Genomic DNA, 55,823 nt, shown 5'->3' on the forward strand with positions numbered 1-55,823 from the left:
AGGCTGGGCGTGTCTTGGATGGGGAGTATGGGCTTGGCTTGGATAAAGCACACCACATGACCGTTTGAGCGCCATCCCACGGTCCGGCGCTGGCCCGGGTGATCTCAAACGGCGGCTCCGTCCGCGAAGCTGACCTTCCTATTCTCTATGCGAGTGCCGGTTCCACGATACGTGGCAAGACGAATTGGCTTTGTAAATCCAATTCTTGCAATGATTTAACGCGTTTCGGCTTTTGGAGGCCGCGATGTCATCAGGCAGCATCTCGCCCTTGGAACAGGGCGGTTTCACTTAATACCGTGTCAACTTGTGGACGTACCGGTTGCTGTGACATAGAGCGCAGATCGTCCAATCGATATTTTATAAGAGAGTCTCTTTGTCTTACTTCCTTCTTGCCATCGCGGTTTTGTCCTGGGGAGTGTCGTGGTTCGCGATCACCCTGCAGGTGGCACATGCGCCTGCGATGGTGTCGATTGCCTATCGCTTTGCCTTGGCCAGCCTTGTGTTGGTGGCGTATTTGGCCCTCACCGGACGGCTCAAACCGATCCCGCTGCGCGATCATGGGGCGCTGGCGGGGCTAGGGGCCTGTCTCTTCAGTCTGAATTTCTATTGCTACTATCTGGCCGCGGACTCCCTGACCTCTGGCCTCATGTCTGTGATCTTTGCCACGGCGGCGATCATCGGCGCGCTGAACCAGAAGCTGTTCTGGGGCGTTCCGCTGGATCGGCGGGTGATGGCGGCGGCGGCGATCGGGGTCGTCGGGCTGATGCTGCTGATCGGGCCTGAGGTGCGGATGGACGTGACCGCACTGGGTGCCGTGGGCCTGTGCGTTCTGGGCACCTATTTCTTCTCGCTGGGCAACCTGATCTCGTCCCGTCTGGGTCAGCGCCATGCGCTTCCCAACATGGCGGGACAGGGGATGGTTTACGGCGCGCTGATTGCCATCGTGGTCAGCTGGCTCACCGGCGAAGCCTTTGTTCTGCCCAAAGCCCCGGAGTTCTGGGGATCGCTGCTGTTTCTGGCGCTGATCTCGACCGTGGTGGCGTTCCTGGCTTATCTCAACCTGATCCGCCGCGAAGGGCCGGTGCGGGCCTCTTACGCGACGGTGCTGTTTCCGATCATCGCGATGGCTGTTTCCAGCCTCTGGGAGGGCTATGTCTGGAGCGTGTCGTCCGGGATCGGGCTGGCCCTGACACTGGTGGGCACCGTCATTGTGTTTTCACGCCGTGCGGGGTGAGGAATACGGTTGACTTGGCTGCGCGCGACGTTAAAAGGCGGGCTTCATGAGAGATTCACGAGGGGCTTCGGGCCGCTCGACGCAGGAGAGCCCCAATGGCGAAGCCGACCACAATCAAAATCCGCCTGAACTCGACCGCAGGCACGGGTCATTTCTACGTGACCAAGAAAAACGCCCGCACCATGACCGAAAAAATGGTGATCCGGAAATATGACCCGGTTGCGCGCAAGCATGTCGAGTACAAGGAAGGCAAGATCAAGTAAGATCGCCTGACTTTGAAGTTGGGAAAGGCCGTGCCACTTGGCGCGGCTTTTTCTGTTTGGGCATGGTTGATATGCGGGACTTTGCCACCGAGCGGCCTCTCGCGGCCCGCCGCGCGCATTACGTCACTGCCCGCTCGGCCCCTTGCTCAATCGCGTCGCGTAGCTTTTTTTCCAGTGCTTTCTGCTTGGATTCGGAGTGGAATTTCAGCCCGAACATGTCTTTGACATAGAACGTGTCCACCACCTGTTCGCCATAGGTCGCGATCACGGCCGAGTTGATATAGACATTGTTGGCGGCCAGCGTGCGTGTGAGATCGTAAAGCAGGCCAGGGCGGTCACGGGTGTCGACCTCGATGATGGTGTAAATCTCGGATCCTTCGTTATCAAAGGTGATATGCGTGGGCACACGGAAGGCGCGCTCGCGTTTCTTGATCTTGTCGCGGCTTTTGATCGCTTCCTTGGCCACCACTTCGCCCTTTAGCGTCTTGCGGATCATCTGGGTCAGGCGATTGAGGCGGCTTTGCTCGAACGGGCGTCCCTCGGCGTCCTGAATCCAGAAAGCAGCAGTGGCAAACCCGTCCTGGCTTGTATAGGTGCGCGCGTCCACCACGTTGGCTCCAACCAGTGCAAGTGCCCCGGCAAGACGCGAGAAAATACCGGGGTGATCGGCCAGTGCAAAACAGGCACGGGTAGCATCGCGATCCTCGTCAATGGACAGGTCTATGGCGATCTCGTCATCCGTCAAATCCCGAAGCAACCGGGCAAACACGACGTGGGCGGTGACGTGCAGGCCTTGCCAATAGGGGGGGTAATGCCGGGCAATCTCGGTCTTGAGGTCCTTGGCATCCCAATCGGCCAGCTCTTCGCGCAGATTGCGCTTGGCATCCGAGCCGCGTTGCTCACGATTAAGCGCCTCAAGCCCGCCTTCCATCGCCCGCCGCGTCTGACGATACAGCGCCCGGATCAGCGAGGCTTTCCAGTTGTTCCAGGTGTCAGGACCCACGCCACGAATGTCACAGACGGTCAGCACACACAGCAGGTCCAGCCGTTCCTTGGTCTGCACCAGCTTGGCAAAATCGCGCACTGTGCGCGGATCGGCGATATCGCGTTTCTGCGCCATATCCGACATCAACAGATGATAGCGCACCAGCCACTCGACCGTGTCCACCTCTTTGGGTTTCAGACCCAGCCGGGCGGCGATTTTGCGGGCCATCCGGGCCCCCAGGATCGAATGGTCTTCATCCCGCCCTTTGCCGATATCATGCACCAGAAGGGCGACATAGATCACCTTGCGGTTCACCCCTTCCTCAAGGATCGACGACACAACCGGCAGCTCTTCGACCAGTTCCTTGCGTTCGATCAGGGCCAGTTGCGAGACGCATTGAATGATATGCTCGTCCACCGTGTAGTGGTGATACATATTGAACTGCATCATCGCCACGATGTGCTCGAATTCAGGGATAAAGGCCGACAAGACGCCCAGTTCGTTCATCCGCCTCAGCGCGCGTTCAGGGTTGCCATGTTTCAACAGCAGGCCCAGGAACAGTTTCTGGGCTTCCGGGTCGGCGCGGTACTCATCATCGATCAGGTGCAGGTTGGCAGTGACCAATCGCATGGCATCCGGATGGATCAGCATGGCGGTGCGCAAGCCCTCTTCAAACAGGCGCAGCAGGTTCAGGCGGTCCGACAGGAATGTCTTCTCATTGGTAATCGCCAGACGGCCATGCACCTCGGTATAGCCTTCTTTCAGCTTTTTGCGCCGCCGGAACAGCCGTTGCAGCAAGGCTTCGGATTTGACATGCATCGCCTCCAGCTTGGTCAGGAAGATGCGGGTCAGATCGCCTACGGCGGTGGCGTGGCGGAAATAGTCCTGCATGAAGTGTTCCACGGCGCGCCGCCCGGCAACATCCTGATATCCCATGCGGGAGGCCACTTCGACCTGCATGTCGAAAGACAGCTGATCATTTGGCCGTTTCGTGACGAGGTGAAGATGACAGCGCACCGCCCACAGGAAGTTATGGGCCTGCGCAAAGGTGTCATATTCCTCCTCGCTGAACAGGCCGGTGCGCACCAACTCGGCCACGTCTTCAACCCGGTAGATGTATTTGGCGATCCAGAACAGGGATTGCAGATCGCGCAGCCCCCCCTTGGCTTCTTTCACGTTCGGCTCAACCATGTAGCGTTGATTGCCTTGCTTGCGGTGGCGCTCTTCGCGCTCGGCCAGTTTGGCCTCGATGAACTCTTTTTCGCTGCCTTTGAACAGGTCGTCCCACAGCGCCGTGTTCAACTTGTCCGACAGCGCCCGATCCCCAGCCAGATAGCGGTTTTCCAACAGCGCGGTGCGGATGGTGAAATCCTCGCTGCCCAGACGCAGGCAATCGGCGATGGTGCGGCTGGCATGGCCCACTTTCAGGCGCAGATCCCACAGCACATACAGCATGCTTTCAATTACGCTCTCGGCCCAGGCGGTGATCTTGTAGGGCGTCAGGAACAGCAGGTCGACATCGGATTCCGGGGCCATTTCGCCACGCCCATAGCCGCCGACCGCCAGGATCGCAATACGTTCGCCCTCGGTTGGGTTGGGGTTGGGGTGCAGGATGCGGATCGCGACATCCAGCACCGTCAGGATCACGCAATCGGTTTGCCAGCTGATCGAGCGGGTCGCGGCCTCGGCCGCCAAAGGATGCTCGGACAAGGCCTCGGCAATGGCCACGCGACCGGATTTTCGTGCATCACGCAACAGCGGTATCACCGCCTTGCGCAACGCCGCGTGATCGCCATGGTGGGTTTCCTCCAGCGTGGCCAGCGCTGATGCGATGCCGGCCTGATCAAAGATATCCTCCGCCGGGCAGATCAGGTCGTGCGGCTGAGGAGGGATATCTTTCATTTTGCTGGCCTCAGATGGCAGGCCGGGTCAGAACCCAGCACCGCCAAAGCTTTGCGGTGCGTTTTCGATCACGACCACCTTCTGATTGCGTACCGTTGCGATGGCCAGCCCGCGTTCATTGCTGCCATCGGGGCGAAAACGGAACACGCCGTTCACGCCCTGAAAGCCCGCAGACTGGGTCAGGGAATTGCGCCCCAATGCGCCACGGCGCCCGCTTTTGGCCAATGCGCCGACGGCCGCAATCCCGTCATAGGCCAGCCCGGCGATGGCATGGGGCTGGCCGCCATTCGCAGCGGCAAACCGACTGCGGAATTGCGCGGTACGGGATGGGTCGGGCAGGGCAAACCAGCCGCCCTGAACCCCGGGCAGCTCCAGCGTTTGCGGCGGCACGTCCCAGCGCGCCAGCCCGATATATTGCGTCGCATCCGGGCCCAGGCCTTGTTCAGGCAGCATCTGGGTGAACAACGGAAGCGCCCCTGCCGCATTCGAGGTCATGAAGATCGCATCGGCCGCACCGTTGGCCGCCGCTGCTTTGATCTTTGGCACCGCGGCCACAACACCATTCTGAGAGAACTCATAACCGACACTCCCGGCCATGGTGCCGCCATTGGCGCTGACCGCGCGTTCAATCGCCTGACGGCCAAGCTGACCCGAAAGATTGTTGGAATAAACCGCAAGGATGCGGTTTTTGCCCTGCCGCGAGGCATAGCGCATCAGCCGGTTGGCGGTGTTGTCAAATGTTTGACCGAGGATGAAAAGATTGCCCCCGGCAATGGTGGGGTTGTTGGAAAAGGCCAGCACGTTGATGTTCTTGCTGGCCACCGCGACGGCAGCAGCATTGGCCGCTTCGGCGCGCAATGGGCCAATGATGATCTGGGCACCATCGGCGACCGCGTTCAGCGCGGCCTCCTGAGCGCGGGCCGCACTGCCACTCGTCCCATAGACCCGCAGGTCAATCTGCACCCCTTGAAGATCGGCAACAGCCAGCCGCGCGGCCGCCTCCAGATCACGGGCCAGTTTCTGCTCCTGCGGGCTGGCCGCGCCATGGGGCACCAGCAATGCCACAGCCACCTTGCCGCCCGACCCGCCCGACGGGCTGCCGCCCCCAAGGCTGACGGGTTGGCAGGCGGCCAGCCAGATCACGGCAAAAAGGGCGATGATGCGCGCGGCAGTCTTGCGGGCGGATGATAAAACGGCAAACATGGTTACTTCTCACTCCCTGATAGCGGGGCGATTTGGTGCCCGCATTTAGAGGGCGATAATAAACGTCATACAGGGCGGGTCCAGAGGGGATTCCATCAATGCCAAAGCTAAGCCCGGGTTTGTACCTGATCGCGACGCCCATCGGAACGGCGCGCGATATCACCCTGCGCGCGCTCGATCTTCTGCGCGACGCCGATATGCTGCTGGCCGAGGACACGCGCAGCCTGCGCAAGCTGATGGATATCCATGGCGTTGCTTTGCAGGACCGCTCGATCGTGGCCTATCACGATCATAATGGTGCGCGGGTGCGCCCACGTATTCTTGCGGCTTTGGCGGCTGGACAGTCGGTGGTCTATGCCTCCGAGGCGGGCACTCCGATGGTGGCCGACCCGGGCTTTGATCTGGCCCGCGCAGCGGTGGCCGAGGGGCACAAACTGATCTCGGCACCGGGGCCCTCGGCGGTGATCACGGCGCTGACTCTATCGGGTCTGCCCACGGATCAATTCCATTTCTCGGGCTTTTTGCCGAACGCCTCTTCCCGGCGGAAATCCGCGCTTGGAACCCTGGCCCAGGTCCCCGGAACGCTGGTCTTTTACGAATCGCCCAAACGATTGGCGGCGATGTTGCGGGATGCGGCCACCACGCTTGGCGTGGATCGGGAGGCGGTGATCTGTCGCGAGTTGACCAAGAAGTTTGAAGAGGTTCTGCGCGGCTCATTGAGCGATCTGGCCGAGAGGATTGCCGAAAAGCCCCCGAAAGGCGAAATCGTCGTGCTGATTGGCAGCGCCCCTGAACGGATCGTTAACGCTGAGACTCTAGAATCATCCCTGCGCAAAGCTCTTTCGACGCATTCTGTGCGTGATGCTGCTGATCTTGTGTCGGCTGATCTGGGGGTGGCACGGCGCAAGGTCTATCAACTGGCCTTGAAACTGGAGAACGAGACGTGACGCAGCTTTCACTTCCATTGCCAGCCACGCGTGAAGAACGCGGTTTGCGCGCCTATCTCTCCGGCGCCTCTGCCGAGGCGGCCGTCGCGCGATATCTTGGGCGTCGGGGGTGCGATCTGGTGGCCGAGCGCTGGCGCGGTAAAGGTGGAGAAATTGACCTTATTCTGCGAGAGGGCGAGACCTACGTCTTTTGCGAGGTAAAGAAGGCCCGCAGCTTTGACGCAGCCCAGAACAGCCTGCGCGAAACGCAGATGTACCGCATTCACGCTGCGGCCTCGGAATACCTCGAACATACGCCGAAAGGACAGTTGAGCGATGTTCGGTTTGACCTTGCTCTGGTAAACGAGACCGGCGAAATCCGCATCGTGAAAAACGCGTTTGGCCATTTCTGAATTGCAAGCCTTGTTCCCATGCCCCATGTAGGTCCGGCATTGCAGGACAAGGGGCAGAGCCATGAAGATTGCCTTTCAGATGGACCCGATCGGGCCCATAGACATCACCGCCGACAGCACGTTTCGTTTGGCTGAAGAGGCACAGGCCCGCGGGCACGAGCTGTTTTACTACACGCCCGACAATCTGGCCTATGACGAAGGACGCGTGACAGCACGGGGCTGGCCGCTGAGTGTTCAACGGGTTGAGGGCGATCACTTTGCGCTGGGCGATGAGGCGACGGTTGACCTGTCCGAGTTCGACGTGGTCTGGCTGCGTCAGGACCCGCCGTTTGACATGTTCTACATCACCACCACACATATTCTGGACCGGCTTGCCCCCGGCACTTTGGTGGTCAACGATCCGTTCTGGGTGCGCAATTACCCTGAAAAACTGCTGATCCTCGATTTCCCTGACCTGATGCCGCCCACCGCCATCGCCCGGGATATCGAAACCATCAAGGCGTTCCGCGCGCGCCATGGCGACATCATCCTCAAGCCGCTTTACGGCAATGGCGGGGCCGGGGTTTTCCATATGCCCGAGTCGGATCGCAACCTGAACTCTTTGCATGAAATGTTCACTGGATTTTCTCGCGAGCCACTGATCGTGCAGAAGTTCCTGCCCGATATCGCGAAGGGCGACAAACGTGTCATTCTGGTCGATGGCGAGCCGGTGGGCGCGATCAACCGCGTTCCGGCCAAGGGCGAAACCCGCTCGAACATGCATGTGGGCGGGCGGCCCGAAAAGATCGACCTCAGCGACCGGGATCTCGAAATCTGTGCCCACATAGGCCCGCTTCTGCGTGAAAAAGGGCAGGTGTTTGTCGGGATCGACGTGATCGGCCAATACCTGACCGAAATCAACGTCACCTCGCCCACGGGCATTCAGGAGCTTGAACGGTTCGATGGCACGAATGTCGCTGCGCTCATCTGGGATGCGATCGAGGCCCGTCGCGCATGAGCGTGATGAAACCCATTCTCAACGCCTGGCTGCGCTACACGGAAAAACCGCATCTGGCGCGCGCGAAAGACCCCGACAAGCTGCGCCGCTCGTTCGAGGCCAAGGCCCGGTTCTATTTTCGCGGCCCGCGTGGCACCGTTTATGAACCAGGCACGGTTGCGGGTGTCCCGGTGGTCAACGTTGCCGCTCCGAGTGCACGGGACAGCGATGGTCCGCTGATCCTGTATCTGCATGGTGGAGCGTATGTTTTCGGCTCACCGAAGACGCATCAGGCGATGTTGGCACAGCTTTCGGCCCGCACCGGGTTGCACGCCTGCCTGCCGGATTACCGCAAGGCACCTGAACATCCCTTCCCGGCCGCGATCGAGGATGCGGTGGCTGTCTACTCGGATCTCGCTCAACATCCCGGTGGCATCATCCTTGGCGGGGACAGCGCAGGGGGCGGGCTGGTATTGGCCCTTTTGCAGGAAGTTGCCCGGCTTGACCTGCCATCTCCTTTGGGCTGCCTCTGCCTGTCGCCCCTGACCGATTTCAGCTTCACCACCCCAAGCGTGGCGGCAAATGCCAAGTCCGACGTCGTATTGCCGGTCAGCATGGTGCCGCTGATGACTGAAATGGTGATGCAGGACCGCCCGCTTGATGATCCGCTGATTTCTCCGCTGCTTGGGGATTTCACCGGTGCCCCGCCGATCTGGGTTTGCGTGGGTGATACTGAAATTCTCGAAGACAATGCCCGGCTGATGGCCAAGCGATTGCAGGAGCAGGCTGTCGAAACGACGCTGGTGATCGAAAACGATTTGCCGCATGTCTGGCCGCTCTTTCACAACCTGCTGCCCGAGGCCCGCGCAACGCTGGATCAGATGGCTGGCTGGATCAGCTCTCTGCCGCGCCGTTCAGCCGATAGCTGACTGCCTCGGCGACATGATCGCGCCCAACAGCATCTGATCCACCCAGATCGGCGATCGTGCGCGCCACGCGTAAAACCCTGTGATAGCCGCGTGCCGACAGGCCAAACCGTTCGGCCACTTTTGACAGCAATGCCCGTCCGGCCTCATCCGGGGTGGCGACCTTGGTTAAGACCTCGCCTTCGGCATCCGCGTTCAGGCGCATGTCCGGGGTGTCGCGGAACCGTTCCTGCTGGATGGCACGCGCCTCGGCCACGCGCGCGGCGACCGTGGCGGAACTATCGCCCGAGGCTGGCAAATCGAGATCGGTAAAGGCAACCGGCGGCACATCCACCCGCAGATCGAACCGATCCATCAAAGGCCCGGATATGCGCCCCATGTAGTCTTCGCCACAGATCGGGGCGCGCGAACAGGCCCGGGCTGGATCGCTGAGATAGCCGCATTTGCAGGGGTTTGCCGCGGCCACCAGCATGAACCGGCAGGGGTAGTTCACATGCGCATTGGCGCGGGCTACCATCACCTCACCGCTTTCAATCGGCTGGCGCAGGGTTTCCAGCACGGCACGTGGAAATTCGGGGAACTCATCCATGAACAACACGCCATTATGGGCCAGGCTGATCTCACCGGGGCCAGCGCGTCGCCCCCCGCCGACAATCGCGGCCATCGACGCCGTGTGATGGGGTTCGCGAAAGGGCCGGTCGCGGCTGATGCCGCCCTCATCCAGGATCCCGGCAAGTGAATGGACCATGGACGTTTCCAACGCCTCAATCGCGCTGAGGGGCGGTAAAAGCCCGGGCAGACGTGCGGCCAGCATGGATTTGCCCGATCCCGGCGTGCCCACCAGCATCAAGTGATGCCGCCCGGCGGCGGCGATTTCCAAGGCCCGCTTGGCCCGTTCCTGCCCTTTCACGTCGCGCAGATCGCGATTGGCCGGTGCGCCGACCACCTCGCCCGGCTCGGACGGAGGAAGGGGGGATTGGCCGGTATAGTGGCGCACCACGTCGGCCAATGTCGCGGCGCCAATCACATTCGCAGCGCCCACCCACGCGGCCTCAGCCCCCGAGGCTTTCGGGCAGAGCAACGTGCGGTCCTCTTCCGCGGCGGCCATCGCCGCGGGCAAAGCGCCCACCACGGGCACCAGCGAGCCATCAAGGGACAGCTCACCCAGGGCGCAGGCCCCTTCGACGGCATCCTTGGGAATCACTTCCAGCGCGGCCAGCAGGGATAGGGCAATCGGCAGATCGAAATGGCTGCCTTCCTTGGGCATGTCAGCGGGCGAGAGGTTGATGGTGATCCGTTTGGAGGGCAGGGCGATCGCCATAGAACTCAGCGCCGTGCGGACCCGGTCGCGCGCTTCGCTTACCGCCTTGTCAGGCAAGCCAACGACTGAAAAGGCGGGCATACCGGGGGTCACGGCGCATTGCACCTCGACCGAGCGTGCCTCAACCCCCTCGAACGCCACCGTGTAGGCGCGTGCCACCATTACCTTCGCTCCTCGTTCATCATGGTTAACGATAGGAGATCAGGGATTTAAGAATGGTTAACGCGACCAGGGTGAGCGCGGTTTATCCCAGCAACGCCATGAATTTGGGCCATGCGGCAGGGTCGGCCACGGTCTTGTCGCGGCAAAACGCGTTGCAGAACCCGAACACGCGCCCCTCCACCTCCATCAAATGCGAGACAGCCCCCCCGGAATAGGGGCAGGCGGCGTTCTCGGGTGTGCCGGTTTCGATGGCGCGGGCCGGTATGGCACGAGGTCCCGGCCAGTCGGTCAGATCATATGGCATGGCATAGCGGTTCAGCGTCTCGCCATGCACCAGCCCCATCGCACGCCAGCGCCGAAAGCCCGGATCGGCCAGATGTGCCTCCACGTAAGCCTGCGCGGCAGGTGAAACCGTTAAGCCGTAACCAGCAATCCGCGCCGCGACGGGGGCGTAGAACGCATCGACAATCCCGTATTCACCACACAGCCAAGGGCCATCTGGCGCACAGGCTTCACGGGCATAATCCCAGATCAGCTCCAACCGCCGCAGATCGGCCTCAACCTCGGCCCGGGGCACGACACCCTGATAGGCAAGGCGTACATTCATCGGGCAATCGGTGCGCAACGCGCCAAACCCGGCATGCATTTCGGCGGTCAATGTCCGGGCAATGGCGCGCGCCTTGGGGTCGGACGGCCAGAGACCAAGATCAGGATGGCGGCTGGCCAGTTCTTCGGCGATCGCAACGGATTCACCAACCGCCGCGCCTTCGGGCGTGCGCATGGCTGGAACGGTCTTGGCCGGCGCCCAGCCGGGCATCTGTTCGGGCACACCCCCGGCCTTGAAACTGACCATCTGCAGGTTGCGGTCGATGTCAAAGCGGTCAAACAGCAGCCAGGCGCGCAGCGACCAGCTGGAATAGGCGTAATCGCCAAGGATAAGATCATAAGTCATGGGCCTGAGTGTAGGCGGGGGCGCCGCCGCGTGCCAAATGCCGATTGGTGCGCAGGGTCATCACGGGAGATGATTGATCGCCTGCGCCTTCCAATCCCCTGAAATATAATGCAGTTCAGTGACCGATAGGTTGTCGATCTTATGCGAAAACGCCTCATATGCGTCGATTTTCAGGGCCTGCTGCACTTGCGTCAGGATCACACCGAAATGCGCCACCGCGATGACATCCCGCCCCGGATGGGCGGTGATCACGCGGGTGATCGCGCGGTTCACCCGGGCGCTGACTTCGTGCCAGCTTTCGCCGCCGGGCGGGCGCACATCGCCCGGTTCATCCCAAAAGCGCCGCAGATGCGCCTGGTCCTCTATGGTATCCCAGTTTTGCATCTCCCACTCGCCAAAATGGATTTCACGCAGATCGGCATCATGGGGCAGACGGTCCTGTCGGGCCATCACGGCATCCGCGGTGCTCACTGCACGGCTCAGATCCGAGGAAATCACAACGGCGTCTCGCGGCAGATGCGCCGATAGCCGCGCAACCTGTGCCGTATCGCTAAGGTCGGCGGGAATGTCGCTCCACCCCACCAGCGCCTTTGCATGGGTGGGGCCGTGCCGCACCCAGAACACCCGGCTCACGGCATGTCGCCTTTCAGCACCTGTGGCAGCCCGGCAATCACATTGACGACCAGCCCGGCCTTGGCAGCCAGTTTCTGGTTCAAGCGGCCCTGTTCTTCGCGGAACCGCCGGGCCAATGCGTTTTCGGGTACCACGCTGGCCCCGACCTCGTTGCTGACAATCACCACCGGGGCCGAACACAGGGCAAGCCCGGCCATCAACCCGGCCTCGGCTTCGGCTATGTCCGCCTCGGCCAGCAGATGATTGCTGAGCCACATGGTCGCACAATCCAGCAGGACAGCATGATCACCGCTGATCCCGGCCAGTGCGCGGCCCACATCCAATGGTTCTTCTATCGTGTGCCAGCCCGCGCCGCGTGCTTCCCGGTGACGGGCCAGTTTGGCGCGCATCTCATCATCATGGGCCTGCGCCGTCGCCAGATAGACGCGGTTGCGCCCCGTGCCTGTGACCAATCCCTCGGCCACCGTCGATTTGCCCGACGCCGCCCCTCCCAAAACCAAGCTTAATCCCGGCAACATCGCGCCTATTGCACCTCTTTTTGATCCGGTTTGATTGGACCTGCGTATCATCCTCAAACACACTGAGAAAGAGCCCGATTTCACAGCGCAGATCAGTGAGCGACAAGGGGGAAAGACATGCCACTCGATGGACCACAGTCAAGTTCAATGTCTCGCAAGGCGATGAAGGCGGAATTGCTGGATGCCGAAACCGAGTTGAAACTGGCCTATGCTTGGCGCGACGAGCGCGATGAAGAGGCCCTGCATCGTCTGATCACCGCTTACATGCGGCTGGCGATTTCGATGGCATCAAAGTTCAAACGCTACGGCGCGCCGATGAATGACCTGATCCAGGAAGCGGGCTTGGGGCTGATGAAAGCCGCGGACAAGTTCGACCCCGACCGCGGCGTGCGGTTTTCGACCTATGCGGTCTGGTGGATCAAGGCCTCGATCCAGGATTACGTGATGCGGAACTGGTCGATGGTACGCACCGGCTCCACCTCGTCTCAGAAATCTCTGTTTTTCAATATGCGACGCGTTCAGGCTCAGATCGAGCGTGAAGCAATGGCCCAAGGCACCGAATTGGATGGATACCAACTGCGCGAGATGATCGCGCAGGAAGTTGGTGTTCCTTTGCGCGATGTCGAAATGATGGCGGGGCGCCTGTCTGGGTCAGATTTTTCCCTGAACGCCACCCAATCCTCCGAGGATGAAGGGCGCGAATGGATCGACACTCTGGAAGATGACGGCCCGCGGGGTGATCAACTGGTTGAGGAAAACCATGATCTGTCGGCCCTGCGCGGATGGCTGGGCGATGCGATGGGCAAGCTGAACGAGCGTGAGCGTTTCATCGTGCGCGAACGCAAGTTACGCGATGAGCCCCGCACGCTGGAAAGCCTTGGCAACGAACTGAAGTTGAGCAAGGAACGCGTGCGCCAGCTTGAAGCGGCGGCCTTCCAGAAAATGCGCAAAGACCTTGAACGTCACGGCGCCGAGGTGCACAACCTGTTGGCATGAAACAACACCTGATTGCCGTTTTATTGACCCTGTCCTGCGCTGCGAATGCGCAGGACATTCTGATTCTGGGCGAGGTGCATGATAACCCCGCCCATCACGTTGTGCAGGCCGAGAAGGTCGCCGCCCTGACCCCCACCGCCCTGGTGTTCGAGATGCTCACCCCCGATCAGGCCGATGGCGTGATCTTTGCCGAGGCGTCCGATCAGGAGGCGCTGGAGGCGGCGCTGGGCTGGGACGAGAGTGGCTGGCCTGATTTCGCGATGTACTACCCGATTTTCGCTGCCGCCGCCGAGGCGCGGATTTATGGCGCAGGCCTGCCCCGTGGCGAGGCGATGGAGGCGTTGAATGGCGGCATCGCTGCCTTGTTCGGGGACGAGGCGGCGGCCTATGGTCTTGATCAACCCTTGCCCGAAGATCAGCAGCAGGCGCGCGAAGCCCTGCAATTCAACGCCCATTGCGATGCGCTTCCCAAGGACATGCTGCCCGGGATGGTCGATATCCAGCGCCTGCGCGATGCCAAACTTGCCCGTGCTGCCCTGCGCGCTTACGCCGAAACCGGTGGCCCAGTGGCGGTGATCACCGGCAATGGCCATGCCCGCCGTGATTGGGGGATGCCTGTGTATATCGCGCAGGTGGCCCCGGATATCGAAGTGCAGGTGATTGGTCAGACCGAAGATAACGGCCCTATCGAGGGCGGTTTCGACACGGTGTTGTCCTCACCCACCGTGGATCGTCCGGACCCGTGTCTGGCTTTTCAATAGGTCCGGGCGCCTCTTGCCACCCATTCCGCCACGTCCTATCGTCGCCTCGGTTCAACAAAGGCGGCGCAAATGCTTGGCGATAAACGCATCCTTCTGATCATTGGCGGTGGTATCGCGGCGTTCAAATCGCTCGATCTGATCCGCCGTCTGCGCGAACGCGGCGCCTCGGTCACGCCGGTGCTGACCCGAACGGGCGAGGAATTCGTGACACCTTTGTCCGTTTCCGCGCTGGCCGGACAGAAAGCGTTTCGTGACCTGTTCGATCTGACGGATGAGGCCGAAATGGGCCATATCGAGCTGTCCCGCTCGGCCGACCTTATCGTGGTGGCCCCGGCCACCGCCGATCTGATGGCCAAGATGGCGCAAGGCTTGGCCAATGATCTGGCCTCCACCCTGCTGCTGGCTACCGATACCCCGGTTCTGATTGCGCCTGCGATGAATGTGCGGATGTGGGAGCATGCGGCCACGCAGCGGAATATCGAAACGCTGAAAGGAGATGGCATCGGCTTTGTCGGCCCGAATGAGGGCGATATGGCCTGTGGCGAACACGGGCCGGGCCGGATGTCGGAACCGATGGAGATTGTCGCCGCGATAGAGGCGACGCTGGCCAATGGCCCGCTCAAGGGCAAACGCATTCTGGTCACCTCGGGGCCGACGCACGAGCCGATTGACCCGGTGCGCTATATTGCCAACCGCTCGTCCGGGGCGCAGGGTACGGCGCTGGCCCGCGCGCTGTCCGCACTGGGGGCCGAGGTGATTTTCGTCACCGGCCCTGCCGATGTGGCCCCGCCGGAAGGCGTTCACGTGATCGCGGTTGAGACCGCCCAGCAGATGTTCGAGGCCGTGCAGGACGCCCTGCCTGTGGATGGCGCAGTCTTTGCCGCCGCGGTGGCCGATTGGCGTGTGGCCTCGGCCAGTGACAGCAAGATGAAGAAAACCAAGGGCGGCTTGCCAAATCTGGAGTTCGCTGAGAATCCCGACATTCTGGCATCGGTAGCGCAACTGGAAAAACACCGCCCTGACCTTGTGGTCGGGTTCGCCGCCGAGACCGATGATGTGGTTGAAAACGCCACTGCCAAGCGCAAACGCAAAGGCTGTGACTGGATCGTGGCCAATGACGTGAGTGCCGAAACCGGCATCATGGGTGGGGCCGACAACGACGTTACACTGATCACCGCAGAGGGTGCCGAGGATTGGCCGCGCATGTCGAAATCTCAGGTGTCCGCCAAGCTGGCTGATCGCATCGCCAAGGCGTTGACCTGAGGATGCGAGTATTTTTGGCAAGATGAAGGGGCAGGGAATGGTCTCAATTCAGGTGGTTTGGGACACGGGTGCGGACCGCGACCTGGGTCTGCCAGCGTATGAAAGTGGCGGAGCGGCTGGCGCGGATCTGCGTGCGAATTTCCCGGAAGGACAGCGTGAAGGTATCAACGTGGCACCGGGTGCGCGGGTGCTGGTGCCGACCGGACTGCGCATTGCCATTCCGGACGGGTTCGAGGTGCAGCTGCGCCCGCGGTCCGGATTGGCCCTGAAACATGGGATCACCCTACCCAACAGCCCCGGCACGATTGATGCCGATTATCGCGGGCCCTTGGGAGTGATCGTGCTGAATGCCGGGACCGAGCCGTTTCATATCGCGCATGGCATGCGGATTGCACAGATGATTGTCGCACCGGTGGTGCAGGCGCGTTTTGATGAGGTCGAGGCACTGGACGACACCGCGCGCGGATCGGGTGGTTTTGGCTCGACCGGGGCGGGCTGATGGCGCTGGTTCTGATCATGGGCGCGGCCCTTTGGGGGATTGGTGCGGTGATGGGGGCGCCGTACCGGCTGCGCTGGGGCATGATCGGGGTGTTGTGGCTGGCGGTTGTGGCGTTGCACCTGGTGTTGCCGGAGGGCCATCCGCTGCGCATGGCGACAGGGGAAAGCCCGGCCTTGTGGCTGTTGCTGGCGGCGGCGGCCTCGCTGGTGCTGGCCTATCGCTCCGGTTTACGCCGTCTGCGCCGCGCTGCCGAGGTGAAAGAAGCGCCACCCGTCCAGACCGGCACATTTGCGGCAGCCGAGCTGGAGCGGTACGCGCGTCATATCATCCTGCGCGAGGTCGGCGGACCGGGTCAGAAGAAGCTGAAAGAGGCGCGGGTGCTGGTGATCGGGGCCGGCGGGCTGGGTTCGCCCGCCCTGATGTATCTGGCAGCCTCGGGGGTGGGGACGATCGGGATCATCGACGATGACGAAGTGGATTTTTCCAACCTGCAACGTCAGATTATCCACACGGATGACCGGGTTCACATGCCAAAAGTCCACTCGGCGGCCGATGCGATCGGGGCATTGAACCCCTACGTTACCGTGCGCCCTTATCAGCGCCGTCTGAGCGCGGATATGGCCGCGGATCTGTTCGAGGACTATGATCTCATTCTGGACGGCACTGACAATTTCGATACGCGCTATCTGTCTAACGCCACCGCCCATGCCCTTGGAATTCCTCTGATTTCCGGCGCTTTGTCGCAATGGGAAGGGCAGTTGAGCGTGTTTGATACCGCCCACGGAACCCCCTGTTATCAGTGCATCTTTGCCGAGGCCCCGGCGCCCGGTCTTGCACCTTCCTGCGCCGAAGCGGGGGTGATCAGCCCGCTGCCCGGCGTGATCGGTTCGATGATGGCAGCCGAGGCGGTCAAGGTGATCACCGGGGCAGGTCAGCCGCTGCATTCCGAGATGCTGATCTATGACGCGCTTTACGGCGAAACCCGCAAATTCAAACTGTCCCGACGCGCCGATTGTCCTATCTGTGGGACCAAAGGAGACACGCATGAACCCGTTGCTGAGTGAGTGGACCACGCCGTTCCAGATCGCCCCGTTTGACCAGATCGAGGATTCGCATTTCGCCCCCGCCTTCGAGACGGCACTGGAAAAGGCCCGCACCGAGATCGCGGCGATTGCGGATGCGCCCGAGGATCCCGGTTTTGCCAATACCATCGAGGCGCTGGAACAATCAGGCAAGGCGCTGGACAAGGTGCTGGCGGCGTTTTTCTCGGTTGCAGGTGCAGATAGCAATCCTGAAAGGCAGCGATTGCAACGTGAATTCAGCCCGAAGCTGGCCGCGTTCAGTTCCGAAATTCATAGCAATTCCAAATTGTTCGCCCGTATCACCGCCTTGTGGGAATCCCGCGAAACTCTCGATTTGTCCCCCGAACAGCAGCGGCTGCTGATGCTGACCCATCGCCGGTTCCGACGCGCTGGCGCGGGCCTGTCAGGCGAAGCGGAAACCCGCATGAAACAGATCATGTCGCGTCTGGCGGAGCTGGGCACCGCATTCACCCAGAACCTGCTGGCCGATGAGGCGGATTGGTTCATGGAGCTGGGCGAGGCCGACCTTGAGGGCCTGCCCGGTTTCGTGATCGATGCGGCGCGAAATGCCGGTGCCGAAAAAGGGCTTTCGGCTCCGGTGATCACCCTGTCGCGGTCCTTGATCGTGCCGTTCCTGCAATTCTCTCCCCGTCGTGATCTGCGTGAAAAGGCGTTTCGCGCGTGGGAAGCACGCGGTGCCAACGGGGGCGAGACCGACAATCGGGGCATTGCCGCCGAAACACTGGCGCTGCGCGAAGAGCGCGCCAAACTGCTGGGTTATGACTGCTTTGCCGATTTCAAACTCGAAACCGAAATGGCCAAAACGCCCGAGGCGGTACGCAGCCTTCTGATGGATGTCTGGGGCCCCGCCAAAGCCCGCGCCGAGGCTGATGCAGAAGTCTTGACGCAGATGATGCAGGCCGACGGGATCAATGCGGAACTGGAGCCGTGGGACTGGCGCTACTATGCTGAGAAACGCCGCAAGGCCGAGTATGATCTGGATGAGGCCGAACTCAAACCCTACCTTCAGTTGGAGCGGATGATCGAGGCGGCGTTCGCCTGTGCCAATCGCCTGTTTGGTCTTGAGTTCCGGGCCCTTGATATCCCTCTTTATCACGCCGATTGCCGCGCGTGGGAGGTGACGCGGAATGGCACCCATGTGGCTGTTTTCATTGGCGACTATTTTGCCCGAGCCTCGAAGCGCTCGGGCGCATGGTGTTCATCCATGCGGGGGCAGGCGAAACTGCCGAAGGTGCAAGGGCCTGTGGTGATCAACGTGTGCAATTTCGCCAAAGGCGACCCCGCTCTGCTGAGTTATGATGACGCCCGCACACTGTTTCACGAATTTGGCCATGCGTTGCATCACCTGCTCAGCAATGTGAGCTATGAAAGCCTGTCAGGGACCAATGTGGCGCGCGATTTCGTCGAATTGCCCAGCCAGCTGTTTGAACACTGGCTTGAAGTGCCCGAGGTGTTGGCCGAATTCGCCACCCATGCCCAGACCGAAGAGGCCATGCCGCAGGCGTTGCTGGACAAGGTGCTGGCAGCGGCCAATTTCGATATGGGCTTTCAGACGGTGGAATATGTCGCCTCGGCGCTGGTGGATCTGGCGTTTCACGACGGTGACGCCCCGGCTGATCCGATGAAGGAACAGGCCCGCGTGCTGGCCGATCTGGGCATGCCCCGGGCCATCACCATGCGTCATGCTACGCCGCAATTTGCCCATGTCTTCGTCGGAGATGGTTATAGTTCGGGCTATTACAGCTACATGTGGTCCGAGGTAATGGACGCCGATGCTTTTGCCGCCTTTGAAGAGGTGGGCGATGCATTTGATACCGCCACGGCCAGAGCGTTGGAGGAAAACATCCTGTCCACCGGCGGGTCGGTCGAGGCCGATCAGCTTTACATCGCCTTCCGGGGGCGGTTGCCGGGGGTCGAGGCGTTGCTGAAGGGCCGTGGGCTGGCAGCGTGACCATGCATGCTGGTGATCTTGTCCTGACACCGACTGGTGTGCGGTTTGCCGGGCGGCGGTTCCCCTGCACGATCGGGCGCGGGGGGCTGAGCCGTGACAAGCGCGAGGGCGATGGGGCGACTCCGGTCGGGGTGCATCACATTGTAGGCATGTTTTATCGCCCGGATCGCATGTCCTCGCCTGCGCCGTGGGCCAATCCCACCAGGCCCGGCGATCTGTGGTCGGACGATCCCGATCAACCTGACTATAACCTTTTGGTTTCAAAGCCCTATGCGCATTCTCATGAGGTGATGCGCCGAGCCGATCCGCTGTATGATCTGGTCCTGATCACAGATTGGAATTGGCCCGATGCGACGCCCGGGCAGGGGTCATGCATCTTTATCCACCAATGGCGCAGGCCGGGCTATCCCACCGCCGGGTGCGTGGCGTTTCGCCCGGATCATCTGCGCTGGATCGCCGCCCGGGTGCAGCCGGGCACGCGGCTGATCGTGCGCTAGCCGTTACTCGGGGTATTTACGCTGCGCAGTGGCTTTGCCCAGCGTTTTGCCGCCGCCCTTGGCTGTTGCGGTCCACTGATAGGTATGCGCGCCGCTGGGTGGGCAGGGGCTTTTGTATTTGAACACGCCAAATGGCATCTTGCCATCGCCGGTCACTTTCACCTTGCCGCCGCCATGTTTGTAGTTCGGGACATTCAAATCCTTCAGGCGGAATTGAACCGAGGTGGTGCCAGCCGGTAAGTCTTTGATCACAAAGGCCGGGCTGCCCACGGTGTTGGGGCGGCCGCTGGTGCAGCTGGGGATATCCCCCCATTCAAACGAGATCGAAAACTCGGCGGCAACAGTGCCGGCAGACAGCATCAGGGCGGCAACAGACAGGGGAAGCAGACGCATGGGAAATGTCCTTTGAATCGTAAATCCGACTCCAGCCTAGCGCATCAAACCGGCCTTGGGAATTCAGCCGTAATCACGCGCCCCGAAAATGGCCGAGCCGACGCGCACATGAGTGGCCCCAAGCGCAACCGCGCTTTCAAAATCCCCGCTCATGCCCATCGACAGACCGCTCAGACCGTTGCGCTCGGCGATCTTGGCCAATAGGGCAAAATGCAGGCTGGGTTCTTCCTCGACGGGGGGAATACACATCAGCCCCTGCAGGGGTAAATCCATGTCCCGACATTCGGCGATAAACGCGTCCGCTTCGCCCGGCAATACACCTGCCTTTTGCGGCTCTTCGCCGGTGTTCACCTGAATAAACAGATCGGGGCAATGGCCCTCTTCCTGGGCAAGGCGCGCAATGGTCTTGGCCAGCTTGGGGCGATCCACGGAATGGATGCTCTGGAACAAATCAAACGCCTGACGGGCCTTGTTGGTTTGCAGTGGACCAATCAGATGCAGGTCAATATCTTGAAATTGCTTGCGAAAATCGGGCCACTTCCCGGCGGCCTCCTGAACGCGGTTTTCGCCAAAGACCCGGTGACCTTCGCGCAGAACGGCCTCGACCCGTGTATTGGGTTGCACTTTGGACACCGCGATCAGTGTCACGCTGCCTGCGTCGCGCCTGGCCTCGGCCTCGGCTTTGCGGATGCGGGATGTAATGTCGTCGAGGCTCACCAGAGGTCACAGTCTTATTGGTTGAAGGGCGTCTTGCCTGACTTTCGCACGGCGCGCGGGGAGGCGGCAATCCCTGAAACGGCCAACCGGCCTCAGGCAGGTGAAGAATTTCACTGAGCGCCGCAAACACCTTGCCCCTTCGCGCGACCTTGGCTAGTAGAGAGGGGCAACAATATCGGACGGCTTCATGATCTCTTCCCGTATCAGAAATCTGGCGCTTGTGGCGGCCTGTGCAACGCTGGCCGTCGGGTGCGCGGATGCGACAGTCACCCCCGCCGATGGAAAAGCAACAGGCGTATCGAGCCAAAACCCTGTCTCGGGCACGCGCGTCAAGGGCGGCGGTTCGATTTTCGATGCCTTCAGAGGTGGCAAAGCTGAGATCAAGGTTAACCGGTTTCTCTGGACCGCGTCTCTGGATGTCCTGAACTTCTTGCCCGTGCAGGCGGCAGACCCGTTCACCGGGGTGATCACGACCGGATATGGCACACCTCCGGGGGGGGGGCGTGCGTATCGCGCGACGATCCTGATCAGTGATCCGGCGCTGGATGCCCGGTCATTGAACGTGGCTTTGCAAACCCGCAACGGCCCAGTTGCGGCCGGAACCCAGCGGGCGATTGAAGACGCGATTCTGAACCGTGCGCGTCAGTTGCGGATCAATGCCGGCCGGTTCTAAGCCCGCCACTCACGTCTAGCTTGTAATCCCGGACACCCAGTCCAACTGCTTTGGCAGGCAAATACTGTTGAGATCATATTGCTCGACCATCAGCTTGCGGGCATTTTGGCCCAATCGGGCACGCTCGCCTGCATCCTCCAGCAGATCGCAAACCTCGCGGACCAGTGCCGCGCCGTCGAAGAAGTCAATCAACCGCCCGGTCTGATCATGGCTGATGACCTCGCGCACCGGGGCAACATCGCTTGCCACGATTGCTGCTTCGCAGGCCATGGCCTCCATCAGGCTCCAACTGAGCACGAACGGGTAGGTCAGGTAGACATGCACGCGGCTGACCTGCAACAGGCGCACGAACTGATCGTAAGGAATACGGCCCAGAAAATGGACCCGTGCCCAATCATCGTCTGATATCTGATCCCGCACCTCGTCGATGAAAATCTGTTTCCATGTTTGCCCCTTGGGGGCCTTGGCACCATAGCTGACCTCGTCACCGCCCACGATCAGAACAGTGGCATTGGGGCGTTCCTTCAGCAGATCGGGCAGGGCGCGCATGAACCGGTGATAACCGCGATAGGGTTCGAGGTTGCGATTGACGAAGGTGATCACCTCGTCATCGCGCGTCACATCAACCTGCCCCTCGATGGTCAGGCGCACGTTTGGGTCGGGGCGCGAGATCGTGGTGTCAATGCCATCATGGCTGACGGTGATCTTGTCGCGGAATTCGGCCGGAAAAGTATCGGCTTGGAACTTTGTTGGGCTGATCCCGGCATGGGCCAGCGGGAAATGGATATGGTTGTTGAGGTTTTTCAAACGAATGCGCATGGCCGCTGTTTGACTGGGGCGTTCAAACTCGGGATCGAAGTTCAGATGCGGATATCCCGACAGGTGATAGAGTTCGCAATACAGCGCCATGCGCGCATCGGGCCAGACATCGCGCAGAAACATCGCCTCGCCCCAGCCGTGATGCGCCAGGATCAGATCGGGGGCAAACCCGGCCTCGCGCAGCGCCACCGCCTTGTGAAAACAGGCCTCGGCCCGTGTGACCTTGGTGTCCAGATCAACCAGCCAGGGATGGACATTCTGGTTTGTGCGCCCGCTCACGGCATAGGGTACCACCCGCACGCCCTTCCATCTGACCGGTTCCTTGACTCGCAGGGTCAGCGCCACGCAATCATGCCCCTGTGCTGCCAAAAGCGGGGCCAGATGCTTGTACTGGCCTGGAAAATTCTGATGAATGAACAGGATTTTCATCGTCTGCCCCGCGCCCCTCTTCCTTTTTTGTCGTTTATACGCAGAAGCGGCCACCCCTGCCTAGGCCCCGCGTTTCTTGCAGTATTTTCCCTATCGGGCCTAGACCGCGCGCCGCTTGCGGCCTATCACGCTGGGCGAAGATGAAGATCAGTTTAAGGGGCACAGCCCATGTCGCGCTATTCAGCCGCCGAGATTGAAGCCAAATGGCAAAAGGCCTGGGACGAGGCCGGGGTTTTCCGTGCGAGTCGCGCGGGGGACAAGCCCAAGTATTATGTGCTCGAGATGTTCCCCTACCCGTCGGGGCGCATCCATATGGGCCATGTACGCAACTACACGATGGGCGATGTGATCGCGCGTCACAAGCTGGCGACCGGCCATAACGTGCTGCACCCGATGGGCTGGGACGCGTTCGGGATGCCCGCCGAAAACGCCGCGATGGCAATCGGCGGTCACCCAAAGGAATGGACCTACGCCAATATCGACGACATGCGCGCCCAGATGAAGCCGCTGGGCCTGTCGATTGACTGGTCCCGCGAATTCGCCACCTGTGATCCCGAGTATTACGGGCAGCAACAGGCGCTGTTCCTTGATTTCCTCGAAAAGGGCCTCGTTTACCGCAAGAACGCCGTGGTCAACTGGGACCCGGTCGATATGACCGTTCTGGCCAATGAACAGGTGATTGACGGCAAGGGCTGGCGCAGTGGTGCCGATGTGGAACGGCGTGAGCTGACCCAGTGGTTCTTCAAGATCTCTGACTTTTCCGAAGAGCTGCTGGACGCGCTGGACGGGCTGGAAAACTGGCCCGCCAAGGTGCGCTTGATGCAGGAAAACTGGATCGGCAAATCGCGCGGTCTGCAGTTTGCCTTTTCGCTGATTGATGGCCCCGATGGGCATGACCGGGTCGAGGTCTATACCACCCGGCCTGACACGTTGTTAGGCGCCAGTTTTGTCGGCATTTCGCCGGATCATCCGCTGGCCAAACAGCTTGAACGGGACAATCCCGATCTCGCCGCCTTCAATGCCGAATGCCGCAAGGGCGGCACCACCGCAGAGGCGTTGGAAACCGCTGAGAAAAAGGGCTTTGATACCGGCCTCAAAGTGCGCCACCCGTTTGATATCGCATGGGAATTGCCCGTCTATGTGGCGAATTTCATCCTGATGGATTACGGCACCGGCGCGATTTTCGGCTGCCCGGCGCATGATCAGCGTGACCTCGAGTTTGCGCGCAAATACGATCTGCCGGTGGTGTCGACATACGCGCCTGCCAAGGATGACGGGTCCAGCCTGCCGGAAGATGGCGGCGATGCGTTTGTGCCGCCCAAGACCGACCCGGTGATTTATGTCCGTGGCTTTGCCGGTGAGACCGAGCAGACCGGAAACGAGGCGATCGACGCCGCCATCACCTTCTGCGAAGCACAAGGCGTGGGGCAGGGCGTGACCAAGTTCCGCCTGCGCGACTGGGGCCTTTCCCGTCAGCGGTATTGGGGCTGCCCGATCCCGGTGGTCCATTGCGACGCCTGCGGTGTGGTGCCCGAGAAGAAAGAAAACCTGCCGGTGCGCCTGCCGGATGACGTGACATTCGACGTCCCCGGCAACCCGCTGGACCGCCATCCCAAATGGCGTGATTGCGCCTGCCCGAAATGCGGCGGGCCAGCACAACGTGAGACGGACACAATGGACACCTTCGTGGACAGTTCATGGTATTTTGCCCGCTTCACGGCTCCCAATGCCAGCGCGCCTACTGATCTTGACGAGGCGGCGTATTGGATGAATGTGGACCAGTATATCGGTGGTATCGAACACGCGATCCTGCATCTGCTTTACTCGCGCTTCTTTGCCCGAGCGATGCGGATCACCGGCCACTTGCCACAGGGCTGCGACGAGCCGTTCGATGCGCTCTTCACCCAAGGCATGGTGACACATGAGATTTACGTCACCCGGGACGAAAATGATCGTCCGGTCTATCACCTGCCCGAGGATATCGAGTGGACCGAATCCGGTGCGCGGCTGGGGGCCTGTGGCACACCGGTCGAGGTGATCCCCTCGGCTAAAATGTCGAAATCCAAGAAGAACGTGGTTGATCCTGTCTCGATCATCTCGGCTTACGGCGCGGATACGGCGCGCTGGTTCGTGTTGTCCGACAGCCCGCCGGAACGGGATGTGGAATGGACGGCCTCGGGCGCCGAGGCGGCGTTCAAGCATCTCTCCCGTGTGCATCGCATCTGCAGCGAGATCGCGGTCAGTACAGATGCCGATACGTCTGACGACGAGGCGCTGCTGCGCGAAATGCACAAGGCTATCCATGATGTAACGGGCGGTGTCGAATCCTTCGGCTTCAATGCCGCGATTGCCAAGCTTTACGCCTTCACCAACACCCTGGCCAAGTCCAGGGCCGGGGCAGGGGCCAAACAGCAGGCCGCCCGCGCGCTTGTGCAACTGATGTCACCGATGACCCCGCATTTGTCCGAGGAGCTCTGGACCTTGCTGGGCGGTGACGGCCTTGTCGTTCATGCCAAGTGGCCCGAGGCCGATGCGGCCATGCTGGTTGATGACATGGTGACAATGCCGATCCAAGTGAACGGCAAACGCCGGGCGGAAATCGACGTGCCCAAGGACCTGGACAAAGCAGAGGTTGAAAAGCTGGCGCTGGCGACCCATGCTGTGATCAAGGCGCTGGATGGGGCCCAGCCCAAAAAGGTGATTGTTGTCCCCGGACGGATCGTGAATGTCGTCATTTAACCGCCGCACTGTTCTGCTTGGCAGCCTCGCCACCGCGTTGGCGGGCTGCGGGTTTACGCCTGCTTATGGCCCCGGTGGATCGGCCACGCAGCTCAATGGCACGATCCTCGTGGACGAGCCGACAACCCGACCGGCCTACCTTCTGACCCGCCATCTTGAAGACCGTCTGGGGCGTGCGTCCAATGCACAGTACGGCCTCAGCTATGCGATCAACATCTCGGAATCGGCCATCGCGATCTCGCCCAATGACGTGACACTGCGCTATAACGTGCTGGGTGATGTCACTTACGCTCTGCGCGATCTGGGCACTGGCGCGGTGGTGACCTCGGGTAAGGTCGACAGTTTCACCTCTTACTCGACCACCGGCACAACCGTGGCCACGCAAGCCTCGCAAAAAGATGCTGAAAACCGGTTGATGACCATCCTCGGTGATCAGATCGTCACACGGTTGATTGTCGCCGCCCCCGGCCTGCCCGCATGAAGCTGTCGCCCCGCGACGCCCCCCGCTATTTCGAGCGGCCCGACCCGGATCGTACCGGCCTGCTGATTTTCGGCCCCGATGCGATGCGCGTGGCCCTGAAACGCCAACAGGTGATTGCCGCGCTCGTGGGTCCACAAGGCGAAGAGGAAATGCGCCTCACGCGCATGGCCGCCTCTGACCTGCGCAAAGACCCCGCCATGCTGATGGATGCGATCAAGGCACAGGGGTTTTTCCCCGGCCCGCGCGTGGCCTTCGTGGAAGACGCCAACGACACCGTCGCTGCCGCCGTGACAGCGGCTTTGGAAGACTGGCAGCAGGGCGATGCGCAGGTGATCGTGACCGCCGGACAGCTGAAAGCCACCTCGAAACTGCGCAAACTGTTCGAGGGTCATGGCAATGCCTACGCCGCCGCGATCTATGGCAATCCACCCACCCGGGACGAGATCGAGGCAGAGCTGAAACGCGCGGGCCTTGGAGAGATTGATCGGACCGCGATGGAAGACCTCACCGCGCTGGCGCGCAGCCTTGATCCCGGTGATTTCCGCCAGACGCTGGAGAAACTGTCGCTTTACAAGCTGGGTGATGGCACACCGCTATCCTCAGATGATGTGATTGCCTGCGCACCTTCCTCGACCGAGGCGGATCTGGACGATGTGCTCAATATCGTGGCCGAGGCGCGGTTGGGCGAAATCGGCCCGGTTATGCGCCGCCTCAAGGCGCAAGGGGTCCAGCCCGTGGGGCTTTGCATCGGGGCAACCCGCCATTTCCGCACGCTTTACTCTGCCTCGGCCGATCCCGGTGGCGCGGCGCAGGGGATTGCCCGTGTGCGCCCACCGGTCTTTGGCCCAAGGCGCGACCGGATGCTGCGTCAGGCGCAGAAATGGGGGGCACCCAATCTGGAAACGGCACTGACCCTTCTGACCGAGACTGACCTGCAATTGCGCTCGGCCGGACAGCACGCGCCCGCGATGGAACTGGTGGAACGCACCCTGATCCGTCTGGCCAAGCTGGCGGCGCGTTAATCCGCCTGGGTCGCTCCGATCCGTCGCGCGGCGATAAACAGCCCCGCAAACAGCACCACACCGGCCAGCACATACCACCCCAAGATGCTGCGAATATCGCCGTAAGCCATAGTGCCTACCCGGCTGGTCGATCCCGAGGCCACATAAAGGGAACTGGCAAAAATCACCCGCCCACACAGGCTTTTGAGCGACAGGTAGGTGGCGCGGCTGTCGCTGCTCAACAACGGCTGGATGCGGGCCATGATAAAAGGTTGTGACCACGCATTGGGGACCATCCGCAAAAACAGGACAGCAATCACCATAGCCGCGTTGCTCAGCGCCATGACCGCAGACAGCCCGATCTGCATGCCAAAAGCTAGCAACACCATACCACGTAAACCCATCGCGCCGCGTATCCGCAGGGCAAATGCCGAGGCCGCAACGGAGACGCCCATCATGATCGCACTCACCGTGCCGCTGATCAGGGGTGCCTCACTGGCCAATCCAATGCCGCTCAAGGCCTCAAGAATGAAGGGTTGTCCAAAGACGAAGGGGATATGGCTGAAGACATACATCAGCAGGCTGATCACAAACAACCAGCCCAGAACCGGGTTAAGTAGCGACGCCTTGAGCGAGCGCAGACCGGCGATGCCATCCAGCGCTTCGCGATGCGCCTGCCGCGCAGGTTCGGTGCAGGCCAGAACCAGCAGCAAGACCACGAGAGCGGCCAGCGCCGTGGCCCAGAACGGCGCAGAGGGGTCTAACAATGCCAGCGCACCACCGGCCACGGCCGAAATGGCTGCGGCCGTGTAAGAAAAACGCCAGGCGCGCAATTCGTGGACCTCGATCTCCTCCTCGCGCCCTTCGGCGGCGAGGGATTCGTACAAAAGCGAACTGTCCGTGCCCGACCAGAATGCCATGCCCGCCCCGATCAGGGCCTGCCCGGCCATGAAGATGCCAAAGCTGCCACCAATGGCCAGCAAAACCACCCCGCTCAGCATCGCCAGCGCCGATGCGATCAATGTGCGCCGTCGCCCCAGCCGGTCCGACATATAGCCCGATGGCACCTCCAGCACCGTTACGGCGACCTCGTAGGTGGCATAAAGCAGGATCGCCTCGGCAGCCGAGAGGTTCTGCTGAAAGTAGAGAAACCAGACGGCCTGCCAGAAGGTCAGGCTTTCAACAAATTTGAGCCATGGGAACAGCGCGATATTGCGCGCTGTGCTGGCTTTGACAGGCGTCACTCAGCGTTCACTCAGGGGGTGCAAACATGGCAAACAACTGCTCGCCGGTGATTTGCTCGGTCTTCTGGGCAAAGCTGTACCCGCTTGGCTTAAGCTCGATAAACAACTCGCTGGTCAGGGCCATATCGCCCGGCTCATCAAGGGTTCCAACGCCCATGTGATAAGTGCCGTGGTGATCGCCGGGCGCCGTGACACGATAGTACAGGCTGCTCCCGCAGGTCTTGCAGAACGCGCGCTCGGCCCAGTCTGAAGAGGGGAAGACCGACAGGTTCTCTTCACCCTCAAAATCAACAGTGCCTGCCGGGGCCGTCATCCCGAAATAGACCCCGCCCGACCATTTCCGGCACATCCCGCAATGACAGGCCCCAAAGTCGGCAGGCGGTTCATTCATGGTGTATTTTACTGCGCCACACAGGCAGGATCCGGTCTTGGCCATGGTCAGGCTCCTTTTGGTTTGGCTGTTGATCGTATTGCGATCTTGGCTACTCCACGCTGCTGTCAGAAATTGGCGTCATCGGATCAGCGTTGCGAAGGGCCTTGCACCGGACGTTAGGCTGCGCCACGTTTGCAATCACTCACGCCGCAATCCAAGGACAGCGCCAATGTACGAAGTTATCGGAAAACGCGCCACCCGCGCCTTGCGGGTCTTGTGGATGCTTGAGGAAATCGGCCAGCCATACCAGCATATCCCCGCCGCGCCCCGCAGCGACGAGGCGGTGGCCGTCAATCCGTCTGGCAAGGTTCCGGTCCTTAGGGTGGACGACGCGATCATCACCGATTCGACGGCCATCCTGACCTATCTCGGGGATCGTCATGGCGCGCTGAGCCATCCTGCGGGCACGGTTGAACGGGCCCATCAGGATGCGCTGACCCAGCAAATTCTGGATGATATCGAGTCGCTGCTTTGGGCCGCCGCGCGCCATAGCTTTATCATGCCGGAAGAACACCGTGTGCCCGCCCTCAAACCCACGCTCAAATGGGAATATCAGCGCAATCTCGCCCGTCTGTCGGATCAACTTGTCGGTCCGTTCCTAATGGGCGATGCCATGACGATCCCCGATATCCTGCTTACCCATTGCCTGCGCTGGGCAGCGGGTGCCAAGTTCCCCGAACCGGACGCCAAATTGGCGGATTATCTAAACCGAATGGAGGGGCGACCCGCCTTTCAGACGGCGGTGGCACTGCCCTGATAACGCGCGGCGGCCTGTCCGGCCCATCGCCCGGTGGCTAGGCAGGCGGTGATCAGATAGCCGCCCGTCGGGGCCTCCCAATCCAGCATTTCACCGGCGGCAAAGGTGCCGGGGCGGGCGCGCAGCATCAGGTTTTCATCCAGCGCGTCAAAGCGCAGCCCGCCAGCCACCGAAATCGCCTCGTCCAACGGGCGCGGTCCGTTATGCGGTATCGGCAGGGCCTTGATTATAGGGGCTAGGTCATCGGGCAGCGGACGGGCAAACTCCATCAGTAGTGCCTGTTTCACCGGGTCCAGTTTTAACGTCTTGCGCAGGTGATTGCTAAGGCTGGCTCTGCTGCGTGGACGGGCGAGTTTGGTGCGCACCGCCTCTTCGCTCTGATCGGGCAACAGGTCGATATGCAAAGGCGCACCCTCGCGCATGGCTTTGGACACAGCGTAAATGCCGCCGCCCTCAATACCGCGCTCTGAAATCACGAACTCGCCGCGCGATTTCGTCGCTCCGGCAGTCAGTCGCACGCCTTTCACAGCCTGCCCAAAATGCCGCTCCGTATGCGGTGACCACGCCACCTCAAACCCCATATTGGCGGGTTGAAACGGGGCCGTGTCCTTGGCCAGATACCCGGCCCATGCCCCGTCCGATCCCAACCTGGCCCAGCTGGCCCCGCCACAGGCCAGCACCGTGACCGCGGGCGACAGGCTCTGCGTGCCATCGGGCGTGTCAAACAAAACCGCGTCACCGTCCCACCCGGTCCAGCGCCAGCGGGTGCGCAACTGCACACCCATTCCATCCAGCCGCGCCAGCCACGCGCGCAACAGGGGCGAGGCTTTCATCGCCTTGGGAAACACCCGGCCTGTGCTGCCGGTAAACAGCGGCTGTTCTAACCCTGTCGCCCAATCCTGCACCTGATCCGGTCCAAACGACTCCAGCATCGCGCGCAGTGGGGCTGCGCCTTCGTCATAGGCGCTCAAAAACGTCTCGAACGGTTCGGATTTGGTCAGGTTCAACCCGGATTTGCCCGCCATCAGAAACTTGCGCGCGGGCGATGGTTTGGCATCCGCCACCACCACCGTGTGTCCGGCCTTTGCCAGCTCCTCGGCGGCCATCAACCCTGCAGGGCCAGCGCCGATGACCAATGCCTCGCTCATGCGCCGGGCGGCGTGTCGTTGCCCAGACCACCGCCAAGTCCCCTGTGATGCACAACCTGCTGCGGGAACGGAATTTCGATGTCGTTGTCTTTCAGCGCGTTCCAGATCGTCATCATCACCACGGGGGTGAAGCGGTTCTTGCCGTCATCAATCCCGTTCACCCAGAATTCCACCGCAAATTCCACGCCGCTATCGCCAAAGGCACGCAGCTCGCAATCGGGCTTGTCGGGCTTTTGCAAGATGAAATCCAGCTTGCTGACAGCGGTTTCGATGATGCCCGGCACGATGTTGATATCAGTATCATAGCTGACCGAAAATTCCGCCTCATAGCGGTTCGCGCTGCCCTGATCGGAGTAATTGATCACCCGCGTGGTGATGAAATCCTCGTTCGGCACCACAACCCAGCGGCCATCGAAGGTCTCCAGGATCATCGCCCGCGCGGTCGTTCGCACGATGGTGCCTGAATTGCCGTCATCCAGTTCGACATAATCCCCCACGGTCGCCTGACCTTCCAGCAACAGGATCAGACCCGAGATATAGTTCGAGGCGATTTTTTGCAGGCCAAACCCGATCCCGACACCAATCGCCCCGCTCAGCACTGCAAGGCTGGTCAGGGGGATGCCCATGATGTTCATCAGGATCAGGAAGGCGACACCGAAAATGGCGATCTCGGCGGCCTTGGCAGCCAGCTGCCTTGTGGCAGGCGGCATTTCTTCCTGCGCCTGGATGTAGGTGTGGGATTGATCGTTCGACCACCGGCCCAGCCAGAAAATCACGATGCCCGCCACAAGCCCCTGCAACAGCCACAGCAGGTTGAACGACATGTTGCCCAGCGGCACGATCGTGGTTTCCAGTGCCTCGGCAACCTCATCCAGCGCCCCCAGTGCATAGATCAACGCGATCGGCAGCAGCACGTAGCGGCCCAGCAGGCGCAGCATGGGGTCTTTCAGAATGTCGCGGACAAGGATGCGCACGGCGAGAAACAGGAAAACGCGTTTACCAAAGGCGATCACATCGCCCGCGCCAAACAATTGCCGGGTCACGCTTTCGCCAATGCCGGTGAAAACATAGGCCAGCAGAGGCAGCAGCAAGGGCACGAAGATCAGCAGGAACCAGCGCACCTGCGCAAAGATCGATGTGCTGTTCGCGGCCGGAGTCAACACCCGTTTGAGCACAGGTTTCATCGCCCGGCTCAGGATCCATGCCAGAAGCCATGCCCCGATCAGCAGCGCGAATTGCGACCAGGCCGCCGGGCTCATCAACCAGGATTGGGCGATCTCCCAGCCCTGTTCCAGATAGACCAGTGCCTGCGTTACGATTTCCGGCTGGTTTTCCATACCCGCACCCTTGTCAAAAGCCGATTTACCGACATTCTCATGCCTGCCTCTGACGAAAGGTGCAAGAATTACCGATGCCCGACCCGATTTGTCCGCTCTGTGAACGCCCGATACCGGCGAACGCCCGCCAAAGCATGCACCACCTTGTTCCCAAGCTGAAAGGCGGCAAGGGCGGGCCGACCGTGTTACTGCACCAGATTTGCGGCCTTATGTATCAAACGCACCAAACATCCACCGCCGCGCTGCGCTATCATAGGGCATGACCCAACAGATACGCCTTGGCCGGATCACGGAAACCACCATTCGCAACGCTCTGCTCTATATGCGGGCGGAGTGCCTGCGGGACGGGGTGGAGGGGGTCGACCATGTTGACGCGCTCCTGCGGCTACGTGGGCATGATCCAGAGGCGTTTGGTTTTGCTGACAAGCGGCCCAAAGCCTTCCGCAAGGGGGAGCTGCGCCAGATGGTTCTGGATGCGCTTAGAGACGGGCCACAGACCGGCGCTGAGATTGCTTGCAGGGTGCAGGCCCGGAAACAGGTGCTGACCTACAAGCAGGCCTACAGGCGGGTTTATGGCTGCTTAGAGCAGCTACAACGGCGTGGGCTGGTGGTGCATGAGGGACGGGTGTGGCAAGCTCATAGCTTGGCTTTACTCAGCAACCTTTAATTTTCTGAGCGCGGTAACCAGCTTCTGATCAAGATTGGCTATCTTCCGGTAGATGGCTTTACGGTCTCCGATCAATAGTAAGACTACCCGCCCTCGGGAGAGCGGGTAGTAGATGACGCGCAAATGCGCTACCCGTGTGCGGTAGAACGCAGGGTTCGCCTTGATTTTTTCGATCTGTAGGTTGTCATCTCCCGAGCGCAGCTTGTTAAGCGCTCCCCAGACAGTCCTTTGATCTTGCTTCGATAGTTTCTTTATCGCCCTCTCTGCCTCAGGCGAGAAGATTATTTCCTTGGGGTCCACTGGTCCCTCCGCTGTTGCCTTGAACTAGTCCATGTCTAGTTCCTGTTCGATCTCATCCATGGATTTCCCTCCCTTTTCGTAGAATTCATCAAGCGATCTTTGCGCCGCTTCGGCCTCTAAGGCCGCTTCGATCTCCAACAATCGCTCAACCCGTTCCATGAACTCCATTGAAACTACCGCAACACAGCGATCTCTTTTTTGAACTACGATCTTCTCTCCGAAATGTGCGGCATCGATTAGATTGGCGAAGTTCTTTCGTGCTTCTGTGGCGGTGTATGTTTTGTTGGTCCGGTCAGCTCCTTGCATCCTTTTTTCCTCGTTATGGCAGCACCCCCACTCAATGGGCGACGCAATGGTTTTGTACAATTTGTACAATTTGTAGTCAACGTACATTTTAGACGTAATGCGCAAATTGACACATACAAATGAACAAATGGTGTATTTAAGCAGAACGCTGCCAATACCCCTTCCAGCACCGGCTGACCCGTGCGCCCATGGCGTTTCCGACCAGACGGTTCGCCAGCTCGCCATTGTCCGAGCGACGGTTGTCTTCCAGCCATGCAGCGTGGTTCGCGTACTGGTGCAGGTATTGCGGGCTAACACCATGGTGCTGCCCGTCCACCATGCGGCGCAGGCGGGAGAAGTAGCTTTCGGCCATGTTCGTGTGCTTGCCGTAGTCGCTGTAGCATTCGGAATGGTTCACGCGCTCTACGTGATAGCCCATGTGCAGCAAATCCCAATGGCTGGCCTCATCCGCTGACATGGTGGCCATGCGGCTGACGTTCTCATTTGCCAGCGCCACGCCCTCAGCCTCATTCTTCACCACGATAGGCAGGGTGCGGCCCTCACGCTCGCGCAGGGCGACCACAACGCGGCGCTTGCCGGTCTGGTGTTCTTTCAGGCGGCGATCCACGCGGTTCTCTTTCACATTGGCGGGGCGGATATGACCCCCGAAATACGCGCCATCGATCTCCACATGACCGTCCAGAACTTCGCCGGTCTGCACTTCCTCTGACATGGCCTCGCGCAGCTTGTGGGCCAGCACGAAAGCGGTTTTGTACTGGCAGTCTAGGTCGCGCGAAAGCTGGATCATGGACACGCCCTTTGAGGCGTTCACGATGATGCAGATCGCGGCCAGCAGGTCCACGAAGTCCATCTTGCGGCTGGCAAAGATTGTGCCACTGGTGACGCTGAACTGGTGGTGACAGTTTTTGCATTTGAACTTGCGACGGGTGCTGATCGAATAGGTTTCGTCATGGCTGCACCGGGGGCAAACCGCTTCGCCATTTGTCTCAGGCCAGCGCATTTCACAAAACGTCTGATAAGCCGCGTCTTCGCCTGCCTTGTAGATCGAGCGGAGGCTAAGTGTGCGGGAAGCTGCCGAGAGAAGGAAGTGTTGGGCCATTTGTATCGTATCCATTACCTATGTAACAGATATGGTACGTTGATGTATCGCTTACAAGGGCATAAGTAATAAATATGATACTTTTATTTATACAGGTGATACATGCCGGAACAAACTGAGTGGGAAATGAGGGCCGCGAACCTTCTCAAGGCAGAGTTGAAACGAAAGGGTGTGACTTACGCCCGGCTTGTTGAAAGGCTGGATGATATTGGAATCAGTGAGAAAGAGGTGAACGTTCGTAATAAGCTGTCCCGAGGGAAGTTTAGCGCGGCGTTTATGTTGCAATGTCTAAGCGCTTTGGAAACGGCTACTTTGCACTTGGATTGATCCTCGGGATAGGCGTTACTATTCTCTTCTGCCTGTCAATTTGGCCGCGTCAAATTGACAGCAATGTAGGCGATGCCGAAGGCCAACAGAGCACCACAAGTTACGCCGACAATCAAATAAGTGAAAATTCTGAACGGCATCCCCTCTGGCATTGGGACGGAGGGTTGGTGACGTCGAGCGATACGGCGGCACAGTGGATTATGATGATCTTTACAGTCATAGCCGCTGCTCTTCTGCTCGGAACTTTGATTATCACTCAACGAATGCTTAGGGACACCCGAGAGATCGGACAAGATCAATCTCGAGCCTACATTCATGCTGACAAAGCTCAATTCTTTTGGGGCAGTAATGCGATGCTCAACCCCAAAATAGTAGTTTCGGTCCGAAATTCGGGCAACACTCCTGCGAGATGGTATCAGATCAGAGCGAAGGAGTTTCTGTGGGGGGATGAAAACAGAGAGCACCTTGCTCCCAACGACTGGTCCGAAATAAGTGCCGGTGTTGAGTTTGGGGGAAAATTGCATTCCGTTCCTGCCGCTCAATCCCAAACTTCGATTGAGCTCAAACTCGAACTCACCAAAGAAGAAATTGAGAAGATAAAATTGCGAATCTTTGGGGAACTGGGTGCGGGCTTTGGGATCATTGGGGAAATAAGATACTGCAGCTATTTCGGAGAGATATTTGTAACAGGATTTTCTTTCGGGCGGGCGGGAATTCCGCCGTATGAAGTTCTCGAAGAGCGTGAAACGGGCGAATTCCACGGAATCCGAACTTCCGAAAAAATTGAACGGGCAATTTCGCTTACCCGAATGCCCTTCAACCTCAGAGCCTACCACTACGTCGGGAAAGAGAGCGATTACAGCTAGTAAAAATACTCTAATCAACGCTCAACCCTCTCGGGTTTGGTGCGTTTGATACATAAGGCCGCAGATTTGCCATAACGAAATCCATGCAACACTCACCGAGGCCGAACTGGCGCGCGATTATGCGACGATTGAGGGGTTGCGCGCGCATCCAAGGCTGGAGAAATTCATCAGGTGGGTGGCTAAACGCCCCAACGACTTTCATTCCAAAACCCCAAGCGGGCGGCGCAAGCGTTGACGCAATTCTTGACCGGGCGGGTGATCCTGACATGGTAGAAGAGGTGACTTAGGAGGGATACCATGCCGACCCGCCGCAACTTCCTGATGACAACAGCTTCCTTCGCCGTTGCACCCAGCTTGCGCGGGGCAAAGGCCGCGCCGACACCGGCAACCCTCACCGCCGCGCCCGCAAGGGTACAGATTGCACCGTCCTCTTATCCGCAGACAGATGTGTGGGCCTATAACGGGCAGGTGCCGGGCCAGACGCTGCACTATGAACAGGGCGACGTTCTGGACGTACGATTCGTCAATCAGCTGAGCGAAGGATCGACGATCCACTGGCACGGGTTGCGCCTGCCCAATGCGATGGACGGCGTGCCCAACATGACACAGCCCCCCGTTTTGCCGGGCGATCAGTTCGATTATCGCTTTGCCCTGCGCGATGCGGGCACGTTCTGGTATCACCCGCATGCCAATTCGGTCGAACAAATCTCGCGCGGATTGGCGGGTGTGCTGATAGTGAACGAACCCACGCCGCCGGATGTGGACCGGGACGAGGTGCTGGTGCTGGATGACTGGCGCATGACGCCCGAGGCGGGCATCCATGCCTCCTTCGGCAGTCGCCACGACATGTCCCATGCCGGGCGGCTGGGCAACTACATCACGGCCAATGCCCGCCCCGATCTGACTTATGAGGTGGCACAGGGCATGCGCCTGCGCTTGCGGTTTGTGAATACCGCGACGGCGCGGATTTTCCGGCTCAGTCTCAAGGGTATGAAGGCCTGGGTCATGGCGCTGGACGGGATGCCGCTGCCTGAGGCGCGCCCCGCATCCGAGATCACCATCGCCCCCGCCCAACGCGCCGATCTGATCGTGGACATCACCGATGACAGCGAGGCCCTGATCGCCTCGGTCGAACGCGAGGGCAGCTTTGCTCTTGCCGCATTTGCCGTCTCCGGCACGGCCCAGCCCCAGCGCCCCGCGCCGACGGCATTGCCGTCCAATGATCTGCCACACCTCGCCCTTGCCGAGGCCCGCACGGTTCCCTTGCTGATGGAAGGGGGTGCCATGCGGGGCCTGCCCGATGGGGCCACGTGGAAAGGTCAGCAGATGGGCTTTCAGCAACTGGCCGAGGCCGGGCAGTTCTGGGCCTTTAACGGGCGCGCCGGTTCAGGCGAGGCCCCGTTTGTCAGCGCCGGCCTGGGCGAAACCATTCGCATCCCCATCACCAATCGAACCGCCTTTTCCCACGCCATGCACCTGCACGGCACGCATTTCCGCGAGGTTCTTCCCGACGGGGCCTTGGGACCATGGCGCGACACGCTTCTGGTGGCCCCGGATGAGATGCGCGAGATCGCCTTTGTCGCCGAGAACCTAGGCGACTGGATGTTCCACTGCCACATGCCCTCGCACCAGATGGCGGGCATGATGAATTGGATTCAGGTGGTGTGAGGGTTCTCATGTTCTTGTAGGGCGGATGCCTGCAACGCGGCGGTGTATCTCAAATGCTGATACAGTCGATTTAGTAACCCATCTATGGCGTAGCCTTAACAGATGATCAGTCGAAGTCGCGTTGGAAACAGCCATCGCAATAGGGACCCAGTTCGGGCACCAATGCGAGGATTTCATCAATCAAGGCCCAGACTGGTGGCAAGGCTTGGCAATGATGCACGTCAACCGCATGAAAATATGCCTGTCGTGCAATTTCCAAGACAAACTGTGTTCCGTCAGAGCACGCGGCGTCACGCCTTTCGATTTGTCCGCCATTCATGAGGGACAACTGTTCCAGATGTTTCAACACCTCATCCAAATCTGACCTGGGTAGCTCTCTTGAGTATCGTTGATCAACCCTGCCCGGCGCGTACCCTCCTGCGCCGTCCAGCAGGGTGGCCTCTAGCCTGGTTAGCCCATCGACGCGTTTCTCGAAATGAATGGCAAACGCAGGTGTAAAGGTGGGAAGGACAAGCAGCCGAACGGCAACCGCGCCCTCGTCCAATTTGGTTCGGGCAAGCGATGGTTCGCCCATCGCCAATAGCTGATTGCCAAACCACTCTTCATAAAAAAGAGTTTTCTCCATAGGCGACCAGTGTTCTTCGACAGCCCAGGTTCCCAATGGGAAATATATGGGTCGTTTGCTCTCTGCCCCAACGAATGAGGCAGTAACAAATACAAGCAAGACGGCTGCAAGAACAGAAAGCCGATACATCATTTGCTAGCTTGATTGTTGCACAGCGCCTTAATTGCCTGGGCATGCTCGGGCGTGGCCCCCAAGGTATCGGCTGCCAGATCGCGCGCGCTCTGCATCAGGGCCTCGGGCTCGACCTGCTGGTCAAACAATCCCCAGCTCAGCGCCTCGGTCGGGGTGGTCTTGTGCCCGCCCATGAGGATCAGTTTGGCGCGCGCGTGGCCCACCAGGTTGGCCAAGCGGGCCGGATCAGAGGGTTGCGGCAGAAAGCCCAGCTTCATCACCGGGTAAAACGCTTTGGCCGAGGGCACGGCAAGGCGAATGTCGCAGGCCAGGACCATGCCCATCGCACCGCCCGCGACCGTGCCGTTCAGCGCCGCTATGCTCAGGCCCGGCATCGCCATGATCGCACCGGACAGGCGTTCCCAGACCGGGCTGGTGGGCAGGTCTGTCTTGGCGGCTTCCAGATCCATCCCCGCGGAAAACACCTTGCCCGCCCCGGTCAGGATCAGCACGCGCGCTTCGTGCGCGGCCTCGGCAATATCCGCCAGTTCTTCCAGCATGGGGCCGGTCAGGGAGTTGGCCTTGTCGGGGCGATTGATCGTCGCGATCCAAAGGCCGCCGTCTTTTTCCAGCTCGATCATGTCAGCCCCACTTTCTGGCGGATGTCCGGATCGCGCAACGAAATCTCGTCTCCCAGATAGGCATCGGCCTCGGGGCCACACATCCACAGGAGGGCGCGTGCCGGCCAGCCTGCCGGGATGTGATCATCCCAGTCGAGCGCTGCAACCGGGTTCACCCCGCTGGCCTTGATCTGGTGCTGCATGTCGGTGGCCACTGTGCCGGGCGAGAGGCCCATGGCGCGGATACCATGCGCGGCCCCTTCCTTGTGGGCGCACATGGTCAGCATCGCCGCCCCGGCCTTGGAGGTGCAGTAATGGCTCCAGCCTTCCAGCGCGTTATGGGCCGCGCCCGAGCTGACGGTCAGGATGGTGCCGCCGCCTGCGGCCTGCATCACCGGCATCGCCGCGCGCATCCCGTAATAGACGCCGTTCAGGTTGATCTCGATCACCTTGGCCCATTCGGCGGGGTCCGAGCTGGCAAGCGGTGCAATCGGTTCGATCACGCCAGCATTGTTGATCAGCACATCCAGCCCGCCGAAACGCTCCACGCATTTCGTGACGGCCTGGGCGACATCCTCGTAACGGCTGACATCGCAGGGCAGGGCGATCGCATTCTCGCCGATCTCGTTTGCCAGTGCCGTGATCTGATCGCTGCTGCGGGCCACCAGGGCGACATTCGCCCCGGTCTCGGCAAAAACCCGCGCTGCCGATGCCCCGATGCCCTTGCTTGCCCCGGTGATTAGTACTGTTTTTCCGTGCATTTTATGTGCAGTCCCTGTTGTTCTGATCTTGTCGTACCTAGCTAAACTGCGATGGTCCAGCGACAACACCACTTGACCCCCCTGCGCCATAAGCAGAAGCTATGCGCGACTGATTTGAACGAGAAGGGATTCCCGATGACGAAACTTAAAGCACCCGTGACCAGCGTTCTTGCCCTTGGCCTTGGCCTTTCGGGCACCGCGGCCTTCGCCGATTTGACCGCGCAGGACGTATGGGCCGACTGGAAAGACTATATGAGCGGCTTTGGGTACGAGATCACCGGAGAGGAAAGCACCTCGGGTGACACGCTGACGATCAAAGACCTGGCCATGGCGATGGATATGCCCGAGGGTGCGGGCAGTTTCAGCATGTCGATTTCCGAGTTTTCCTTCACTGATAACGGCGATGGTACGGTCAACATGACGATCCCTGCGGTGATGCCGATTACGGTGAGCGTTGACACGCCGGATGCCGAAGATGTGGACATGAAGGTCGACTATGTCACCGACAGTTTCGAGATGGTCGCGTCGGGCGATCCAGATAACCTGACTTATGCTTACACTGCTGACGAATTAAGCATGATTCTGAAAGAACTGGTGGTTGAGGGCGAGCCGGTTGACATCGGTACCGCCAATGTCACGCTGGCCGCTCTGTCGGGGCAAAGCAACATCCGCAACGGCAATATTCGCATGATCGATCAGACCATCGCTGCCGGGCCCGTTACCTACGCAATGGATTTCGTTGACCCCGAAGGCGAAGGCCGTATGGTCCTGAACGGCAAGTTTGACACCATGAACTTCTCCGGTGGCGGCAGTTTCCCGGACGGGATGGACCCCAACAACATGGCGTCGATGCTGAAAGCCGGGTTCGGCTTTGCCGGCGGGTTTGACCATACCGGTGGCAGTTTCAATATGAACTTTCAGGAGGATGGTGAAACCGTTCAGGTCAACACCAACAGTGAGGATGGCAAGGCCCGTGTCGCCATGGATGAAGGCCAGTTGCTTTATGATGTGAGTGCAAATAACACCAACATCCAGATGGCAGGGGCCGAGATCCCGTTCCCCATCGAACTGGCCATGGCGCAATCGGGCTTCAAACTGATGATGCCGATCTCCAAGGCCGAGGGTGAACAGGATTTTGCGCTGGGCATAACCCTGGGCGATTTCACCATGTCCGATCTGCTGTGGGGCCTGTTTGATCCCGCCGCCCAGTTGCCGCGCGATCCGGCGACGATTGCCATGGATGTCTCGGGTAAGGCCAAGCTGTTCTTTGACGTCATGGACCCCGAGCAGATGGCCGCGGTTGAAACCGGCGACGAGATGCCCGGTGAGTTGAATGCGCTGACGCTGAACTCCCTGACCGTGAGCGCGGCTGGTGCCGAGCTAACCGGCAATGGCGATTTCACCTTCGACAATTCCGATCTGACCACCTTTGATGGAATGCCCGCCCCCGAGGGCGCCGTTGATTTGTCGCTGAGTGGCGGCAATGGCCTTCTGGACAAGCTGGTCGCGATGGGTCTGCTGCCCGAAGAGCAGGCCATGGGCGCACGCATGATGATGGGCTTGTTTGCCATCCCCGGCGAGGGCGACGACATGCTGACCTCGAAAATCGAAGTCAAAAGTGATGGTCAGGTTCTCGCCAATGGCCAGCGCCTGAGATAACACCCAGGCCGGAAAACCCGGCCAACCAGCTAAAAAGGCCCGTCGGACTTGGACCGGCGGGCCTGCTCTATCACCCGGTCCGATGACCACGCCAGAACGAGGTTCTTTATGCTTTCACATGTCGTTTTTTCATCCCGTCGGGCTTTGCTGACCGGCACCACCACCGCTGTTGCGCTTGTCGCGGGCCTGCCCGCGCTGGCCGATGTCACGGCCGAGGATGTCTGGCAAAACCTGCGCGCGCCAATCATGGCAATGGGCGGTCAGATCGAGGCCGAAACAACCCGCAAGGACAATCAGCTTGAGGTGGGTGAAAACGTCATCACCTTCCAGCTGCCGATGGATCAGGGCAGCGTGACCATGACCTCCAGCGGTTTTACGCTGGCTGAAAACGGCGATGGCACGGTCAGCTTGCTTTATCCCGGTAGCATGGTGTTTTCGATGAGCGCTACGGGTCCTGACGGCCTGCTGGGTTCGGGCACGCTCACGATGGACAGTGCGTCCTATACCGGCATGGCCTCGGGCGATCCCGGTGATGTCAGCTATGATTACGGCCTTGATGGCGCCGAGATCAAGCTGACCGAGCTGACCCTGCCCGAAGCACCCGAGTTCACCTTCGAAATGACGGGCACTATGACCGGCGCGGAAGGCACGTACCGCGTCACCGAAGGTGATATCGTGACAATGGCGCTGGAAGGAACAGGCGGCGACGTCCAGTTCGACACGGCCATGACCGATGACACCGGTGTCAGCTCGAAAAGTTCCCAAACCACATCGGGCGGGACAACGTCGATAACCATGGCGATCCCCAATGGCAAGGTCGACATCATGAACCTGTCCCAGGCATTGCGCGATGGGTTGGAGATGAGCATCAAGGCGAAGGATACAAGGCTGGACACCACCAGCGAGACCACCATCGACGGCGAGGGGCTGATTGTTCAGAACTACGGCTACATGATGGACGATGTCGATTATGTGATTGATGCCTCGGGTCTTGTGGCCGCGGGCACGACGTCGGATGTCTGGTTCGAATTTCTGATGGGTCAGGCCTTCCCCGTGCCGATCAAAGGCGCGGCGGATCAGATGACAGGGCGCATTGCCATGCCGCTGAACAAGACCGAAGGGCCCGTGGACACCGATTTCGCCATGTCGATGGACGGATTTACCATGGATGACGCGCTGTGGGGTATGTTTGACCCCGCCGCGCAATTGCCACGTGATCCGGCACGGCTGTCGCTGGATATGACCGCCAGCGTCGAAAGCTTCATTGACCTGCTGGATATCGAAGCGCTGATGGCGCTGGAAACCAGCGATGAAACACCTGCCATGCTGCATGGTCTGACGCTGAAGGATCTCGCGCTTGAGATGGTGGGCGCCTCGCTCAAAGGGCAGGGGGCCTTCACTTTCGACAACACGGACTATGATACGTTTGACGGTATTCCCGCCCCCGATGGTGCCATTGATCTTGAGTTGAGCGGGGCCAATCAACTGCTGGACACTCTGGTGGCGATGGGCCTGCTGCCCGAAGAACAGGCGATGGGAGCCCGCATGATGATGGGGCTGTTTGCCGTTCCCGGCGTCGGTGAGGACGTTCTGACCTCGAAGATCGAAGTGAAGCCGGATGGCCAAATCCTGGCCAACGGTCAGCGCCTTCAGTAACGCGGGCCAGACACGCGCAGAGATCAGCAAGGTCGCGCCTCACCGCGCGGCCTTTTCTTTTGCCCGCTTGTGGGTGAAAAGGAAGTCAGACGACCCCAGCTTGCAGGAAAGCGCGTTTTATGACCCAGCCTCTGGACCAGATCACCCATGCCCTGATTGACGCGGCCCGAAAAGCGGGCGCAGAGGCAGCGGATGCCGTGGCCGTGCGCGGTCAGGCCACCACGATTGATGTGCGCGGCGGGGTGCTGGAACAGGCCGAGCGCGCCGAGGGTGTCGATATTGGCCTGCGGGTTCTGATCGGGCGGCGACAGGCCACGGTCTCGGCTTCCGATATCCGCCCCGACACCCTGACAATGCTGGCCGAACGTGCCGTGGCCATGGCCACAGAGGCCCCCGAGGATCCCACCGCCGGGCTGGCCGATCCGGATCAGTTGATCACATCTTGGGACATTGACGCGTTGGAGCTTTATGATCCTGCGCCCGAACCCACCCCCGAAGCCTTGCAGGACGAGGCTCGCCGCGCCGAGGCTGCCGCGCTGGCCGTCAAAGGCATCACACAGGTGCAATCCGCCTCGGCCGCGTATCATGCGCAGGATGCGCATCAGGCCGCCACCAACGGATTTTCCGCCGGATATCGGCGCACCGACAAGGGCATTTACTGTGTCGCCATCGCCGGGGAAGGCACTGGGATGGAACGCGATCACGACAGTGACAGCCGCGTGTTCCAATCCGATCTGCGCAGCCCCGAAGAGATTGGCCAATTGGCCGCCGAGCGCACCGTCGCGCAACTGGACGCGCGCAAACCACCCACGGGGGCCTATCCGGTGGTGTTTGATGAACGCATAGCTAGCAGCCTGATCGGGCATTTGTTGATGGCCGCCAATGGTGCAGCGATTGCGCGCGGATCGTCGTGGCTCTTGGGGCGGGAGGGCACACAGGTTTTGCCTAAGGGCCTGTCGGTGATCGAAGACCCGCATCGCCCACGTATTTCGCTGTCGCGCCCCTATGATGCCGAAGGGCTGCCCACGGCCCGGCGGGCGATTGTGGAGGACGGGGTGCTGACGGGCTGGACCCTTGATCTGGCCACGGCGCGCAAACTGGGGCTTTCCTCAACCGGGAATGCCAAGCGCGGCACCGGCTCCGTGCCTTCACCGGGCAACTGGAGCATCGCGCTGACCCAAGGCGCTCAGTCGCGCGCCGATTTGCTGGCCGAGATGGGCACCGGCCTGCTGGTCACCGGCATGATCGGGTCGACCATCAACCCCAACACGGGCGACTATTCGCGCGGGGCCAATGGGTTCTGGGTTGAGAATGGTGAAATCACCTATCCGGTGCATGAATGTACGATTGCCGGAAACCTGCCCGAGATGCTGCAAAGCATGACCCCCGCCAATGACGCGCGCGGCTGGCTGAGCCGGGTGGTGCCGTCGCTCAGGATCGAAGGGCTGACCCTTGCCGGCGCATGATCTGTCCCTTCTGATCGAGGCCGCCCGCGCGGCGGGAGAACTGGCCAACCGCTATGCCGGGGGCAGCGCCGAGCGTTGGGACAAACCGGGCGGTGCCGGGCCTGTGACCGAGGCCGACATCGCGGTGAACGACCTCCTGGGCGATCACCTGCGCGGCGCGCGACCTGACTATGGCTGGCTGTCCGAGGAAAGCGAAGACACGCCCGATCGTTTGGCAGCGGACAGGGTGTTTATCATTGACCCCATCGACGGCACGCGCAGCTTTATCGAAGGCTCGAAAACCTGGGCGCATTCGATTGCCGTGGCCGAACAGGGCCGGGTGACGGCGGCGGTGATCTATCTGCCCCAGCGTGACAAGCTTTATGCCGCCGCTGCCGGGCTGGGGGCTACGCTGAACGGCGTGGCCATTCACACCAGCGCGCGCAGCGATCTTACCGGCGCCCAGATGCTGGCCGCGAAGCCAACCGATGAGCCGCGCAATTGGCAGGACGGCGTACCGGGTTACACCCGCGCCTATCGCCCCTCGCTGGCCTATCGTCTCAGCCTTGTGGCCGAGGGCAAGTTCGACGCCATGCTGACCCTGCGCAAGACGTGGGAATGGGACATCGCCGCCGGTGATCTGATCCTGCGCGAAGCCGGCGCTGTCGCGTCGGACCGCACGGCACAGCCGCTACTGTTCAACAACCCGACCCCCAAACTTGACGGTGTGGTCGCCGCCAACCCCGCCTTGCACGCGGCCATTACCGGCGCGCTGGCATGATGTCCCGCTCGGACAACCTGACCGGCGCGTTGCTGATGATGGCTTCGATGGCCTGTTTCGTGGTCAACGACACGATGATGAAGGCGATGTCGGGGGATGTTTCGCTCTATCAGATCCTGTTCCTGCGCGGCATCCTGACCTCGATCGCCGTGGCCCTGATGGCCTGGAAAATGGGTGCGTTGACCCTGCAATTGCCGCGCCGCGACGCGGTGCTGGTGTTCTGGCGGATGTGCGCCGAGATCGGCACCGCCTATTTCTTTCTGACAGCCCTGTTCAACATGCCGATGGCCAATGTGATGGCGATCCTGCAGGCCTCGCCGCTGACCATCACGCTTTGCGCCGCTGTTCTGTTTGGCGAACCCGTGGGCTGGCGGCGGTTGCTGGCCATTCTGGTGGGGTTTGTCGGCGTGATGCTGATCGTGCGCCCGGGGACCGACGGGTTCACGATCTACTCGGTCTACGGCCTTACGGCGGTGGCCTGTATCACCGTGCGTGACCTGACCACCCGCAGGCTGTCGCCCGAAACCCCGTCAATGCTGGTCACGCTGGTGACGTCGGTATCGGTGATGGTGGTGTTTGGCCTTGTCAGTCTGGGGGATGAGTGGACGGCGATGAGCGCGCGCAGTTCTGCACTGACCGTGGGTGCCGCGGTGTTCGTGATCGGCGGCTACCTGTTCTCGATCATGGTGATGCGCGTGGGCGAGATCAGTTTTACCGCGCCCTTCCGTTATACAGGCCTGATCTTTGCGCTGGTTTTGGGCTGGCTGGTCTTTCGCGACTGGCCAGACCCCCTGACCCTGTTGGGGGGTGCCATTGTCGTCGGTTCGGGGCTGTTCATGCTCTATCGAGAGGCCGTACTGGGCGCGAGAACAGCTGCTTCACGTGGTCTTCGTCGACATTGAAATGCTTGAGGAAAGAGGCGCGCTGGTCGTCGTCAAGCGGCTCAAACGTGCCGCCCTTCAAGGATACGCCTGAATCATTATCGTCATGCTGAGCGCGCAGAAACATATGCGGCAAGGGATTGCTGATGACAGGCATATGGGTGTGCAGCTTGTGATGCGCATAATTCATCAGCGTCTTGCGGTCACCGGGCCGGAACCAGACCGCCAAGCCGGGGGTCCACAGGTTCGATATAACCTCGCGTGCAAGGATGCCGCTTCCTGACAGGGACACCGCGTAGCCCTTGTTGAAGTCAAAGGCGACATTCTTCCATCGTCGGCGCATCGCGACGCTTTGACGTTCAAGCCGACGGAGGGAGCGGACAAAGCGCAGGCCCACCGCGTCATCGTCATCAAGTCGGAACTGAATCGAAGGATCGGTGTCCTCGCCCAGCTCCTCCTTGATCGCAACCTGCATCGCCGTGCGTTGCCGCATCGGTTCCATCGGGACAATTTTGACCTGCGGGATATCGGCCGTGATATCATGCAGCCGGTCGCTGTAAGGCTTGGGCAGGGTATCTCCCACCACGATCAGGAAGCTGAAATCGGGATCGGTCTGGCCGCGGATCGACGGCAGGCTGAGGGTTTCAAAATGACGAAACCGCAACTCCATCCGTTCGCGTTCATAAAGATAGGCTTCGCGCTCGGCCACACTGTCATGCATCCGCTTGAACCCGCCAAGGGCAGGGTAGGAGAACCGGCAAATCCCTACGATCATCACTATGCGCGTGCCCTATGTGTTCGGATCATGGTTGCAAATGCCGCGAAGGGCGGCAAGGCGCAATTCATTCTTCCAGGTGGATAGGAAGACGTTATGTTGCAGCAAGGCCGCTTTGCGGGATGACGCCAGCCTTCCCCCCGTGCGGCTTGCACAAAATGCCGCTTCGGGCTCACGGCAGACACTCGCGCGCCCCAAAAAAAGAACCCCGGCAAAAGCCGGGGTCAGTCCAACAGGGAGGTGCATATGATGACCCGCATATGCGACGGGTATGCAGGTGTTTTACCAACCGGTCAAAGCCGTGACTTTGATCTTGGTCAAGTCGGCAAAAAATATCAGGCCAAAAGGCGGTACCCCCCGGATTCAGTCACCAACAGGCGTGCATTGCTTGGGTCCGGCTCGATCTTCTGACGCAGGCGGTAAATGTGGGTTTCCAGCGTGTGGGTGGTCACTCCGGCGTTATATCCCCAGACCTCGTGCAGCAGCACATCGCGTGCCACCACGCCATCGGTCGAGCGGTAGAGGAACTTGAGAATATTAGTCTCTTTCTCCGTCAGGCGAATTTTCTTGTCATCCTCGGTGATCAGCATCTTCATCGCGGGCTTGAACGTGTAAGGCCCAAGTTGGAAGATCGCGTCTTCGGATTGTTCATGCTGGCGCAATTGCGCACGAATCCGGGCCAGAAGCACCGGAAACTTAAAGGGCTTGTTGACATAGTCATTGGCGCCAGCGTCCAGACCCAGAATGGTATCTGCATCCCCATCATGGCCGGTCAGCATCATGATCGGGGCTTTCACGCCCTGTTTGCGCATCAGCCGACACAGCTCGCGGCCATCGGTATCTGGCAGACCCACATCGAGAATCACCAGATCGTAAATGCCGTCCTTGACGCGCCCCATGGCCTCAGTGCCATTGCCTGCCTCGAAGACATCAAAGTCCTCGGTCATCACCAGTTGTTCACTCAGCGCCTCGCGCAGGTCCTCGTCATCATCGACCAGAAGAATTTTTTTAAGCTGTGCCATCGGGCCATCCTCTCGCTGTTTGAAGTGATGTCGTCTGAATGGCTGCAGTTCTCAAGGTCTGCTACAGTGGCTTCACGGCCACGTGTAGCAGCGCGAGGTTTTGTTTCAATCCGTTACAAAACCCTGTAGACCACCGGACAGGTTTCTTTTCCGGTTTGATCACGGACTCATCACAATGAGCTTTGCGCCCTCCATCACCGAACGTCTGGCCCGTGCCCGCGCTGATCTGCGGATGGGGGTGCCAGTCATTCTGCGCGGGACCGGGGGAGATGCCCTGGCGCTGGCCGCTGAAACGCTTGAGGCCCAGCGTCTGGCCGATCTCCTTGCTCTCGGCGGCCAGCCGGTTTTGGCGATCACCAGCCGGCGCGCCGAAACCCTGAAAGCCCGCGCCTATGATGGGGATGTGGCACGTATCAAACTGCCCCTTGATGCCAATCTGGGCTGGGTTCTGGGCGTGGCTGATCCGGCGGATGATCTGAAAACACCGATGAAAGGCCCCCTGACCTCTGAGCGGGACGGCAACGCCGATCTGCACCGCCTTGCCATCAATCTGACGAAATCCGCGCGGCTGTTGCCCGCCGCCCTTTTGCTGCCGCTCTCGGACGGAGCCGGTTTCGCCGCCTCTGAGGGCCTCGGTGTGATTGATCACGCAGATGCCGCGCCTCTGCTGGATGCGGCCAGCCCGCTGCACCCGGTTGTCAGTGCGCGCCTGCCATTGGAAGTTTCCGAGGCCGGGCGCTTGCATGTATTCCGCCCCGAGGATGGCGGCGAGGAACATTACGCCATTGAGATCGGGCGACCCGATCGCGAGGCCCCAGTGCTGGCCCGGCTGCATTCGGCCTGTTTCACGGGTGACCTTTTGGGATCACTGAAATGCGATTGCGGCCCGCAACTGCGCGGCGCACTGGCCCAGATGGGGGCTGAGGGCGCGGGCATACTGCTTTACCTCAATCAGGAAGGGCGCGGCATTGGCCTGGCCAACAAGATGCGGGCTTATTCACTGCAGGATCAGGGGTTTGATACTGTCGAGGCCAATCATCGCCTTGGTTTTGAGGATGATGAGCGCGATTTCCGCATCGGCGCCGACATTCTGCGCAGCATGGGGTTCTCATCGGTGCGCCTGCTGACCAACAACCCAAGCAAGATTGCCATGTTTGAACAGCACGGTATCTCTGTAGCCGAACGTGTCCCGCTGAAAGTGGGCGAAACTGCACATAACCGCGCCTATCTGGCCACCAAGGCGCGCAAATCCGGCCACCTGCTCTGACCCCTTGCCCGGTGGGCGCAAACCGCCTAAAGCCACCTCATGCTTGACGATCAGACCGATATCCATCCGCTGTTTGCCGGTGCCCCGCAAAGCACCGAGTTCAAGAAGCTGCGCAAACGTATCGTGCGTCAGACCCGCGAGGCGGTCGAGCAATACGGCATGATCGAGCCGGGCGGCAAATGGCTGGTCTGCCTGTCCGGGGGAAAAGACAGCTACACGCTTTTGGCGGTGTTGCACGAACTGAAATGGCGCGGGCTTTTGCCGGTCGAGCTTCTAGCCTGCAATCTGGATCAGGGACAGCCCGGCTTTCCTGCCACCGTGTTGCCGAAATTCCTGGAAGAACGGCAGGTGCCCCACCGGATTGAGTATCAGGACACCTATTCAATCGTTGTCGATAAAATCCCCGAGGGGCGGACATTCTGTGCGCTGTGTTCGCGGTTGCGCCGTGGCAACCTGTATCGGGTCGCGCGGGAAGAGGGCTGCACTGCCGTGGTTCTTGGCCACCACCGCGATGATATCCTCGAGACGTTTTTCATGAACCTCTTTCATGGCGGGCGGCTCGCCACGATGCCCCCCAAACTGCTCAATGAAGAAGGGGACCTGTTTGTCTATCGCCCGCTGGCCCATGTTGCCGAGGTGGATTGCGAGAGATTTGCCCGTGCGATGAGTTATCCGATCATCCCCTGCGATCTGTGCGGAAGCCAGGACGGATTGCAACGCCAACAGGTCAAACAGATTCTCGACGGCTGGGAGAAAAACAGCCCCGGTCGCCGTCAGGTGATGTTTCGGGCGCTGATGAATGCGCGTCCTTCTCATCTTTTGGACCCGAAACTCTTTGATTTTGAAGGGCTTGCCCGGGGGTCGATAAAATTGGAAGAAAATCCCGACGCGATCCCGAAACTGCGTTAAGCGACTATTGATAACCCGGCCTTAGGTTTGGCGTGAAACTTGGGGATCTTTGATCTTGTCACGTCTGCAAACCATCAGTTTGAAGCTCAGGTCGGCGCTGGAGCATCTGTTCGCCGGGCCACAGGCATTGGCCTTGTTGCCTGCCCTTGTGCTGGCCGGGTTCTGGCTTGGCGGAGAAAGGGTTCTGATCCTTCTGGCCATTGCCTTGCCCTTGTGCCTCGCGATCCTGCGCAGCCTCGGACCAACACATGCCCCCCGCGAGGAAGATGAGGAGGTTGACGGCTCTGCGCGGTTGTTCCGGCATCTGGACGGGACCTTGCGTCAGGCCCGGCGCAAATCATTGAAATGTGCCACGGTGTTTGTCGAACTGGATGATTTTGAACTGCTTTTGGACCGTTACGGACAGGCCGCATCCGGCCATGTGCTCAACCAAAGCCGGGAGCGATTGAAATCGGCCCTGCGCGGGCGCGACAAGGTTTTTCACGTCAAGGATGGGCGCTTTGCCGTTGCCCTTGCACCGGTTCGCCATCTGGACATGGATGTGGCCCTTCAGGTGTCTGAACGCCTGCAGCGCGCGGTCGAAGAGCCGATTTCTCTCGATGCCACGACAATCTATGTCTCGGCCTCCTGTGGCATGGCGGTTAGCTCACAAACAGACAGTTTGATCGGCAAGGATTTGGCCCATGCCGCCGGGCTGGCACTTCGGGATGCACGGCGCTATGCCCCTTCGGCGATCCGCGCCTACGCACCTGATATGCGGCTGCCGGAACCCAACGCACCGGGCATTGAGGCCGAGGTGATCGCGGCACTGGAAAACGGTCAGATCGTGCCATGGTTTCAGCCACAGGTTTCGACCAACACAGGCCATATCACCGGGGTCGAGGCATTGGCGCGATGGGTTCACCCTGAACGCGGCCTGATCTCTCCGGCCGAGTTCCTGCCAACGCTGGAGCGCGCCAGCAAGCTGGAGCGTCTGGGCGAGGTGATGCTGTACCAGGCATTGCGTGCGTTGACAGCCTGGGACAAGGACGGGTTGAACATCCCCAAGGTGGGTGTGAATTTCTCACCCGAAGAACTGCGCAATCCCCGTCTGGTTGAAAAAGTGAAATGGGAACTGGACCGGTTCGAGCTGGCCCCGGACCGGTTGATGGTCGAAATTCTGGAAACGGTGGTTGCCACCTCGCCCGACGATACGGTCACACGCAATATCAATGGGTTGGCAGCTTTGGGGTGCCTTGTCGATCTGGATGACTTTGGCACTGGCCACGCCTCGATCTCGTCCATTCGTCGCTTTGCGATTCAGCGGCTCAAGATCGACCGTTCGTTCGTGATGAAGGTCGATATGGATGCCGAACAACAACGCATGGTGTCTGCCATCCTGCTGATGGCAGACCGTTTGGGTCTCGATACTTTGGCGGAAGGCGTGGAAACAGCGGGTGAGCACGCGATGCTGGCACAACTGGGGTGCAATCACGTGCAGGGTTTCGGCATTTCGCGCCCTCTTCCCTTCGACAAGACCGCCGGGTGGGTTCGCGCCCATATCGCAAAACTGGGCGATCCACCGGTGATAGGGCGGAAAATGGGGTGAACACCGCCTGTCCTGCAACCAGTTACGCCAAAACCCGCAAATCCACTTGACCTTTTGGCCCGCACTCTGTTGAACCCCTGAAACACGGGAAACAGAGAAATGGCCATCACGGATGGATGATCAGAACAAAAACCTAATTCTAGCCACGGCACTCAGCTTTTTGGTGATTCTGGTCTGGTTCGTCATGTTCCCGCCGCCGGAACCTGACCCGCTGACCTCCGAAGTGCCCGCTACGGTCGCTGATACAACCACCAGCGATGTGGCTTCGGCACCCACCGCGGCTGCCACCACCACGCAGACGGGCGAGGCAGAACCGGCCACCACCGAGACCACCGTGGCCGATGCCCCGCGCGTGACCATTGACACCCCCAGTGTCAAGGGAACCATTTCGCTGCAAGGCGGGCGCATTGACCAGCTGTCTTTGAAAAAGTATCGCGAAACGCTTGAAGCCGACTCAGATATCGTGAACCTGTTATCCCCGGTTGGAACGGATGAGCCTTACTACGCACTGTTCGGATGGGCACCTGGCGTTGGCGTTGAACCCGAGTTGCTCCCCAACCCCAATACCAATTGGCAGTTGGAGAACGGAGAAACGTTGACTCCTGAAACGCCTATCACCTTGGTTTGGGAAAACAATGCTGGGCTTACTTTCCGCCGCACAATCAGCATCGACAATGATTACATGTTCTCCATCACGCAGTCCGCGGAAAACTCCGGCTCCGACCCAGTAACCCTTGCTCCCTACGGTATTTTGGCCCGCCATGGGATTCCTGCTGACGTGAAGAATTTCTTCATTCTGCACGAAGGAGCAATCCACATGATTGATGGGGTTCGCACCGAAACCAAGTACTCGAAGATTGCACCAACGACAGAATATGAGACCAATATCGCCGAAAGTGAGGGTTGGACAGGCTTTACCGACCACTACTGGATGGCCACGCTGATCCCCGGAGAAGGGGAAGGTTTGAAGATCAGTACATTCAATGATGCAAGTCGAAACATCTACCAAACTACCGCCCAGCAAGCGACTGTCACACTCGCGCCGGGCCAGAAATCAGAAGCTTCCACCCGCCTTTTCGCAGGTGCTAAGGAATGGGAAACCATCCGCAATTACCAGAACGAGGATGGCGTCGAAGGCTTCCTTGATTCGATCGACTGGGGCTGGTTCTTCTTCCTGACCAAGCCGATCTTTGCGGTTCTGCACTACCTGAACGCCCTGATCGGCAACATGGGCTGGGCGATCATCGGCCTGACGCTGTTGATCAAGGCAGTCCTGCTGCCGCTGGCTTATAAATCCTACGTTTCCATGGCCAAGATGAAAGAGCTTCAGCCACAGATGGAGGCCATCAAGGAGCGCGCTGGAGACGACCGTCAGGCACTTCAGAAAGAGATGATGGAGCTTTACAAGAAGGAAAAGGTCAATCCGGCCTCGGGCTGTCTGCCGATCCTGCTGCAGATCCCGATCTTCTTCTCGCTCTACAAAGTGATATTCGTCACGCTTGAATTGCGCCATGCGCCGTGGATTGGCTGGATCAAAGACCTCTCGGCGCCTGACCCATCGTCGATCTTCAACTTCTGGGGCATCATGCCCTGGGCGGGCCCTGAACCGGGCAGCATCATGGCGCTGATCTTCATCGGCATCATGCCGTTGTGCCTTGGCGTGTCGATGTGGCTGCAACAAAAGCTGAACCCGGCCCCAACCGATCCCACACAACAGATGATCTTTGCCTGGATGCCATGGGTGTTCATGTTCATGCTGGGCAGCTTTGCCAGCGGGCTGGTGCTGTACTGGATTGCCAACAACATGATCACTTTTGCCCAGCAATACCTGATCATGCGCAGCCAGGGGTACAAGCCTGACGTGTTCGGCAACATCAAGTCCAGCTTCAAAAAGCGCGCCCGAGAGGCCGCCAAGGACGACAAGAAATGAGCACGGTCCGTGCCCTTTGGCGTCATCCGATCAAAGGGCATGGCCGCGAAGCGCTGAGTGAGGCGGCACTGACCAAAGGTCAGACCATGCCCTGGGATCGCCGCTGGGCGGTCGCGCATGAAATGTCCGGGGCAGACAACACCGCCTGGGCACCCTGCGCCAATTTCTCACGTGGCTCGAAGAATGGCGCGCAGATGGCCATCAGCACGACAAGCGACGAGGCCGCGGGCACCGTCACGCTTAGCCATCCCGACCTGTCCGACCTTACCTTTGATCCGGATCGCGAGACGCAGGCCTTTCTCGATTGGGTGCGCCCCATCATGCCGGCAAACCGCGCGCAGTCGACCCGAATTATCCGGGTGGACGGGCGCGGAATGACCGACACAGATTACCCGTCGATCAGCCTGATCAACTTGGCCTCGAACGCGGATCTGGCCGCCACGTTGGGCGCCGAAATATCGCCCCTGCGGTGGCGCTGTAACATCCATATTGACGGCTTTCCTGCCTGGGAAGAATTCACATGGGTCGGGAAGTCCCTGCGCATCGGTGAAATTGAATTGACCGTGCGGGAACCGATTGAACGCTGCCTTGCCACAACGGCAAACCCGGCCACCGGTGAACGTGACCTGGACACGTTGAAGGCCTTGAACACGACCTACGACCATCAGGATTTCGGCGTCTATTGCGAGGTCATAACCGGCGGCACCTTGCGGGTCGGTGACAGGGTTGAGGTGTTGTAATGGCGCTACCGTTCCCCCTGGCGGAGGCCCCCGCACCCGAAGATGCCGAGACCGGCCGCAAACTGTTCGCGGGCGAGGTCACGTTCGTCAAAGGCGTCGTCGCGATGTCGGGCCTGCCGCCTGCTGACCGGCCCGAAGTGTGTTTTGCCGGACGCTCGAACGTGGGCAAATCCAGCCTGATCAACGCCCTGACCGGGCGCAAGGCCTTGGCGCGCGCCTCGAACACACCCGGGCGCACTCAGGAAATCAACTATTTCGCTCTTGGCGATCAAAGCTACCTCGTGGATCTGCCCGGCTATGGCTATGCCAATGCCCCGGTTGCCAAGGTCGAACAATGGCAGGCGCTTCTGAAACGCTATTTGTCGGGCCGGGCCACGCTGCGCCGCGCCTTTGTGCTGGTCGATACGCGCCATGGGATCAAACCGGTGGACGAAGAAATCATGTCGCTTCTGGACAGCGCCGCGGTGACGTTTCAATGCGTGATGACCAAGGCGGACAAGGTGAAAGCCACTGAGCGCGACAAGGTGCTGGCGCAGGTGCGCAGCCGTCTGGCCAATCACCCGGCGGCCTTCCCGGAACTGATCCTGACCTCCAGCGAAAAAGGCGACGGGATTGGCACTCTGCGCAGCATCATCGCAACGCTTGAATAACAGGCATCTTGCACCTCAGCGCCCGGAGGGGGATAACCCGTCTGATCCGAGGGACAAGAGATGAAGAAACAAGTTATGAACCGCGACTGGATTTCCACGGCCCGCACGCTGTCAGAGGCACTGCCTTACCTGCAACGCTATGACGGGGCGATTGTTGTCATCAAATTCGGCGGCAACGCCATGGGCGATGACGCGGCGATGGACACGTTCGCGCGTGACATGGTGCTGTTGCGTCAGGTCGGGGTGAACCCGGTGGTGGTGCATGGCGGCGGACCAATGATCAACCAGATGCTGGACAAGCTGGCGATCAAGTCCGAGTTCGTGAATGGAAAACGCGTCACGGACGAGGCCACGATGGAAGTGGTGGAAATGGTGCTGTCGGGCCGCGTGAACAAGCGGATCGTACAAGCCATCAATGATCAGGGCGGCAAGGCCGTCGGTCTGTCGGGTAAGGATGCCAAGCTGATCACCTGCACGCCGACGAATCCCGATCTGGGTCTGGTGGGCACGCCATCGAAGGTGGATACGGGAATCCTGCACACGTTGTTCCGGGACGATGCGATCCCGGTGATTGCTCCGCTTGGCGCGGGTGAAAAGGGCGAGACCTACAACATCAATGGTGACACGGCAGCGGGTGCGATTGCCGCATCACTCAAGGCTGATCGGTTGCTGCTTTTGACCGATATCGACGGGGTGCGCGATGCCGCTGGCAACGTGGTGACGGAACTGAGCGCAGATCAGATCCGCGCATTGACCGAGGAAGGCGTAATCGCCGGCGGCATGATCCCCAAAACCGAGACCTGTCTCACGGCCATCGAGGGCGGTGTGCGGGCCGCGGTCATCCTGGACGGACGTGCGCCAAACGCCTGTCTGCTTGAGCTTTTCACCGATCACGGCGCGGGTTCGATCATCCGCGCCTGATCACAAAACCGTAGGTGTCTTGCCCGGCCCACGAATTGGATTAGGGTCTGGGCCATGGAACACGAAGCACTCCTCCGACTGGGCGTTTTTCTGGGGCTGTTCACCCTCTTTGCCGTGATCGAGGCCAAGGCCCCGCGTCGCGTGCGGGCGGAACCCAAGGTCCGCCGCTGGATCACCAATTGGGCGATCATTGCGATTGATACCCTGACGCTGCGCTTGTTGGCCTTTGCCCTTCCCCTGCTGGCCGTGGGGGCCGCGATGGACGCAAACGCCAATGGTTGGGGCCTGATGAACGCGCTTGATCTGCCGCTTTGGACGGCGGTGATCCTGACTGTTCTGATCTTTGACTTCGCGATCTGGCTACAGCATCTGATCACCCATAAGATACCGATATTGTGGCGTTTTCACCGGGTGCATCATGCAGACCGCGATATCGACGTGACCACGGCAATCCGCTTTCACCCGGTCGAGATCGCCCTGTCGATGATCCTGAAAATCGGGCTGGTCTACTTGCTGGGGCCACCCGCGATTGGGATCATCCTGTTCGAGATCATCCTCAACGGGACCGCCATGTTCAACCATGCCAATATGCGC

At 60.2% G+C, this 55,823-nt stretch carries 56 protein-coding genes and 2 pseudogenes (1 of these 58 running past the window's edge); 37 read left to right on the top strand and 21 right to left on the bottom strand.

Annotation, left to right across the window (positions count from 1 at the left end; genetic code table 11):
* Nucleotides 1–373 precede the first annotated feature (373 nt).
* Together V6N02_RS21140 and rpmG are read left to right on the top strand one after the other, a co-directional pair.
* On the top strand, nt 374–1,234 hold the full coding sequence (locus tag V6N02_RS21140) for a DMT family transporter (protein ID WP_371229304.1): 861 nt from the start codon (nt 374–376) through the stop codon (nt 1,232–1,234).
* A 95-nt stretch (nt 1,235–1,329) separates the two neighbouring features.
* Complete coding sequence (gene rpmG / locus V6N02_RS21145) at nt 1,330–1,497, top strand: 50S ribosomal protein L33 (RefSeq protein ID WP_065270785.1); 168 nt, start codon at nt 1,330–1,332, stop codon at nt 1,495–1,497.
* Nucleotides 1,498–1,615: 118 nt separating this feature from the next.
* Here rpmG and V6N02_RS21150 read toward each other — a convergent pair whose 3' ends face one another.
* Nucleotides 1,616–4,384 carry a [protein-PII] uridylyltransferase gene (locus V6N02_RS21150; protein ID WP_371229308.1) on the bottom strand — a complete coding sequence of 923 codons (2,769 nt, stop codon included), beginning with the start codon at nt 4,382–4,384 and terminating at the stop codon, nt 1,616–1,618.
* 27 nt (nt 4,385–4,411) lie between these two features.
* Complete coding sequence (locus tag V6N02_RS21155) at nt 4,412–5,587, bottom strand: penicillin-binding protein activator (protein ID WP_371229311.1); 1,176 nt, start codon at nt 5,585–5,587, stop codon at nt 4,412–4,414.
* A gap of 98 nt (nt 5,588–5,685) precedes the next feature.
* Here V6N02_RS21155 and rsmI point away from each other — a divergent pair, with 98 nt between their 5' ends.
* The 4 genes from rsmI (at nt 5,686) to V6N02_RS21175 (ending at nt 8,831) form a co-directional block, all read left to right on the top strand.
* Complete coding sequence (rsmI, locus tag V6N02_RS21160; protein WP_371229314.1) at nt 5,686–6,534, top strand: 16S rRNA (cytidine(1402)-2'-O)-methyltransferase; 849 nt, start codon at nt 5,686–5,688, stop codon at nt 6,532–6,534.
* A complete protein-coding gene (locus tag V6N02_RS21165; protein WP_371229317.1) occupies nt 6,531–6,926 on the top strand; it encodes a YraN family protein in 396 nt (131 codons plus the stop codon). Before rsmI ends, V6N02_RS21165 begins: the two co-directional genes overlap by 4 nt.
* A 61-nt stretch (nt 6,927–6,987) precedes the next feature.
* Nucleotides 6,988–7,923, top strand: coding sequence for a glutathione synthase (gene gshB, locus V6N02_RS21170; protein WP_371229319.1), 936 nt, complete (start codon nt 6,988–6,990; stop codon nt 7,921–7,923).
* Nucleotides 7,920–8,831, top strand: coding sequence for an alpha/beta hydrolase (locus V6N02_RS21175; RefSeq protein ID WP_371229321.1), 912 nt, complete (start codon nt 7,920–7,922; stop codon nt 8,829–8,831). Before gshB ends, V6N02_RS21175 begins: the two co-directional genes overlap by 4 nt.
* Here the strand turns inward: V6N02_RS21175 and V6N02_RS21180 are convergent.
* From V6N02_RS21180 to cobU, 4 genes are all read right to left on the bottom strand, one after another.
* Complete coding sequence (locus V6N02_RS21180; RefSeq protein ID WP_371229324.1) at nt 8,797–10,311, bottom strand: YifB family Mg chelatase-like AAA ATPase; 1,515 nt, start codon at nt 10,309–10,311, stop codon at nt 8,797–8,799. The genes V6N02_RS21175 and V6N02_RS21180 overlap by 35 nt on opposite strands.
* Nucleotides 10,312–10,393: 82 nt before the next feature.
* On the bottom strand, nt 10,394–11,263 hold the full coding sequence (locus V6N02_RS21185; protein WP_371229327.1) for a glutathione S-transferase: 870 nt from the start codon (nt 11,261–11,263) through the stop codon (nt 10,394–10,396).
* 60 nt (nt 11,264–11,323) lie between these two features.
* Complete coding sequence (locus tag V6N02_RS21190) at nt 11,324–11,896, bottom strand: histidine phosphatase family protein (protein ID WP_371229330.1); 573 nt, start codon at nt 11,894–11,896, stop codon at nt 11,324–11,326.
* Nucleotides 11,893–12,414 (bottom strand): bifunctional adenosylcobinamide kinase/adenosylcobinamide-phosphate guanylyltransferase, encoded by a 522-nt coding sequence (cobU, locus tag V6N02_RS21195; RefSeq protein WP_371229333.1) that lies wholly within the window; start codon nt 12,412–12,414, stop codon nt 11,893–11,895. Before cobU ends, V6N02_RS21190 begins: the two co-directional genes overlap by 4 nt.
* Nucleotides 12,415–12,531: 117 nt before the next feature.
* On the opposite strand from cobU, the gene V6N02_RS21200 reads away from it, so the two are divergent.
* The 7 genes from V6N02_RS21200 (at nt 12,532) to V6N02_RS21230 (ending at nt 19,484) form a co-directional block, all read left to right on the top strand.
* Nucleotides 12,532–13,410, top strand: a complete 879-nt coding sequence (locus tag V6N02_RS21200) for an RNA polymerase factor sigma-32 (RefSeq protein WP_371229335.1) — start codon at nt 12,532–12,534, stop codon at nt 13,408–13,410.
* Entirely contained in the window at nt 13,407–14,171 is a 765-nt protein-coding gene (locus V6N02_RS21205; protein ID WP_371229338.1) for a ChaN family lipoprotein, read from the top strand. Before V6N02_RS21200 ends, V6N02_RS21205 begins: the two co-directional genes overlap by 4 nt.
* 69 nt (nt 14,172–14,240) lie before the next feature.
* Entirely contained in the window at nt 14,241–15,434 is a 1,194-nt protein-coding gene (coaBC, locus tag V6N02_RS21210) for a bifunctional phosphopantothenoylcysteine decarboxylase/phosphopantothenate--cysteine ligase CoaBC (RefSeq protein WP_371229341.1), read from the top strand.
* A 37-nt stretch (nt 15,435–15,471) separates the two neighbouring features.
* A complete protein-coding gene (dut, locus tag V6N02_RS21215) occupies nt 15,472–15,933 on the top strand; it encodes a dUTP diphosphatase (RefSeq protein ID WP_371229344.1) in 462 nt (153 codons plus the stop codon).
* Nucleotides 15,933–16,997, top strand: a complete 1,065-nt coding sequence (locus V6N02_RS21220; protein ID WP_371229346.1) for a HesA/MoeB/ThiF family protein — start codon at nt 15,933–15,935, stop codon at nt 16,995–16,997. The genes dut and V6N02_RS21220 overlap by 1 nt, the downstream gene beginning before the upstream one ends.
* On the top strand, nt 16,978–18,987 hold the full coding sequence (locus V6N02_RS21225; protein WP_371229349.1) for a M3 family metallopeptidase: 2,010 nt from the start codon (nt 16,978–16,980) through the stop codon (nt 18,985–18,987). Before V6N02_RS21220 ends, V6N02_RS21225 begins: the two co-directional genes overlap by 20 nt.
* A gap of 2 nt (nt 18,988–18,989) precedes the next feature.
* Nucleotides 18,990–19,484 carry a L,D-transpeptidase family protein gene (locus V6N02_RS21230; RefSeq protein WP_371229471.1) on the top strand — a complete coding sequence of 165 codons (495 nt, stop codon included), beginning with the start codon at nt 18,990–18,992 and terminating at the stop codon, nt 19,482–19,484.
* A 3-nt stretch (nt 19,485–19,487) separates the two neighbouring features.
* On the opposite strand, the gene V6N02_RS21235 is transcribed toward V6N02_RS21230, so the two are convergent.
* Entirely contained in the window at nt 19,488–19,877 is a 390-nt protein-coding gene (locus V6N02_RS21235) for a YbhB/YbcL family Raf kinase inhibitor-like protein (protein WP_371229352.1), read from the bottom strand.
* A 63-nt stretch (nt 19,878–19,940) separates the two neighbouring features.
* Complete coding sequence (locus tag V6N02_RS21240; protein WP_371229355.1) at nt 19,941–20,594, bottom strand: YggS family pyridoxal phosphate-dependent enzyme; 654 nt, start codon at nt 20,592–20,594, stop codon at nt 19,941–19,943.
* Between the two features lie 187 nt (nt 20,595–20,781).
* Between V6N02_RS21240 and V6N02_RS21245 the strand changes: the two genes are divergently transcribed.
* Nucleotides 20,782–21,267, top strand: coding sequence for a DUF3576 domain-containing protein (locus V6N02_RS21245; RefSeq protein WP_371229358.1), 486 nt, complete (start codon nt 20,782–20,784; stop codon nt 21,265–21,267).
* Between the two features lie 15 nt (nt 21,268–21,282).
* Here the strand turns inward: V6N02_RS21245 and V6N02_RS21250 are convergent, their stop codons facing one another.
* A complete protein-coding gene (locus V6N02_RS21250) occupies nt 21,283–22,515 on the bottom strand; it encodes a glycosyltransferase (RefSeq protein ID WP_371229361.1) in 1,233 nt (410 codons plus the stop codon).
* A 168-nt stretch (nt 22,516–22,683) separates the two neighbouring features.
* On the opposite strand from V6N02_RS21250, the gene leuS reads away from it, so the two are divergent.
* Genes leuS through holA form a run of 3 tightly spaced genes read left to right on the top strand, consistent with a single transcriptional unit; the run spans nt 22,684 to nt 26,757 of the window.
* Nucleotides 22,684–25,254 carry a leucine--tRNA ligase gene (leuS, locus tag V6N02_RS21255; RefSeq protein WP_371229364.1) on the top strand — a complete coding sequence of 857 codons (2,571 nt, stop codon included), beginning with the start codon at nt 22,684–22,686 and terminating at the stop codon, nt 25,252–25,254.
* The gene (lptE, locus tag V6N02_RS21260) at nt 25,241–25,735 is read left to right on the top strand and encodes an LPS assembly lipoprotein LptE (protein WP_371229367.1); all 495 of its coding nucleotides are present in this window, start codon (nt 25,241–25,243) and stop codon (nt 25,733–25,735) included. Before leuS ends, lptE begins: the two co-directional genes overlap by 14 nt.
* The gene (gene holA, locus V6N02_RS21265; RefSeq protein WP_371229370.1) at nt 25,732–26,757 is read left to right on the top strand and encodes a DNA polymerase III subunit delta; all 1,026 of its coding nucleotides are present in this window, start codon (nt 25,732–25,734) and stop codon (nt 26,755–26,757) included. The genes lptE and holA overlap by 4 nt, the downstream gene beginning before the upstream one ends.
* Here the strand turns inward: holA and V6N02_RS21270 are convergent.
* Complete coding sequence (locus V6N02_RS21270) at nt 26,754–27,980, bottom strand: MFS transporter (RefSeq protein WP_371229372.1); 1,227 nt, start codon at nt 27,978–27,980, stop codon at nt 26,754–26,756. The genes holA and V6N02_RS21270 overlap by 4 nt on opposite strands.
* A 7-nt stretch (nt 27,981–27,987) precedes the next feature.
* Nucleotides 27,988–28,416, bottom strand: a complete 429-nt coding sequence (locus V6N02_RS21275; RefSeq protein ID WP_371229375.1) for a GFA family protein — start codon at nt 28,414–28,416, stop codon at nt 27,988–27,990.
* A gap of 166 nt (nt 28,417–28,582) precedes the next feature.
* On the opposite strand from V6N02_RS21275, the gene V6N02_RS21280 reads away from it, so the two are divergent.
* Nucleotides 28,583–29,170, top strand: a complete 588-nt coding sequence (locus tag V6N02_RS21280; protein ID WP_371229378.1) for a glutathione S-transferase family protein — start codon at nt 28,583–28,585, stop codon at nt 29,168–29,170.
* Here the strand turns inward: V6N02_RS21280 and V6N02_RS21285 are convergent.
* Nucleotides 29,146–30,318 carry a TIGR03862 family flavoprotein gene (locus V6N02_RS21285; protein WP_371229380.1) on the bottom strand — a complete coding sequence of 391 codons (1,173 nt, stop codon included), beginning with the start codon at nt 30,316–30,318 and terminating at the stop codon, nt 29,146–29,148. The genes V6N02_RS21280 and V6N02_RS21285 overlap by 25 nt on opposite strands.
* Nucleotides 30,315–31,655 carry a mechanosensitive ion channel family protein gene (locus V6N02_RS21290; protein ID WP_371229381.1) on the bottom strand — a complete coding sequence of 447 codons (1,341 nt, stop codon included), beginning with the start codon at nt 31,653–31,655 and terminating at the stop codon, nt 30,315–30,317. The genes V6N02_RS21285 and V6N02_RS21290 overlap by 4 nt, the downstream gene beginning before the upstream one ends.
* Before the next feature lie 74 nt (nt 31,656–31,729).
* Here V6N02_RS21290 and V6N02_RS21295 point away from each other — a divergent pair.
* Nucleotides 31,730–31,897, top strand: a pseudogene (locus V6N02_RS21295) (HNH endonuclease); the annotation flags it as partial.
* A 17-nt stretch (nt 31,898–31,914) separates the two neighbouring features.
* Nucleotides 31,915–32,322 (top strand): hypothetical protein, encoded by a 408-nt coding sequence (locus tag V6N02_RS21300; RefSeq protein WP_371229383.1) that lies wholly within the window; start codon nt 31,915–31,917, stop codon nt 32,320–32,322.
* Here V6N02_RS21300 and V6N02_RS21305 read toward each other — a convergent pair.
* The 3 genes from V6N02_RS21305 to V6N02_RS21315 form a co-directional block, all read right to left on the bottom strand.
* Nucleotides 32,305–32,622, bottom strand: a complete 318-nt coding sequence (locus V6N02_RS21305; RefSeq protein WP_371229386.1) for a type II toxin-antitoxin system RelE family toxin — start codon at nt 32,620–32,622, stop codon at nt 32,305–32,307. The genes V6N02_RS21300 and V6N02_RS21305 overlap by 18 nt on opposite strands.
* Nucleotides 32,623–32,646: 24 nt before the next feature.
* The gene (locus tag V6N02_RS21310) at nt 32,647–32,928 is read right to left on the bottom strand and encodes a type II toxin-antitoxin system Phd/YefM family antitoxin (RefSeq protein ID WP_371229388.1); all 282 of its coding nucleotides are present in this window, start codon (nt 32,926–32,928) and stop codon (nt 32,647–32,649) included.
* A gap of 136 nt (nt 32,929–33,064) precedes the next feature.
* On the bottom strand, nt 33,065–34,027 hold the full coding sequence (locus V6N02_RS21315) for an IS1595 family transposase (RefSeq protein ID WP_371229390.1): 963 nt from the start codon (nt 34,025–34,027) through the stop codon (nt 33,065–33,067).
* 126 nt (nt 34,028–34,153) lie between these two features.
* On the opposite strand from V6N02_RS21315, the gene V6N02_RS21320 reads away from it, so the two are divergent.
* From V6N02_RS21320 to V6N02_RS21335, 4 genes and pseudogenes are all read left to right on the top strand, one after another.
* On the top strand, nt 34,154–34,354 hold the full coding sequence (locus V6N02_RS21320) for a DUF6471 domain-containing protein (protein WP_371229474.1): 201 nt from the start codon (nt 34,154–34,156) through the stop codon (nt 34,352–34,354).
* A complete protein-coding gene (locus V6N02_RS21325; protein ID WP_371229392.1) occupies nt 34,312–35,220 on the top strand; it encodes a hypothetical protein in 909 nt (302 codons plus the stop codon). Before V6N02_RS21320 ends, V6N02_RS21325 begins: the two co-directional genes overlap by 43 nt.
* A 61-nt stretch (nt 35,221–35,281) precedes the next feature.
* Nucleotides 35,282–35,455, top strand: a pseudogene (locus V6N02_RS21330) (HNH endonuclease); the annotation flags it as partial.
* 62 nt (nt 35,456–35,517) lie between these two features.
* Nucleotides 35,518–36,888 (top strand): multicopper oxidase family protein, encoded by a 1,371-nt coding sequence (locus tag V6N02_RS21335; protein ID WP_371229394.1) that lies wholly within the window; start codon nt 35,518–35,520, stop codon nt 36,886–36,888.
* A gap of 106 nt (nt 36,889–36,994) precedes the next feature.
* Here V6N02_RS21335 and V6N02_RS21340 read toward each other — a convergent pair whose 3' ends face one another.
* From V6N02_RS21340 to V6N02_RS21350, 3 genes are read right to left on the bottom strand one after another with little or no spacing between them, the layout of a single operon-like run.
* Nucleotides 36,995–37,645, bottom strand: a complete 651-nt coding sequence (locus V6N02_RS21340; protein ID WP_371229396.1) for a hypothetical protein — start codon at nt 37,643–37,645, stop codon at nt 36,995–36,997.
* On the bottom strand, nt 37,642–38,265 hold the full coding sequence (locus V6N02_RS21345; RefSeq protein ID WP_371229399.1) for an enoyl-CoA hydratase/isomerase family protein: 624 nt from the start codon (nt 38,263–38,265) through the stop codon (nt 37,642–37,644). The genes V6N02_RS21340 and V6N02_RS21345 overlap by 4 nt, the downstream gene beginning before the upstream one ends.
* Nucleotides 38,262–39,005, bottom strand: coding sequence for an SDR family oxidoreductase (locus V6N02_RS21350; protein WP_371229402.1), 744 nt, complete (start codon nt 39,003–39,005; stop codon nt 38,262–38,264). The genes V6N02_RS21345 and V6N02_RS21350 overlap by 4 nt, the downstream gene beginning before the upstream one ends.
* A 135-nt stretch (nt 39,006–39,140) precedes the next feature.
* On the opposite strand from V6N02_RS21350, the gene V6N02_RS21355 reads away from it, so the two are divergent.
* From V6N02_RS21355 to V6N02_RS21375, 5 genes are all read left to right on the top strand, one after another.
* Nucleotides 39,141–40,664: a DUF2125 domain-containing protein gene (locus tag V6N02_RS21355; protein ID WP_371229405.1), complete on the top strand. Its 1,524-nt coding sequence runs from the start codon at nt 39,141–39,143 to the stop codon at nt 40,662–40,664.
* Between the two features lie 108 nt (nt 40,665–40,772).
* Nucleotides 40,773–42,320: a DUF2125 domain-containing protein gene (locus V6N02_RS21360; RefSeq protein ID WP_371229408.1), complete on the top strand. Its 1,548-nt coding sequence runs from the start codon at nt 40,773–40,775 to the stop codon at nt 42,318–42,320.
* A 119-nt stretch (nt 42,321–42,439) separates the two neighbouring features.
* Nucleotides 42,440–43,786 carry a TldD/PmbA family protein gene (locus V6N02_RS21365; RefSeq protein ID WP_371229411.1) on the top strand — a complete coding sequence of 449 codons (1,347 nt, stop codon included), beginning with the start codon at nt 42,440–42,442 and terminating at the stop codon, nt 43,784–43,786.
* Entirely contained in the window at nt 43,773–44,546 is a 774-nt protein-coding gene (locus V6N02_RS21370; RefSeq protein ID WP_371229413.1) for a 3'(2'),5'-bisphosphate nucleotidase CysQ, read from the top strand. The genes V6N02_RS21365 and V6N02_RS21370 overlap by 14 nt, the downstream gene beginning before the upstream one ends.
* Nucleotides 44,546–45,448, top strand: a complete 903-nt coding sequence (locus V6N02_RS21375; RefSeq protein WP_371229476.1) for a DMT family transporter — start codon at nt 44,546–44,548, stop codon at nt 45,446–45,448. The genes V6N02_RS21370 and V6N02_RS21375 overlap by 1 nt, the downstream gene beginning before the upstream one ends.
* Here V6N02_RS21375 and V6N02_RS21380 read toward each other — a convergent pair.
* Both V6N02_RS21380 and V6N02_RS21385 read right to left on the bottom strand, forming a co-directional pair.
* Entirely contained in the window at nt 45,381–46,202 is an 822-nt protein-coding gene (locus V6N02_RS21380; protein WP_371229415.1) for a glycosyltransferase, read from the bottom strand. The genes V6N02_RS21375 and V6N02_RS21380 overlap by 68 nt on opposite strands.
* Before the next feature lie 335 nt (nt 46,203–46,537).
* Nucleotides 46,538–47,224, bottom strand: coding sequence for a response regulator transcription factor (locus V6N02_RS21385; RefSeq protein ID WP_371229418.1), 687 nt, complete (start codon nt 47,222–47,224; stop codon nt 46,538–46,540).
* 175 nt (nt 47,225–47,399) lie between these two features.
* Here V6N02_RS21385 and ribA point away from each other — a divergent pair, with 175 nt between their 5' ends.
* The 8 genes from ribA to V6N02_RS21425 form a co-directional block, all read left to right on the top strand.
* On the top strand, nt 47,400–48,491 hold the full coding sequence (ribA, locus tag V6N02_RS21390) for a GTP cyclohydrolase II (protein WP_371229420.1): 1,092 nt from the start codon (nt 47,400–47,402) through the stop codon (nt 48,489–48,491).
* 39 nt (nt 48,492–48,530) lie between these two features.
* A complete protein-coding gene (gene ttcA / locus V6N02_RS21395) occupies nt 48,531–49,400 on the top strand; it encodes a tRNA 2-thiocytidine(32) synthetase TtcA (RefSeq protein ID WP_371229422.1) in 870 nt (289 codons plus the stop codon).
* Nucleotides 49,401–49,479: 79 nt separating this feature from the next.
* Nucleotides 49,480–50,988 (top strand): putative bifunctional diguanylate cyclase/phosphodiesterase, encoded by a 1,509-nt coding sequence (locus tag V6N02_RS21400; protein WP_371229425.1) that lies wholly within the window; start codon nt 49,480–49,482, stop codon nt 50,986–50,988.
* A 112-nt stretch (nt 50,989–51,100) separates the two neighbouring features.
* Entirely contained in the window at nt 51,101–52,918 is a 1,818-nt protein-coding gene (gene yidC, locus V6N02_RS21405; RefSeq protein ID WP_371229428.1) for a membrane protein insertase YidC, read from the top strand.
* Entirely contained in the window at nt 52,915–53,658 is a 744-nt protein-coding gene (locus V6N02_RS21410) for an MOSC domain-containing protein (RefSeq protein WP_371229431.1), read from the top strand. Before yidC ends, V6N02_RS21410 begins: the two co-directional genes overlap by 4 nt.
* Nucleotides 53,658–54,308, top strand: coding sequence for a ribosome biogenesis GTP-binding protein YihA/YsxC (gene yihA, locus V6N02_RS21415; RefSeq protein ID WP_371229434.1), 651 nt, complete (start codon nt 53,658–53,660; stop codon nt 54,306–54,308). Before V6N02_RS21410 ends, yihA begins: the two co-directional genes overlap by 1 nt.
* Nucleotides 54,309–54,368: 60 nt before the next feature.
* On the top strand, nt 54,369–55,229 hold the full coding sequence (gene argB, locus V6N02_RS21420) for an acetylglutamate kinase (RefSeq protein ID WP_371229436.1): 861 nt from the start codon (nt 54,369–54,371) through the stop codon (nt 55,227–55,229).
* A gap of 54 nt (nt 55,230–55,283) precedes the next feature.
* Nucleotides 55,284–55,823 carry the 5' portion of a sterol desaturase family protein gene (locus tag V6N02_RS21425; RefSeq protein ID WP_371229439.1) on the top strand. Its footprint extends 255 nt past the window's final position, so only the first 540 of its 795 coding nucleotides appear in the window; its start codon is at nt 55,284–55,286; its stop codon lies beyond the right edge, outside the window.

Source organism: Roseovarius conchicola (genome assembly GCF_041403425.1).
GTDB classification, from domain to species: Bacteria; Pseudomonadota; Alphaproteobacteria; order Rhodobacterales; family Rhodobacteraceae; genus Roseovarius; species Roseovarius conchicola.

Excerpts from the sequence above, each read along its gene's own strand:
- rpmG (WP_065270785.1), top strand. The coding sequence starts at position 1,330 with ATGGCGAAGCCGACCACAATCAAAATCCGCCTGAACTCGACCGCAGGC.
- V6N02_RS21150 (WP_371229308.1), bottom strand. The coding sequence starts at position 4,384 with ATGAAAGATATCCCTCCTCAGCCGCACGACCTGATCTGCCCGGCGGAG.
- V6N02_RS21155 (WP_371229311.1), bottom strand. The coding sequence starts at position 5,587 with ATGTTTGCCGTTTTATCATCCGCCCGCAAGACTGCCGCGCGCATCATC.
- rsmI (WP_371229314.1), top strand. The coding sequence starts at position 5,686 with ATGCCAAAGCTAAGCCCGGGTTTGTACCTGATCGCGACGCCCATCGGA.
- gshB (WP_371229319.1), top strand. The coding sequence starts at position 6,988 with ATGAAGATTGCCTTTCAGATGGACCCGATCGGGCCCATAGACATCACC.
- V6N02_RS21175 (WP_371229321.1), top strand. The coding sequence starts at position 7,920 with ATGAGCGTGATGAAACCCATTCTCAACGCCTGGCTGCGCTACACGGAA.
- V6N02_RS21180 (WP_371229324.1), bottom strand. The coding sequence starts at position 10,311 with ATGGTGGCACGCGCCTACACGGTGGCGTTCGAGGGGGTTGAGGCACGC.
- V6N02_RS21185 (WP_371229327.1), bottom strand. The coding sequence starts at position 11,263 with ATGACTTATGATCTTATCCTTGGCGATTACGCCTATTCCAGCTGGTCG.
- cobU (WP_371229333.1), bottom strand. The coding sequence starts at position 12,414 with ATGTTGCCGGGATTAAGCTTGGTTTTGGGAGGGGCGGCGTCGGGCAAA.
- V6N02_RS21200 (WP_371229335.1), top strand. The coding sequence starts at position 12,532 with ATGCCACTCGATGGACCACAGTCAAGTTCAATGTCTCGCAAGGCGATG.
- V6N02_RS21205 (WP_371229338.1), top strand. The coding sequence starts at position 13,407 with ATGAAACAACACCTGATTGCCGTTTTATTGACCCTGTCCTGCGCTGCG.
- coaBC (WP_371229341.1), top strand. The coding sequence starts at position 14,241 with ATGCTTGGCGATAAACGCATCCTTCTGATCATTGGCGGTGGTATCGCG.
- dut (WP_371229344.1), top strand. The coding sequence starts at position 15,472 with ATGGTCTCAATTCAGGTGGTTTGGGACACGGGTGCGGACCGCGACCTG.
- V6N02_RS21220 (WP_371229346.1), top strand. The coding sequence starts at position 15,933 with ATGGCGCTGGTTCTGATCATGGGCGCGGCCCTTTGGGGGATTGGTGCG.
- V6N02_RS21225 (WP_371229349.1), top strand. The coding sequence starts at position 16,978 with ATGAACCCGTTGCTGAGTGAGTGGACCACGCCGTTCCAGATCGCCCCG.
- V6N02_RS21230 (WP_371229471.1), top strand. The coding sequence starts at position 18,990 with ATGCATGCTGGTGATCTTGTCCTGACACCGACTGGTGTGCGGTTTGCC.
- V6N02_RS21235 (WP_371229352.1), bottom strand. The coding sequence starts at position 19,877 with ATGCGTCTGCTTCCCCTGTCTGTTGCCGCCCTGATGCTGTCTGCCGGC.
- V6N02_RS21245 (WP_371229358.1), top strand. The coding sequence starts at position 20,782 with ATGATCTCTTCCCGTATCAGAAATCTGGCGCTTGTGGCGGCCTGTGCA.
- V6N02_RS21250 (WP_371229361.1), bottom strand. The coding sequence starts at position 22,515 with ATGAAAATCCTGTTCATTCATCAGAATTTTCCAGGCCAGTACAAGCAT.
- leuS (WP_371229364.1), top strand. The coding sequence starts at position 22,684 with ATGTCGCGCTATTCAGCCGCCGAGATTGAAGCCAAATGGCAAAAGGCC.
- lptE (WP_371229367.1), top strand. The coding sequence starts at position 25,241 with ATGTCGTCATTTAACCGCCGCACTGTTCTGCTTGGCAGCCTCGCCACC.
- holA (WP_371229370.1), top strand. The coding sequence starts at position 25,732 with ATGAAGCTGTCGCCCCGCGACGCCCCCCGCTATTTCGAGCGGCCCGAC.
- V6N02_RS21275 (WP_371229375.1), bottom strand. The coding sequence starts at position 28,416 with ATGGCCAAGACCGGATCCTGCCTGTGTGGCGCAGTAAAATACACCATG.
- V6N02_RS21280 (WP_371229378.1), top strand. The coding sequence starts at position 28,583 with ATGTACGAAGTTATCGGAAAACGCGCCACCCGCGCCTTGCGGGTCTTG.
- V6N02_RS21285 (WP_371229380.1), bottom strand. The coding sequence starts at position 30,318 with ATGAGCGAGGCATTGGTCATCGGCGCTGGCCCTGCAGGGTTGATGGCC.
- V6N02_RS21290 (WP_371229381.1), bottom strand. The coding sequence starts at position 31,655 with ATGGAAAACCAGCCGGAAATCGTAACGCAGGCACTGGTCTATCTGGAA.
- V6N02_RS21300 (WP_371229383.1), top strand. The coding sequence starts at position 31,915 with ATGACCCAACAGATACGCCTTGGCCGGATCACGGAAACCACCATTCGC.
- V6N02_RS21310 (WP_371229388.1), bottom strand. The coding sequence starts at position 32,928 with ATGCAAGGAGCTGACCGGACCAACAAAACATACACCGCCACAGAAGCA.
- V6N02_RS21315 (WP_371229390.1), bottom strand. The coding sequence starts at position 34,027 with ATGGCCCAACACTTCCTTCTCTCGGCAGCTTCCCGCACACTTAGCCTC.
- V6N02_RS21320 (WP_371229474.1), top strand. The coding sequence starts at position 34,154 with ATGAGGGCCGCGAACCTTCTCAAGGCAGAGTTGAAACGAAAGGGTGTG.
- V6N02_RS21325 (WP_371229392.1), top strand. The coding sequence starts at position 34,312 with ATGTCTAAGCGCTTTGGAAACGGCTACTTTGCACTTGGATTGATCCTC.
- V6N02_RS21335 (WP_371229394.1), top strand. The coding sequence starts at position 35,518 with ATGCCGACCCGCCGCAACTTCCTGATGACAACAGCTTCCTTCGCCGTT.
- V6N02_RS21340 (WP_371229396.1), bottom strand. The coding sequence starts at position 37,645 with ATGATGTATCGGCTTTCTGTTCTTGCAGCCGTCTTGCTTGTATTTGTT.
- V6N02_RS21345 (WP_371229399.1), bottom strand. The coding sequence starts at position 38,265 with ATGATCGAGCTGGAAAAAGACGGCGGCCTTTGGATCGCGACGATCAAT.
- V6N02_RS21350 (WP_371229402.1), bottom strand. The coding sequence starts at position 39,005 with ATGCACGGAAAAACAGTACTAATCACCGGGGCAAGCAAGGGCATCGGG.
- V6N02_RS21355 (WP_371229405.1), top strand. The coding sequence starts at position 39,141 with ATGACGAAACTTAAAGCACCCGTGACCAGCGTTCTTGCCCTTGGCCTT.
- V6N02_RS21360 (WP_371229408.1), top strand. The coding sequence starts at position 40,773 with ATGCTTTCACATGTCGTTTTTTCATCCCGTCGGGCTTTGCTGACCGGC.
- V6N02_RS21365 (WP_371229411.1), top strand. The coding sequence starts at position 42,440 with ATGACCCAGCCTCTGGACCAGATCACCCATGCCCTGATTGACGCGGCC.
- V6N02_RS21375 (WP_371229476.1), top strand. The coding sequence starts at position 44,546 with ATGTCCCGCTCGGACAACCTGACCGGCGCGTTGCTGATGATGGCTTCG.
- V6N02_RS21380 (WP_371229415.1), bottom strand. The coding sequence starts at position 46,202 with ATGATCGTAGGGATTTGCCGGTTCTCCTACCCTGCCCTTGGCGGGTTC.
- V6N02_RS21385 (WP_371229418.1), bottom strand. The coding sequence starts at position 47,224 with ATGGCACAGCTTAAAAAAATTCTTCTGGTCGATGATGACGAGGACCTG.
- ribA (WP_371229420.1), top strand. The coding sequence starts at position 47,400 with ATGAGCTTTGCGCCCTCCATCACCGAACGTCTGGCCCGTGCCCGCGCT.
- ttcA (WP_371229422.1), top strand. The coding sequence starts at position 48,531 with ATGCTTGACGATCAGACCGATATCCATCCGCTGTTTGCCGGTGCCCCG.
- yidC (WP_371229428.1), top strand. The coding sequence starts at position 51,101 with ATGGATGATCAGAACAAAAACCTAATTCTAGCCACGGCACTCAGCTTT.
- V6N02_RS21410 (WP_371229431.1), top strand. The coding sequence starts at position 52,915 with ATGAGCACGGTCCGTGCCCTTTGGCGTCATCCGATCAAAGGGCATGGC.
- yihA (WP_371229434.1), top strand. The coding sequence starts at position 53,658 with ATGGCGCTACCGTTCCCCCTGGCGGAGGCCCCCGCACCCGAAGATGCC.
- argB (WP_371229436.1), top strand. The coding sequence starts at position 54,369 with ATGAAGAAACAAGTTATGAACCGCGACTGGATTTCCACGGCCCGCACG.